Source organism: Bradyrhizobium sp. UFLA05-112, from assembly GCF_053572325.1.
In genome coordinates this window covers 1-55,735 of the sequence record NZ_JBANBK010000014.1, presented here as the reverse complement: position 1 = coordinate 55,735, position 55,735 = coordinate 1, and the positions used below count along the sequence as shown (strand labels likewise).

General features: G+C 63.6%; 55 protein-coding genes (1 of these 55 cut by a window edge). 36 read left to right on the top strand and 19 right to left on the bottom strand.

The window, feature by feature from the left end; genetic code table 11:
- The 7 genes from SO180_RS10985 to SO180_RS10955 all read left to right on the top strand — a co-directional run.
- Positions 1-676: the 3' portion of a UPF0280 family protein gene (locus SO180_RS10985; protein WP_449378833.1), read on the top strand. It extends 224 nt beyond the left edge of the window; 676 of the gene's 900 nt are visible here — the last part of the coding sequence; its start codon lies off the left edge, out of view; its stop codon occupies positions 674-676.
- A 27-nt stretch (positions 677-703) separates the two neighbouring features.
- Entirely contained in the window at positions 704-1,288 is a 585-nt protein-coding gene (locus SO180_RS10980) for an amino acid synthesis family protein (protein WP_449378832.1), read from the top strand.
- 103 nt (positions 1,289-1,391) lie between these two features.
- Positions 1,392-2,594: an ABC transporter substrate-binding protein gene (locus tag SO180_RS10975; RefSeq protein WP_449378831.1), complete on the top strand. Its 1,203-nt coding sequence runs from the start codon at positions 1,392-1,394 to the stop codon at positions 2,592-2,594.
- Between the two features lie 156 nt (positions 2,595-2,750).
- A complete protein-coding gene (locus SO180_RS10970) occupies positions 2,751-4,640 on the top strand; it encodes an ABC transporter permease (protein ID WP_449378830.1) in 1,890 nt (629 codons plus the stop codon).
- Positions 4,637-5,428 carry an ABC transporter ATP-binding protein gene (locus tag SO180_RS10965; RefSeq protein WP_449378829.1) on the top strand — a complete coding sequence of 264 codons (792 nt, stop codon included), beginning with the start codon at positions 4,637-4,639 and terminating at the stop codon, positions 5,426-5,428. The genes SO180_RS10970 and SO180_RS10965 overlap by 4 nt, the downstream gene beginning before the upstream one ends.
- A complete protein-coding gene (locus SO180_RS10960) occupies positions 5,425-6,129 on the top strand; it encodes an ABC transporter ATP-binding protein (protein ID WP_449378828.1) in 705 nt (234 codons plus the stop codon). Before SO180_RS10965 ends, SO180_RS10960 begins: the two co-directional genes overlap by 4 nt.
- A gap of 10 nt (positions 6,130-6,139) precedes the next feature.
- Positions 6,140-6,595, top strand: coding sequence for a MarR family winged helix-turn-helix transcriptional regulator (locus SO180_RS10955; RefSeq protein ID WP_449378827.1), 456 nt, complete (start codon positions 6,140-6,142; stop codon positions 6,593-6,595).
- A gap of 138 nt (positions 6,596-6,733) precedes the next feature.
- Here the strand turns inward: SO180_RS10955 and SO180_RS10950 are convergent, their stop codons facing one another.
- Positions 6,734-7,930 (bottom strand): amidohydrolase family protein, encoded by a 1,197-nt coding sequence (locus tag SO180_RS10950; protein ID WP_449378826.1) that lies wholly within the window; start codon positions 7,928-7,930, stop codon positions 6,734-6,736.
- A 149-nt stretch (positions 7,931-8,079) separates the two neighbouring features.
- Here SO180_RS10950 and SO180_RS10945 point away from each other — a divergent pair, with 149 nt between their 5' ends.
- From SO180_RS10945 to SO180_RS10930, 4 genes are all read left to right on the top strand, one after another.
- On the top strand, positions 8,080-8,853 hold the full coding sequence (locus tag SO180_RS10945; protein ID WP_449378825.1) for a ferredoxin--NADP reductase: 774 nt from the start codon (positions 8,080-8,082) through the stop codon (positions 8,851-8,853).
- 108 nt (positions 8,854-8,961) lie between these two features.
- A complete protein-coding gene (locus tag SO180_RS10940; protein ID WP_449378824.1) occupies positions 8,962-9,282 on the top strand; it encodes a hypothetical protein in 321 nt (106 codons plus the stop codon).
- An 87-nt stretch (positions 9,283-9,369) separates the two neighbouring features.
- Entirely contained in the window at positions 9,370-10,635 is a 1,266-nt protein-coding gene (locus SO180_RS10935) for a cytochrome P450 (RefSeq protein WP_449378823.1), read from the top strand.
- A gap of 113 nt (positions 10,636-10,748) precedes the next feature.
- Entirely contained in the window at positions 10,749-10,979 is a 231-nt protein-coding gene (locus SO180_RS10930) for a hypothetical protein (RefSeq protein WP_449378822.1), read from the top strand.
- Positions 10,980-10,984: 5 nt separating this feature from the next.
- On the opposite strand, the gene SO180_RS10925 is transcribed toward SO180_RS10930, so the two are convergent.
- Positions 10,985-12,232 (bottom strand): DUF763 domain-containing protein, encoded by a 1,248-nt coding sequence (locus SO180_RS10925; protein WP_449378901.1) that lies wholly within the window; start codon positions 12,230-12,232, stop codon positions 10,985-10,987.
- Positions 12,233-12,354: 122 nt separating this feature from the next.
- Between SO180_RS10925 and SO180_RS10920 the strand changes: the two genes are divergently transcribed.
- The gene (locus SO180_RS10920; RefSeq protein WP_449378821.1) at positions 12,355-13,497 is read left to right on the top strand and encodes a mechanosensitive ion channel family protein; all 1,143 of its coding nucleotides are present in this window, start codon (positions 12,355-12,357) and stop codon (positions 13,495-13,497) included.
- Positions 13,498-13,521: 24 nt separating this feature from the next.
- Here SO180_RS10920 and SO180_RS10915 read toward each other — a convergent pair whose 3' ends face one another.
- Entirely contained in the window at positions 13,522-14,499 is a 978-nt protein-coding gene (locus tag SO180_RS10915; RefSeq protein ID WP_449378820.1) for a tripartite tricarboxylate transporter substrate binding protein, read from the bottom strand.
- Between the two features lie 115 nt (positions 14,500-14,614).
- On the opposite strand from SO180_RS10915, the gene SO180_RS10910 reads away from it, so the two are divergent.
- From SO180_RS10910 to SO180_RS10875, 8 genes are all read left to right on the top strand, one after another.
- Complete coding sequence (locus SO180_RS10910) at positions 14,615-15,325, top strand: TetR/AcrR family transcriptional regulator (RefSeq protein WP_449378819.1); 711 nt, start codon at positions 14,615-14,617, stop codon at positions 15,323-15,325.
- Positions 15,326-15,397: 72 nt separating this feature from the next.
- The gene (locus SO180_RS10905) at positions 15,398-15,541 is read left to right on the top strand and encodes a hypothetical protein (protein WP_449378818.1); all 144 of its coding nucleotides are present in this window, start codon (positions 15,398-15,400) and stop codon (positions 15,539-15,541) included.
- A 9-nt stretch (positions 15,542-15,550) separates the two neighbouring features.
- Positions 15,551-16,423, top strand: coding sequence for an amidohydrolase family protein (locus tag SO180_RS10900; RefSeq protein ID WP_449378817.1), 873 nt, complete (start codon positions 15,551-15,553; stop codon positions 16,421-16,423).
- Complete coding sequence (gene dctA / locus SO180_RS10895) at positions 16,423-17,724, top strand: C4-dicarboxylate transporter DctA (RefSeq protein WP_449378816.1); 1,302 nt, start codon at positions 16,423-16,425, stop codon at positions 17,722-17,724. The genes SO180_RS10900 and dctA overlap by 1 nt, the downstream gene beginning before the upstream one ends.
- Before the next feature lie 68 nt (positions 17,725-17,792).
- Positions 17,793-18,506 (top strand): PIG-L deacetylase family protein, encoded by a 714-nt coding sequence (locus SO180_RS10890; protein ID WP_449378815.1) that lies wholly within the window; start codon positions 17,793-17,795, stop codon positions 18,504-18,506.
- Positions 18,503-19,186, top strand: a complete 684-nt coding sequence (locus SO180_RS10885) for a 4-carboxy-4-hydroxy-2-oxoadipate aldolase/oxaloacetate decarboxylase (RefSeq protein ID WP_449378814.1) — start codon at positions 18,503-18,505, stop codon at positions 19,184-19,186. The genes SO180_RS10890 and SO180_RS10885 overlap by 4 nt, the downstream gene beginning before the upstream one ends.
- A gap of 24 nt (positions 19,187-19,210) precedes the next feature.
- The gene (locus SO180_RS10880; RefSeq protein ID WP_449378813.1) at positions 19,211-20,080 is read left to right on the top strand and encodes a substrate-binding domain-containing protein; all 870 of its coding nucleotides are present in this window, start codon (positions 19,211-19,213) and stop codon (positions 20,078-20,080) included.
- Positions 20,080-21,000 carry a DUF1932 domain-containing protein gene (locus tag SO180_RS10875; protein WP_449378812.1) on the top strand — a complete coding sequence of 307 codons (921 nt, stop codon included), beginning with the start codon at positions 20,080-20,082 and terminating at the stop codon, positions 20,998-21,000. Before SO180_RS10880 ends, SO180_RS10875 begins: the two co-directional genes overlap by 1 nt.
- Here SO180_RS10875 and SO180_RS10870 read toward each other — a convergent pair.
- Positions 20,984-22,225 carry an amidohydrolase family protein gene (locus tag SO180_RS10870; RefSeq protein ID WP_449378811.1) on the bottom strand — a complete coding sequence of 414 codons (1,242 nt, stop codon included), beginning with the start codon at positions 22,223-22,225 and terminating at the stop codon, positions 20,984-20,986. The two genes, SO180_RS10875 and SO180_RS10870, sit on opposite strands and share 17 nt — an antisense overlap.
- A gap of 147 nt (positions 22,226-22,372) precedes the next feature.
- Between SO180_RS10870 and SO180_RS10865 the strand changes: the two genes are divergently transcribed.
- Positions 22,373-22,792, top strand: a complete 420-nt coding sequence (locus SO180_RS10865) for a nuclear transport factor 2 family protein (RefSeq protein ID WP_449378810.1) — start codon at positions 22,373-22,375, stop codon at positions 22,790-22,792.
- A 13-nt stretch (positions 22,793-22,805) separates the two neighbouring features.
- On the opposite strand, the gene SO180_RS10860 is transcribed toward SO180_RS10865, so the two are convergent.
- The 10 genes from SO180_RS10860 to SO180_RS10815 form a co-directional block, all read right to left on the bottom strand.
- A complete protein-coding gene (locus SO180_RS10860) occupies positions 22,806-23,093 on the bottom strand; it encodes a YciI family protein (RefSeq protein WP_449378809.1) in 288 nt (95 codons plus the stop codon).
- Between the two features lie 67 nt (positions 23,094-23,160).
- Positions 23,161-24,132, bottom strand: a complete 972-nt coding sequence (locus SO180_RS10855; RefSeq protein WP_449378808.1) for a sugar ABC transporter substrate-binding protein — start codon at positions 24,130-24,132, stop codon at positions 23,161-23,163.
- Positions 24,133-24,179: 47 nt separating this feature from the next.
- On the bottom strand, positions 24,180-25,157 hold the full coding sequence (locus tag SO180_RS10850) for an ABC transporter permease (RefSeq protein ID WP_449378807.1): 978 nt from the start codon (positions 25,155-25,157) through the stop codon (positions 24,180-24,182).
- Entirely contained in the window at positions 25,154-26,104 is a 951-nt protein-coding gene (locus tag SO180_RS10845; protein WP_449378806.1) for an ABC transporter permease, read from the bottom strand. The genes SO180_RS10850 and SO180_RS10845 overlap by 4 nt, the downstream gene beginning before the upstream one ends.
- Positions 26,097-27,599, bottom strand: coding sequence for a sugar ABC transporter ATP-binding protein (locus SO180_RS10840; RefSeq protein WP_449378805.1), 1,503 nt, complete (start codon positions 27,597-27,599; stop codon positions 26,097-26,099). The genes SO180_RS10845 and SO180_RS10840 overlap by 8 nt, the downstream gene beginning before the upstream one ends.
- Positions 27,600-27,664: 65 nt before the next feature.
- On the bottom strand, positions 27,665-28,549 hold the full coding sequence (locus tag SO180_RS10835; protein WP_449378804.1) for an intradiol ring-cleavage dioxygenase: 885 nt from the start codon (positions 28,547-28,549) through the stop codon (positions 27,665-27,667).
- A gap of 15 nt (positions 28,550-28,564) precedes the next feature.
- Positions 28,565-29,467 (bottom strand): NAD(P)-dependent oxidoreductase, encoded by a 903-nt coding sequence (locus tag SO180_RS10830; RefSeq protein WP_449378803.1) that lies wholly within the window; start codon positions 29,465-29,467, stop codon positions 28,565-28,567.
- A 20-nt stretch (positions 29,468-29,487) separates the two neighbouring features.
- Positions 29,488-30,861, bottom strand: a complete 1,374-nt coding sequence (locus SO180_RS10825) for an amidohydrolase family protein (protein ID WP_449378802.1) — start codon at positions 30,859-30,861, stop codon at positions 29,488-29,490.
- Positions 30,862-30,865: 4 nt separating this feature from the next.
- Positions 30,866-31,945: a maleylacetate reductase gene (locus SO180_RS10820; RefSeq protein ID WP_449378801.1), complete on the bottom strand. Its 1,080-nt coding sequence runs from the start codon at positions 31,943-31,945 to the stop codon at positions 30,866-30,868.
- Positions 31,942-32,265 carry a Dabb family protein gene (locus tag SO180_RS10815; protein WP_449378800.1) on the bottom strand — a complete coding sequence of 108 codons (324 nt, stop codon included), beginning with the start codon at positions 32,263-32,265 and terminating at the stop codon, positions 31,942-31,944. Before SO180_RS10815 ends, SO180_RS10820 begins: the two co-directional genes overlap by 4 nt.
- Before the next feature lie 106 nt (positions 32,266-32,371).
- On the opposite strand from SO180_RS10815, the gene SO180_RS10810 reads away from it, so the two are divergent.
- Positions 32,372-33,316 (top strand): LysR family transcriptional regulator, encoded by a 945-nt coding sequence (locus SO180_RS10810; protein ID WP_449378799.1) that lies wholly within the window; start codon positions 32,372-32,374, stop codon positions 33,314-33,316.
- 124 nt (positions 33,317-33,440) lie between these two features.
- A complete protein-coding gene (locus tag SO180_RS10805; RefSeq protein WP_449378798.1) occupies positions 33,441-34,349 on the top strand; it encodes an amino acid ABC transporter substrate-binding protein in 909 nt (302 codons plus the stop codon).
- Positions 34,350-34,358: 9 nt separating this feature from the next.
- On the opposite strand, the gene SO180_RS10800 is transcribed toward SO180_RS10805, so the two are convergent.
- The gene (locus SO180_RS10800; RefSeq protein ID WP_449378797.1) at positions 34,359-35,585 is read right to left on the bottom strand and encodes an MFS transporter; all 1,227 of its coding nucleotides are present in this window, start codon (positions 35,583-35,585) and stop codon (positions 34,359-34,361) included.
- A 92-nt stretch (positions 35,586-35,677) separates the two neighbouring features.
- Here SO180_RS10800 and SO180_RS10795 point away from each other — a divergent pair, with 92 nt between their 5' ends.
- The 4 genes from SO180_RS10795 to SO180_RS10780 are packed head-to-tail and all read left to right on the top strand — an operon-like array spanning position 35,678 to position 39,265.
- Positions 35,678-36,151, top strand: coding sequence for a MarR family winged helix-turn-helix transcriptional regulator (locus SO180_RS10795; RefSeq protein WP_449378796.1), 474 nt, complete (start codon positions 35,678-35,680; stop codon positions 36,149-36,151).
- Between the two features lie 2 nt (positions 36,152-36,153).
- On the top strand, positions 36,154-38,199 hold the full coding sequence (locus SO180_RS10790; RefSeq protein ID WP_449378795.1) for an FUSC family protein: 2,046 nt from the start codon (positions 36,154-36,156) through the stop codon (positions 38,197-38,199).
- A complete protein-coding gene (locus SO180_RS10785; protein WP_254094511.1) occupies positions 38,196-38,402 on the top strand; it encodes a DUF1656 domain-containing protein in 207 nt (68 codons plus the stop codon). The genes SO180_RS10790 and SO180_RS10785 overlap by 4 nt, the downstream gene beginning before the upstream one ends.
- On the top strand, positions 38,399-39,265 hold the full coding sequence (locus SO180_RS10780) for an efflux RND transporter periplasmic adaptor subunit (protein ID WP_449378794.1): 867 nt from the start codon (positions 38,399-38,401) through the stop codon (positions 39,263-39,265). Before SO180_RS10785 ends, SO180_RS10780 begins: the two co-directional genes overlap by 4 nt.
- Positions 39,266-39,371: 106 nt before the next feature.
- On the opposite strand, the gene SO180_RS10775 is transcribed toward SO180_RS10780, so the two are convergent.
- The gene (locus SO180_RS10775; protein WP_449378793.1) at positions 39,372-40,493 is read right to left on the bottom strand and encodes an asparaginase; all 1,122 of its coding nucleotides are present in this window, start codon (positions 40,491-40,493) and stop codon (positions 39,372-39,374) included.
- A gap of 284 nt (positions 40,494-40,777) precedes the next feature.
- Here SO180_RS10775 and SO180_RS10770 point away from each other — a divergent pair, with 284 nt between their 5' ends.
- The 3 genes from SO180_RS10770 (at position 40,778) to SO180_RS10760 (ending at position 44,393) form a co-directional block, all read left to right on the top strand.
- Positions 40,778-42,637 carry a flavin-containing monooxygenase gene (locus tag SO180_RS10770; RefSeq protein WP_449378792.1) on the top strand — a complete coding sequence of 620 codons (1,860 nt, stop codon included), beginning with the start codon at positions 40,778-40,780 and terminating at the stop codon, positions 42,635-42,637.
- A gap of 5 nt (positions 42,638-42,642) precedes the next feature.
- On the top strand, positions 42,643-43,437 hold the full coding sequence (locus SO180_RS10765; protein ID WP_449378791.1) for a shikimate dehydrogenase family protein: 795 nt from the start codon (positions 42,643-42,645) through the stop codon (positions 43,435-43,437).
- A 152-nt stretch (positions 43,438-43,589) separates the two neighbouring features.
- Complete coding sequence (locus SO180_RS10760; protein ID WP_449378790.1) at positions 43,590-44,393, top strand: lytic murein transglycosylase; 804 nt, start codon at positions 43,590-43,592, stop codon at positions 44,391-44,393.
- 507 nt (positions 44,394-44,900) lie between these two features.
- Here the strand turns inward: SO180_RS10760 and SO180_RS10755 are convergent.
- From SO180_RS10755 to SO180_RS10745, 3 genes are all read right to left on the bottom strand, one after another.
- Positions 44,901-45,374 (bottom strand): DUF3859 domain-containing protein, encoded by a 474-nt coding sequence (locus SO180_RS10755; RefSeq protein WP_449378789.1) that lies wholly within the window; start codon positions 45,372-45,374, stop codon positions 44,901-44,903.
- Positions 45,375-45,459: 85 nt separating this feature from the next.
- Positions 45,460-47,055 (bottom strand): M14 family metallopeptidase, encoded by a 1,596-nt coding sequence (locus SO180_RS10750; protein WP_449378788.1) that lies wholly within the window; start codon positions 47,053-47,055, stop codon positions 45,460-45,462.
- Positions 47,056-47,674: 619 nt separating this feature from the next.
- Positions 47,675-48,178 carry a methyltransferase family protein gene (locus SO180_RS10745; RefSeq protein ID WP_449378787.1) on the bottom strand — a complete coding sequence of 168 codons (504 nt, stop codon included), beginning with the start codon at positions 48,176-48,178 and terminating at the stop codon, positions 47,675-47,677.
- 772 nt (positions 48,179-48,950) lie between these two features.
- Here SO180_RS10745 and SO180_RS10740 point away from each other — a divergent pair.
- From SO180_RS10740 to SO180_RS10715, 6 genes are all read left to right on the top strand, one after another.
- Positions 48,951-50,342, top strand: a complete 1,392-nt coding sequence (locus SO180_RS10740; RefSeq protein ID WP_449378786.1) for a condensation domain-containing protein — start codon at positions 48,951-48,953, stop codon at positions 50,340-50,342.
- A 245-nt stretch (positions 50,343-50,587) separates the two neighbouring features.
- Positions 50,588-51,943: a glycosyltransferase gene (locus SO180_RS10735; RefSeq protein WP_449378785.1), complete on the top strand. Its 1,356-nt coding sequence runs from the start codon at positions 50,588-50,590 to the stop codon at positions 51,941-51,943.
- Positions 51,944-52,250: 307 nt separating this feature from the next.
- On the top strand, positions 52,251-53,270 hold the full coding sequence (locus SO180_RS10730) for a helix-turn-helix domain-containing protein (protein WP_449378784.1): 1,020 nt from the start codon (positions 52,251-52,253) through the stop codon (positions 53,268-53,270).
- Between the two features lie 112 nt (positions 53,271-53,382).
- Positions 53,383-54,108: a response regulator gene (locus SO180_RS10725; RefSeq protein ID WP_449378783.1), complete on the top strand. Its 726-nt coding sequence runs from the start codon at positions 53,383-53,385 to the stop codon at positions 54,106-54,108.
- A 307-nt stretch (positions 54,109-54,415) separates the two neighbouring features.
- Positions 54,416-54,922, top strand: coding sequence for a hypothetical protein (locus tag SO180_RS10720; RefSeq protein ID WP_449378782.1), 507 nt, complete (start codon positions 54,416-54,418; stop codon positions 54,920-54,922).
- Between the two features lie 228 nt (positions 54,923-55,150).
- Positions 55,151-55,735, top strand: a 585-nt coding sequence (locus SO180_RS10715) for a cytochrome-c peroxidase (RefSeq protein WP_449378781.1), incomplete at its 3' end; no start/stop codon positions are given.

Sequence of the window (55,735 nt, the reverse complement as noted above, 5' to 3'; positions counted from 1 at the left end):
CGTCGCGCGGCGCATGTACGCCGCCGTTGCTCCCTACGCAGGCGATTGCTTCATCACGCCGATGGCCGCAGTCGCTGGCAGTGTGGCGGAAGAAGTTCTCGGTGCTATGCTTGGCGCGGCGCAGCTCGACCAAGCCTATGTCAACAATGGTGGCGACATCGCGCTGCATCTCGGCGAAGGCGAGCATTTTGCCATCGGCCTGATGGACCGCCCCGACCGCGCCGGCGTGATGCAGGCGATCACGATTGGGGCGGACGATCCGATCCGTGGCGTGGCGACCAGCGGGCGCCATGGGCGCAGTTTCTCGCTCGGTATTGCCGACGCGGTGACGGTGCTGACAGCGACGGCCTCTCAAGCCGATGCGGCAGCAACCGTCATCGCCAATGCCGTCGATCTGCCCGGGCATCCGGCGGTCAAGCGCCGTCCGGCGAACGAGATCCAGCCCGACAGCGACCTCGGCGCGCGTCTCGTCAGTCGCGACGTCGGCGCATTGTCGCAGATAGAAATTCGCGAGGCTCTCGAATCTGGCGCAGAATGTGCACGGCAATTGTTCGATCGTGGACTGATCGAGGGTGCCGTGCTCAGGCTATGTGGTGATATGCTTGTCATCGGGACCAAGGATATTGAGCGGCGACGATCGCGCCCGTCTTTATTGGAGAACGCGGTCCATGCCTGATCAGGGAAGCGAGCCAAGGAAGCTGACATGAGCGCGATCATCCGCAAGATCGTCACCGTCGTCGAAGAGACGCAGATGGAGATGGGACGGTCCGTCTCGCCGCCGACCCGGCGCGCCGCGGCGATCGCAGTCATTGAGAATCCGTTCGCCGGGAAATACGTCGAAGATCTTTCACCGCTGATCGCGATCGGCGAGGAGCTCGGCGATCTCTTGTCAAGGCGCGCGGTGGCGGCGCTCGGGATCGAAGGCTCGAAGGTGCAGAGTTACGGCAAGGCCGCCGCCGTCGGCGAGAACGGCGAGCTGGAGCATGCTGCCGCGATCCTGCATCCGAAGATGGGCGCGCCAGTGCGTAAGGTCCTGAGCAAGGGCGCGGCACTGATTCCGTCGTCGAAGAAGCGCAGCGGTCCGGGCACGACGCTCGACATTCCATTAGGCCACAAGGACGCGGCCTTCGTGCGCAGTCATTTCGACGGCATGGAAGTGCAGATCAACGACGCGCCGCGCGCCAACGAGATCATGGTCGCGGTGGCTGTCACCGACAGCGGCCGCCCGCTGCCGCGGGTTGGCGGGTTGACGGTTGCGGAGATCAAGGGCGAAGACGGCCTGCGTTAGAGCATGATCCGTATCCGGAGGGCCGCGTTTGCGCAAAGTGGGGACCGGTTTTCCGACAAGATCATGCTCAAGAAATTGAGTCTTCAAAAAACTGGAGGTTGGGATGCGAGCAAGAAACTGTTTTGTCGGCGCGGCGTTTGCGCTTCTGGTCGGCGGCATGGCCGGCTCGGTGACGGCGCAGGAGATCAAGATCGGCGAGATCAACAGCTACTCGCTGTTGCCGGCATTCACCGAGCCCTATCGCAAGGGCTGGCAGCTCGCCGTCGAGGAGATCAACGCGGCCGGCGGCATCAACGGCAAGAAGCTCGTCGTGATCTCCAAGGATGACGGCGGCAAGCCGGCCGACGCGCAGACCGCGGCCAACGAGCTCGTCTCGAGCGAGGGCGTTGCGATGCTCGCGGGCACGTTCCTGTCGAACATCGGCCTTGCCGTGAGCGATTTCGCCAACCAGAAAAAGGTGTTCTTCCTCGCCGCCGAGCCGCTGACGGATGCCGTCACCTGGTCGAAGGGCAACAAGTATACGTTCCGCCTGCGTCCCTCCAACTACATGCAGGCGGCGATGCTGGTGGAAGCAGCGGCAAAGCTGCCGGCAAAACGCTGGGCGACGATCGCGCCGAACTACGAATATGGCCAGTCCGCGGTTGCGGTGTTCAAGAAGCTGATGTCGGAGAAGCGTCCCGACATCCAGTGGGTCGACGAGCAGTGGCCGCCGCAGGGCAAGATCGATGCGGGCCCGGTGGTGCAGGCGGTTGCCCAAGCCAATCCGGAGGCGATCCTCAACGTCACCTTCGGCGCCGATCTCGTGAAGCTCGTGCGCGAAGGCAATACGCGCGGCCTGTTCAAGGGACGTGATGTCGTCTCCTTCCTGACCGGTGAGCCGGAATATCTCGATCCACTCAAGGACGAGACGCCCGAGGGCTGGATCGTTACCGGCTATCCCTGGTACTCGATCAAAACGCCCGAGCACGACGCGTTCCTCAAGGCCTACCAGGCCAAATACAACGACTATCCGCGCCTCGGCTCGATCGTTGGCTACCAGACCATCAAGTCGGCGGCGGCGATCCTGGCGAAGGCCGGTTCGACCGATCCGGAGAAGCTGATCGCGGCGGCGGAAGGTCTCTCTGTGGGCTCGCCCTTTGGAGAGATCACCTTCCGCCAGATCGATCACCAGTCGACGCTTGGTGCCTTCGTCGGCAAGACCGCGCTGAAGGATGGCAAGGGCGTGATGGTGGATTCGTCCTACAAGAAAGGCGCGGACTATCTGCCGAGTGATGCCGAAGTCGAGAAACTGCGGCCAAAGGATTGAAGTTTTGCCGCTGCCGTAGGGTGGGTTAGCCGAAGGCGTAACCCACCACGGTCTATCCCGCGGCGAGGAAAGTGGTGGGTTACGCTTCGCTAACCCACCCTACGAAGTTATCGCTCCCTGCGCGGGGAGCGCACTGAAACCCAACCCGGACCGCCGATGGCCTTTTACGTCGTACAGTTTCTGACTGGACTCGCCAGCGCAGCGTCGCTGTTCCTGGTGGCCTCGGGCCTGTCGATCATCTTCGGCGTGACGCGGATCGTGAACTTTGCGCACGGCGCGTTCTACATGGTCGGTGCCTACATCGCCTTCACGCTGACGGATCGCCTCTCTGGCGCGTTCGGCTTCTGGGGCGGTATCGTGATCGCCGCGCTCGCGGTGGCGCTGATCGGTGTCCTCGTCGAGATGGTGCTGCTCCGGCGTATCTATCACGCGCCCGAGCTGTTCCAGTTGCTCGCGACCTTCGGCCTGACGCTGATGGTCGAGGATCTCGTCGTCCTCATCTGGGGCCCCGACGATCTGCTCGGCCGCCGCGCGCCGGGCTTCAAGGGCGCGGTCGATTTCTTTGGCCAGAACATCCCGAGTTACGACCTGTTCCTGATCGTGCTTGGCCCGGTCGTGCTCGGCATCCTTTGGCTGTTGTTCCAGCGCACCCGGTGGGGCGTTCTGGTGCGCGCGGCGACGCAGGACCGCGACATGGTCGCGGCGCTCGGCGTCAATCAGAAATGGCTGTTCACGTCGGTGTTCGCGGTCGGCGTCTTCCTCGCAGCGCTTGGCGGCGCGCTGCAAATCCCGCGCGACGCCGTGCATCACGCCATGGATCTGCGCATCATCGTCGAGGTCTTCGTCGTCGTCGTGATCGGCGGTCTCGGCAGCATCGTGGGCGCCTTTGTCGCGGCGGTGCTGGTGTCCGAGCTCAACGCCTTCGGTATCCTGATCTTCCCGAAGATTTCCATCATCCTGGTCTTCCTGGTGATGGCGGTGGTGCTGATCGTACGTCCCTGGGGCCTGTTCGGCAGGCCTGAGGCGCCCGCGCGCCGCACGCCGGGTCTCACGGTCAATCCCTGGCGGCCACTGACGTCGAACGAGCGGCTGGCTACGGTTGCCGCACTCGTCGTCGCGGCAGCACTGCCGCTGTTCGCCGGCAATTATGCGCTGACAGTCGGCTCGGAGATCGCGATCTTCGTGATCTTCGCCGTCAGCTTGCATTTTCTGATGGCGGTCGGCGGTCTCGCGTCCTTTGGGCACGCGGCGTATTTCGGCCTCGGCGCCTATGGCGTCGCGTTCCTCGCCAAGATGGCGGGCCTGCCGATGATCGTCTGCCTGCTGCTAGGGCCGCTGCTCGGCTGCCTCGGTGCCGCCGTGTTCGGCTTCTTCGCCGTGCAGCTCTCCGGCGTCTATTTCGCGATGCTGACGCTCGCCTTCGCGCAGATCGTATGGTCGATCGCGTTCCAGTGGGTCAGCGTCACCGGCGGCGACAACGGCATTCTGGGCGTCTGGCCGGAAAAATGGGCGGCGAGCCCGTCGCATTTCTACTGGCTGGCGCTCGGCGTTGCCGCGCTGGTGACGATCGCACTACGCATCGCGGTGTTCTCACCGTTCGGCTACGCACTTAGGGCCACGCGGGACTCCGCATTGCGCAGCGAGGCGATCGGCATCAACGTCAAGCGCATGCAGTGGACGGCCTTCGTCATTGCGGGAACCACGGCCGGCATCGGTGGTGCGCTGTTTGCATACCTGAAGGGCAGCGTCTTCCCGGATAATCTCGGCATCTCGCTGTCGGTCGATGCGCTCGTCATGGTGCTGCTCGGCGGCGTCGAGACGGTGTCGGGCGCAGTGATCGGCGCGATCGTCTACAAGGCGCTCAACATCTGGCTCGTCAGCCAGACCGACCTGTCAAAGCTCGTGCTCGGCGCTTTCATCGTGCTGATCGTGGTCGTCTTCCCGAAAGGGATTGTCGGCATGCTGGAAATGCTTGCGCAGCGGCGCAAGGGATCCTCGCCGCCGGGCTCGACAATGCTCGCCAAACCGATCGGGTCCACCGAATGAGCGTCGCACCCACACTTCTCGCGGTCGAAGGCCTGACCAAGTCCTATGGCGGCATTCACGCAGTGCGCGGCGTCTCGTTCGAGCTGCGTGCCGGCGAGATCCTGGCACTGATCGGTCCCAACGGCGCGGGCAAGAGCACCTGCTTTGACATGCTCAACGGCCAGAACACGCCGGACGCCGGGCGCATCCGCCTGCTCGGCGAGGATACGACGGGCAAGAAGCCGCGCGAGGTCTGGCGGCTCGGGGTCGGCCGCACCTTCCAGATCACGGCGACCTTCGCCACCATGACAGTGCGCGAGAACGTGCAGGTCGCGCTGATCTCGCACGAAAAGCAATTGCTCAATCTCTGGGGCTCGGCACCGCGCTTCGACCGCGACGAGGCCGTGCGCCTCCTGGAGCTCGTCGGCATGGGCGGCTATGCGGATCGTCCCTGCGGCGAGCTCGCCTATGGCGACCTCAAGCGGCTCGAGCTTGCGATTGCGCTCGCCAATCAGCCAAAGCTCCTGCTGATGGACGAGCCGACCGCCGGCATGGCGCCACGCGAGCGCACCGACCTGATGCGGCTCACCGCGCGCATCGCGCGGGAGGAATCCATTGGCGTGCTGTTTACCGAGCACGACATGGATGTCGTCTTCGAGCATGCCGACCGCATCATCGTGCTCAACCGCGGCACACTGATTGCCGAAGGATCGCCGACGGAGGTGCGAGGCAACCCGCAGGTGCAGGCAGTCTATCTCGGCGAGGGCCTCGTCTACGATGCCCGTCATCGCGAGGGGGCCTCAACATGAAGCTCACGGTCGAGGGGCTCAACAGCCATTACGGTCCGGCGCATATCCTGTTCGACATCGCCCTCGAGGTCGGCGACGGTGAGGTGGTTGCGCTGCTGGGCCGAAACGGCGCCGGCAAATCAACGACGTTCCGCTCCATCGTCGGCCTAGTCGCGCAGCGCTCGGGTCGCATCATGTTCGAAGGCAAGGACGTCTCGGCCCGGCCGACGCATGAGATTGTGCGCAGCGGGCTCGGCTACGTGCCGGAGGAGCGCCGCATCTTCACCGACCTCACGGTCGAGGAGAATCTAGAGGTCGGCCGTCAGCCGAAACGGTCGAACGCGCCATACTGGACGCGCGAAAAGCTGTTCACGCTATTCCCGAATCTGAACGAGATGGGCAACCGGCCGGGTGGCCGCATGAGCGGCGGCGAGCAGCAGATGCTGACCATTGCCCGCACGCTGATGGGCAATCCGTCGCTGGTGCTTTTGGACGAGCCGTCAGAGGGGCTGTCGCCCAAGATCGTGGAGCAGATGGTCGATGCAATCCTGACCATGAAGAAGGAAGGCGTCAGCATTGTCGTTTCCGAGCAGAACCTGCATTTTGCAAAGCTGATCTCCGATCGTGCCTATATCATCGAGCGTGGCCGAATCTGTTTCGGTGGTACGATGGCCGAGCTCGATGCGCGCCCGGATATCCGCGACGCACATCTGTCATTGTAAAGGGGCGGGAATGGCGAGGGGCGTCGCAGCCAAGAAGAGCATCAGGCAGGCCAGGCCACCCTATGTGCTCGATGAGCAGGTCGGCTTCATCTTGCGCCAGGTCTGGCAGCGTCATAGCGCGATCTTTGCCCGCGACATCGGCACCAATCTGACGCCGACGCAGTGGGCGGCGCTGTCGAAGCTTGCCGAGACCGGGCCATGCTCGCAGAACCAGCTTGGGCGCCTCACGGCGATGGATGTCGCGACCATCAAGGGCGTGATCGACCGGCTCAGCGCGCGCGGACTGACGGAGACGAGCCAGGATCCGGAAGACGGCCGGCGGCTGCTCGTCAGCCTCACACGCGCCGGTCAGCAGCTCGCTGAAAAGGTTGCGCCGAATGCGCTCGCGATTACGCGTGAGACACTGGCGCCGCTCGACGCGAAGGAGCGCGAGCTGCTGATGGGGTTGCTGAACAAGTTGAGGTGAATTCGGTCTCATAGGGTGGGCAAAGTGCTGTAGGGTGGGCAAAGCGAAGCGTGCCCACCAGTTCTTTCTGAAATAAACAGAAGTGGTGGGCACGGCGCTTTGCGCCTTTGCCCACCCTACGATGCCGTTTAGGTGGCGTTACTTCCCCACCACCTCCGGCACCTTGCCTGCGGGTGGGGTGTTGCGGCTGCGCTGGGTGCGGACGATGCCGTCGATGATGGTCATGCCGATGCCGGGGAGGTCGCCGAGCTGCACGCTCTCAAGGATGTTCTTGCCGGGCGAATGCTGCGCCTTGTCCATGATGACGAAATCGGCCGAGCGGCCCACTTCAATGAGGCCGCAATCGAGCTCGCGCATCCGCGCCGTGTTGCCGGTCGCAAGGCAGAACGCGATCTCGGCCGGCAGCTCGCCGAGCGAGGACAACATCGAGACCATGCGCAAAATGCCGAGTGGCTGCACGCCGGAGCCGGCCGGCGCGTCGGTGCCGAGGATGACGCGGTGTAAATCGCCCATCTCGCGCGCGGTGCGCAGCGTGTATAGTGCAGAGCGCTCGTTGCCATTGTGCACGAGCTCGAGGCCGCGCTTGCAGCCCTCGCAGATGCAGCGGATCTGGTCGTCGGGCAGCGCGGTGTGGCCGCCATTGATGTGGCCGATCACGTCGGTGTCGGCCTCGAGGACCACGTCCTTGTCGATCAGGCCGGAGCCGGGGATGGAGGGGCCGCCGGTGTGGATCGTGCTCTGGATGCCGTATTTGCGCGCCCAGCCGACCATCTTGCGCGCCGTGGGACCGTCCTTGACGCCGCCAAGACCGACCTCGCCGAGCAGCTTGACGCCAGCCGCGGCCATCTCCTTGAAATCCTCCTCGACCATCTCGCATTCGATGACGGGTGCACCTGCGTGAACCTTCACGCCGCCCGGCCGCAGCGTCCAGAACGCGCGCTGGGCAAAGATCGCCATGGCCTTCAGGCCGACGACGTCGCGGGGGCGGCCGGGCATGTGCACTTCGCCGGCCGAGATCATGGTGGTGACGCCGCCATGCAGGTAGCTGTCGATCCAGTTGATCTGGTTCTGCCGAGGCGTCCAGTCGCCGGCGACGGGGTGCACGTGGCTGTCGATCAGCCCCGGTGCGACCGTGGTGCCGTTGGCGTCGACGATGGTGGTCGCACCGTCCGTGTTGACGTCCTTGAACCGGCCGATCGCGGTGATCTTGCCGTTCTCGGCGACGATGGTGTCGCCATCCAGGATCGGCTTCTCCAGGGCGCCCGATAGCATCAGGCCGATATTGCGGATCACGAGCTTCGAAGGCCCGGTGGCCTGGGGTGCGTCATGCGCCATGGAAAGGCTCCTCATTCCTAACTGCAACGCTCGCGATCTTGAGCAGCCTTGACCAAAGGATCAAGCCGGATTATTCATTTGTATACGAACAATCGTATACGAATGACGCATAGCTGACAGTCGCCCGCGCACCGGCAAGGGAAGATGAGATGAGCAATTTTAACCAGGAAAGCGTCCTCAGCGTCCACCACTGGACCGACACGCTGTTCAGCTTCAAGACCACGCGCAGCCCGACCTTCCGCTTCCGCAACGGCGAGTTCACGATGATCGGGCTCAAGCTCGGTGAGAAGCCGCTGCTCCGGGCCTATAGCGTCGCCAGCGCCAACTACGAGGACACGCTCGAATTCTTCTCGATCAAGGTGCCGGACGGCCCGCTGACCTCGCGTTTGCAGCATCTGAAGGAAGGCGACGAGATCATCGTCAGCCGCAAGGCCACCGGCACACTGGTGATCGACAATCTGGAAGAGGGCCGCAACCTCTACCTCATCGGAACCGGCACGGGCCTCGCGCCGTTCCTGAGCGTGGTCAAGGACCCCGAGACCTATGAGCGGTTCGAGAAGGTGGTGCTCCTGCATGGCTGCCGGCACGTGAGAGAGCTCGCCTATGGCGAGATGATCACCGAGAAGCTGCCGAACGATGAGCTGCTTGGCGACTACATCCGCAACCAGCTGATCTACTATCCGACCGTCACCCGCGATCCCTTCCGTAACCGCGGCCGCATCACCGACCTCATCACCTCGGGCAAGCTGTTCGGCGACATCGGCCTGCCGCCGATTGAGGCGGCCCACGACCGCGTCATGATCTGCGGCAGTCCGGCGCTGGTCGCTGACACCCGGATGCTGCTGACGGAGCGCGGCTTCGTCGAGGGCAACCACGGCGAGCCGGCGCAATTCGTGGTCGAAAAGGCCTTTGCCGAGCGGTAAGCCCGGTTTCAGCCGCGCAATAAAGCCGCATTTTCGCCGCCCGGCGCCCGTTGCGGCGCCGATTCTGCAGGCGATACTATGGGAGCGCCGAATCAGCGGAGTTCCTACATGGTTGCGGACAACGACAGCAACATCGCCTGGCACCGGGTTCAGGTGAAGAAGAACCGCGCCGAGTTGAAAGCGCTCGAGACCGCGCGCTTCATGATGGGCGAGGTCGCATCATCCAAGCGCAACGGCCAGACCCAGAAGGCGATTGTCGAGCTCAAGCGCAAGATAGCGCAATCCGAACGCACGATTGCCGACTACGAAAAGCGTACGCGCCGCCCGCTGGCGACCGACCTGCAAAGCCTCAGCAACGGGAGCTGGAGCCATTGGGACGCCTACACCAACCAGCGCAAATCGGGGCCGCGTTCGCAGGGGCGCGGCTGATCGCCATCTTTTGATCGATGTTCCGGCCCTTGCGCCGGCCATTGCGCATACCATCTGGTGAGGCGCCATCAACAGGGGCGGTGACCCATGACACCGCGCATCGATTTCACCAGCGACGCCTTCTTTCGCGACCCGCCCAAGGGAATCGCGAAGCTGCGCGCCTGCGGGCCCGTGGTCGCGACCCGTTTTCCGCTCATCGGCGATGTCTGGGTCACCACCACCCACGATGCGACGGCGCAGGTTCTCAAGGACGGCGCGACGTTCACGCTGCGCAGGGAGGACGGCAAGGTCGCAGGGCTGCGCTGGTGGATGCCGAAACTCGTTACGACCATTGCTAGCAACATGCTGACGATGGACGAGCCGGATCACACGCGGCTGCGCAGCATCGTCGACGAAGCCTTCCGCCGCCGCGCGATCGTCGCGATGGAGCCGCGCATCCGCGCCATCGCCGACGGACTCGCGGACGAGCTGTTCGCGGCGGGAAGCCCGGCCGATCTCGTCCAGCGCTACGCCCGAATCCTGCCGCTGTCGGTGATCTCCGAGCTGCTCGGGCTGCCGATGGCCGATCGACCCCGATTCATCGCCTGGGCGAATGCGATGTCCTCGCTGACCAACGTCGTCAGCTTCTTTCGGTTGCTGTTCGCGTTTCGCAAGATGCGTGCCTATCTCGAAGAGCAGTTGCGGATCGCCCGCGCGCAAGGTGGCGAAGGCCTGATTGCGGAGCTCGTTCAGGTCGAGCGGGAAGGCGGCCGCATCACGCCGGGCGAGATGGTTTCGATGGTGTTCCTGTTGCTGGCAGCGGGCTCGGAGACAACCACGCACCTCATCAGCGGCTCGGTCTATGAGCTCCTCAAAAATCCCGGCCTGCGCGATTGGCTGGAAGAGGATTGGTCTCGCGCCAGCCTTGCCGTCGAGGAATTCCTGCGCTTCGTCTCGCCGGTGCAATTCTCAAAGCCGCGTTATGTGCGGCGGGATCTCGAGCTCGAGGGTGTGCGCCTGAAAAAGGGCGATCGCGTCATGGTTATGCTGGCCGCAGCGAACATGGATCCTTCGGTGCATGATGCTCCCGAGCGGCTTGATCTCGAACGCAGGCCCAACCGGCACATCTCGTTCGGCACGGGAATCCATTTCTGTCTCGGTCACCAGCTCGCGCGGATCGAGGCGGCGTGTGCGCTTGAGGCCTTGTTCACGCGCTGGCCGCGGCTTGGTCTCGCCGTGGATACTTCGCAAGTTCACTGGCGCAAGCGCCCGGGCATCCGCGCCATCGCGAAACTGCCGGTCGTGGCCGACGACGGCGGGAACCGTCACGCTAAATCCCGCCCGGCCGACGTCGAGCAATTGCTCGCAAATTGACGTCACCAGCCGGCGGCGTATCGGAACCGCGTGGTGACGATCTTGCCGCGGCCGACGAAACAATCGCCGCCGGGCACGCGTTGGCCCCGGTGCGGACAGCAAGGGAGCAATCCATGCCCAACGGAGGCAAGACGCATATTGGGTCAGGTACGCATGGCAAGGGCGCGGGGAACGGCGCTTTCACGGAGGTCTCGAAAGACAAGATTGGCGACAACATGATCCTGTCGAACCGCGACAAGGCGCAGCATTCCGACATTCGCGGCATGGACGGAAAATATATCCAGACCGAGCAGTACCAGGACCACCCGGCCAACCGGCTCGCGGAGGAGGAGGACGAAGGCTAGGCGGCTCACGAGCCAGTCTGCTTCTCCGACGCGACGAGATCGCGCTCCCAGCCGAACACGGATCGGCCGTCGAGCTGAGGTGAAGCTGCGCGCTCGGCCGCAATGAAGGCCTCGACCGATGGGCCCCGCGCGCTCCGTTCCAGTCGCCGCGCCTGCTCGTCGAGACGCTTGATCGCCTGCATTTCCTCTTCGCGCCCGAGCTTTGCGTTCGCGATCGCGCCTTTGAGCACGCGAATGGTCTCGTCATAGACCTTGATCGGCACGGGGAAGGGGTGGCGGTCCTTGCCGCCATGGGCGAGAGAGAAGCGTGCCGGATCCTTGAAGCGATAGGGCGCGCCGTGCACGACCTCGGCGACCATCGCGAGCGAGCGCACGGTGCGCGCTCCGACGCCGGGTGTCAGCAACAGCTCTGGAAAATCGACCGGACCGCGCTCGGCGGCCGCAGCCAATGTGCCGTGCAGGCGACGCGCGAAGACGTCTTTCGGACGCACATCGTGATGCGCGGGCATGATGAGGTGCGGCAACATGGCTTGTGCGGGTTCGACACCGCTCAGACGTTCGAATTCGGTCACGATGCGATCGGGACCGAGATCGGAGAGCAGCTCAAGCTGCGCTGAGCGCGAGACGTCGGCACGGTGGTCGGTGAGATTGACGATCTCGCCTTGCACGGGGCCGTCGATCGCGCTGTGCGGCGCATCGACGAAGCTCTTCAGCGCCTCGGAATGCCAGTGATAGCGGCGGGCCTGCCGCTTCTCGCCGTTCATGCCTTGCTGCACGACCGTCCATTTGCCGTCGGCGGTGACGAAGAAGCCATGCAGATAAAGGTCAAAGCCGTCCTGCACCGCCGCGCTGTCGACCTTCGCAACGAGGCGGCTCGCGCGCGTCAGCCGGACGCCATCGAAGCCGATGCGACCGCCGAGCGTCAGAAGCTCATCCGGCGTCTTCCGTGAATGCTGGCCGCGGCCGCCGCAGACATAGATGCCGAGCTCGTTCTGGAGCGGTGCGAGCCCGCGTTTCAGGGCGCCGATCACGGAAGTGGTGATGCCGGAAGAGTGCCAGTCCATTCCCATCACGGCGCCGAACGATTGGAACCAGAAGGGATGCGACAGCCGCTGCATGAACTCGTCGCGGCCGTAGTGATGCACGATCACCTGTGTGACGATCGCGCCCAGCGACGCCATGCGGCTTGCGAGCCACGGTGGAACCCGTCCGTTGTGAAGGGGAAGATCGGCGCTGCCGGTGCGTCGGGGCATGGCCATTGATAGCCGGATTCTGCCCTGCTTGCACGACCGGAAATGCTGCGTTGCATCCGAAGGCGGACCGAAGCGCAAGGTTGGGCGTTGAGCGCCGAGTTGCAAGCCGGTGCGGAGGCAGGATGGAAATACAACCGATCATCGCGAGGATCGATGAGCTCTTCGGGTGGGTTCCACCCTGGTTCGTCGGCCTTAGCATCATTGCATGTGCGATCCTGGCGGCGTTGTTCCTGTACCGGATCGCGGTGCAGCTCTTGCGGCGTGCCTTCGCGGGCCGCTTTCCTCTCGTCAATCCGTTCCTCGATCGGACGGCAGGGCCGGCGCAGCTCGCGCTCTGCCTGCTTGCAGTCGCGCTCGTCCTGCCATGGGCGCCGCTCGGTGACGAAACGCGTCTTGATCTCAGGCACGTCTTCGTCGTGGCGGTGATTGCGCTGATCGGCTGGATTTCGATCCGGGCCGTCGACATGACGGCGGCGCGCTATCTGCAAAACTTCCGCGACGTCACCGAGAATTTTATCGCGCGCAAACATGTCACGCAGGTGCGGGTGTTCAAGCGGGTGATCGATACGCTCATCATCATGATCACGATCTCTACGGCGTTGATGACGTTCGATTCCGTCAAGCAATATGGCGTCAGCCTGTTCGCCTCGGCCGGCGCTGCCGGTATCATCGTCGGTCTTGCGGCGCGGCCGCTGCTCAGCAATCTGATCGCAGGCTTGCAGATTGCGATCACGCAGCCGATCCGCATCGAGGACGCCGTCATCATCGAAAACGAATGGGGCTGGGTCGAGGACATCGCCTCGACCTACGTCGTGGTGCGGCTGTGGGACTGGCGGCGGATGGTGGTGCCGTTGTCCTACTTCATCGAAAAGCCGTTCCAGAACTGGACGCGCGACGCCGCTTCCCTGATCGGCGCCATCGCTTTGTATGTCGATTATCGGGCCGACGTGCCGCGCATCCGCCGCAGGCTGGAGGAGGCGGTCAAGGAGTCAAAGCTGTGGGACGGCGCCGTGGTCAATCTCCAGGTGATTGATGCGGATGCCCGCACCGTTCAGCTCCGCGCTCTCGTCAGCGCCCGGAACGCTCCGCAGTCCTGGGACCTGCGCTGCGAGATCCGGGAGAAGCTCGTGGCCTTCATTCGCGACGAATTGCCCGATGCGCTGCCGCGCGAGCGTGCGATCCTCCTGCCTTCAGGCGATGACGATGCAGAGTTCGTCCGGCGCGTCGTCGCACCGGAGAAGGTGCGGGCGAGGGCGCACAACTGAATCGCCAGAGCAATGCCGGTCATCTCATTGCGCCCGGATGTTCGCCGCCTTGAGCACCGGCTCCCATTTGGCCGCCTCGGCATGCATGTAGGCATCGAAATCCTTCGACGACGAGCCGACCGGCGTTGCGCCGATCTTGTCGAGCGTCGACAGCACGCTCGGGTCTTGCAGTGCCGTCTTCAAATCGGCTTCGAGCCTCACCACGATCTCCGGCGGCATTTTTGCCGGCCCAAGAAAACCCCACCAGACCGAGACGTCGTAGCCTGATACTCCGGCCTCAGCGACGGTCGGAACATCGGGCAGGGCCTTTGACCGCTGCGCCGACGTCACCGCGAGCGCCCGCACCGGGCCGCCTTCGAGCTGGCCGATGGCCTCGGCGAGCGGGTTGAGGCTGAGGGGGATTTCGCCGGCGACCACGGCGGTCAGCGCCGGGGCGCCACCCTTGTAGGGAATAGAGACGATCTTCACGCCGGCCATGTATTTCAACAGCTCGCCGGCGAGATGCGCCGAGGTGCCGTTGCCGGACATGCCATAGGAGAGCTTGTCCGGTTCCTTCTTCGCAGCAGTCAGGAGATCGCCGAGGCTCTTGTACGGACTGTCCTTGGCGACGACGATGGCGAGCGGCGACGAGGCGACCTCGCTGATCGCGGTGAAATCCTTGAAGGTGTCGTAGGGCACGCTCGGATAGACGAACTGGTTGAGCGGATGGCCGCTGGCGACCAGGATCAGCGTGTAGCCGTCGGGCGGCGCCTGCGTCAGCGCTTGCGAGGCGATGATGCCGCCTGCGCCGGGACGGTTGTCGATCACTGGCTGCTGGCCCCAGCTCTTGGCGAGCGCCTGGCCGATCGTGCGGGCGAGCACGTCGACGGCGCCGCCAGCGGCATAGGGCACCAGAATGTGGACTGGCTTGCTCGGGAAATTGTCGGCCTGCGCGCCGTTCGCGGCCAGCATCAGGCCCGTACCCAGCAGTAGACGACCGATTTTCTTGTTGAAACCCAGCATTTTCCAGCGCTCCTCGGGGCGAGTGTCCATCCGGGCGCCCGTCTCGGACCGCCCAAGGCGCCGCCTTTGGTTTTTGTTGACGAGACCTTATCTTTTGTACGATAGTACAAATAACATGGTACGCAAGCCCACCAGCAAAGAGACAGCCCGCAAGCCGAACATGCGCGAGGCGATTCTCGCTGCGGCGGAGGAGTTGTTCGCAACCAACGGCTTCAACGCCGTGTCGGTGCGCGACATCGCGCAGGCCGCCGGAGCCAACCCCGGCAGCGTCACCTATCATTTCAAGACCAAGGATGGCCTGCTGCTCGAGATCTATCGCCGCCACTGCGGACCGATGAATCTCCGCCGATCCGAACTGCTCGCCGCGGCCAGGCGCGTTCGCGATCTCCAGGACCGGCTGGAGGCAATCGTGCGCGCCTATGTCGTGCCGGCCTTCACCTCGGGCAGCGATCTTGCCGGCGGCGGGGCGCGGTTCACGCGGCTGCGCGCCGTGATGTCGGCCGAGGGCAACGAGGTGGCCCGGCGCATCATCGCGCAGACCTTCGACGACACCAGCCACGCCTTCATCGACGCGATCCACGAGAGCCTGCCGCAGGTGCCGCGCACCGAGATCGTCTGGCGTAGCCATTTCCTGCTTGGTGCGCTCTATTACTCACTGGTGACGCCGGAGCGCGTCTCGCGCCTGTCGCGCGGCGAAGCCGACGGCAGCGACGCGGCCGCTGCGATCGAGCAGCTCGTTCAGGCGACCGTGGCCTCGTTCCAGGCGCCGGCACTCGACCAGGCCGCACCGGCACGCCGGCGCGCGGCGGCAAGCAACAAGACGTAGACGACTGCCGACGGACGAGGAGCGAAAAGCTCGCGTTGTCCGCAATCGGCGGCATTTGACTGGGGATGCGGAATGAGCAGGCGGGACTGCTTGCAACTCTTGTCGGGCGCTTCGATGGCCGGCCGGGCTTCGAAGCTCATCGACAATGCGCCCGACGCCGCGATCCAGCAGAAGTTGCTGGTCGACAATCCCGCGCGCCTGTTCAAGTTCACCTGAAGACACCAGATGTACAAGCCGACCATTCCGCCGCCCGATCCGAACACCCGCACGCCGAAGTTCAAGCTGCCGGCGCTCGCTTGCGACGCGCATTGCCACATCTTCGGTCCGGGCTCGAAATATCCGTACGCGCCGGACCGCTCCTACACGCCGCCCGACGCGCCGCTGGAGGATTTCAAAGCACTGCATGCCAAACTCGGCGTCCAGCGCGCCGTGATCGTCAATGCCAGTGTGCACGGCGCCGACAACACCGTTGCGCTCGACGCGATCGCGCAGAGCAACGGGGCCTATCGCGCGGTGGCCAATATCGACGACACCATCACCGAGCGAGGCCTGCGCGCGCTACATGAAGGCGGTTTCCGCGGCTGCCGCTTCAATTTCGTCCGCCATCTCGGTGGCATCCCGGACAAGAGCGTGTTCGACCGGGTGATCGCGATGGTCGCGCCGCTCGGCTGGCACATCGATCTGCATTTCGACGCGATCGACCTGCCGGAATATGCCGACATGCTGGCAAAGCTGCCGGTGCGCTATACCATCGATCACATGGGACGGGTGAAGGCGGCTGAGGGGCTCGACCAGCTTCCATTCAAGATCCTGATCGACCTGATGCAGCGCGACGAGAAATGCTGGGTGAAGATTTGCGGCTCCGAGCGCGTCTCTTCCTCTGGCCCGCCTTTCACCGACGCCGTGCCGTTCGCGCGCAGGATCGTGGAAACCGCAGTCGATCGCGTCATCTGGGGCACGGATTGGCCGCATCCCAATGTCAAGGTGATGCCGAATGACGGCGACCTGGTAGACCTCATTCCGCTGTTCGCGCCGGAGGCGGAGTTCCAGCAGCAGATCCTGGTCAGCAACCCGGCCCGCCTGTTCGAGTTCGGGTAATGACGGCGCTCTCGATCGACAAGCCGCGCGGCCGCGCCTGGTGGAAGGAGCTCTGGGTCCAGGTTCTCCTCGCCATGGCGGCCGGCATCGTGCTCGGCATCGTCAATCCCGATCTCGGCGTAAAAATGCAGCCGCTCGGCGACGCCTTCATCAAGGCGATCCGCATGCTGATCGCGCCGATCATCTTCTGCACCGTCGTGCACGGCATCGCGCACATGGCCGACATGGCACGGGTCGGCCGCGTCGCCATCAAGGCGATCATCTATTTCGAGATCATGACCACGATCGCGCTGGTGATCGGCCTTGTCGCGATTAACCTGCTGAAGCCCGGCGCCGGCATGAACATCGACGCTGCCAGCATCAACACCAGCGCGATCGAGCCCTACGTCAAGCAGACCGGCGCAATCGGCTTCGTGCCATTCCTCATGAACATCCTTCCTGGCACCTTCGTCGGCGCCTTTGCTGAAGGCAACATCCTCCAGGTGCTGTTCATCTCCGTGCTGTGCGGTTTTGCCCTGGTGCAGCTCGGCGAGCGTGGAGCACCTCTGGTCAACCTGATCGACGTCACTTCAAAGATGGTATTTGCCATCGTCGGATTCGTGATGTGGGTGGCGCCGATCGGCGCATTCGGCGCCATCGCGTTCACGGTCGGCAAGTTCGGCGTCGGCTCGCTGGCCTCGCTGGGCAGGCTGCTCGGTGGCTTCTATCTTACCTGCCTGGTGTTCATCGTCGTTGCGCTCGGTCCCGTCGCGCGCTGGTGCGGCTTCAGCCTCATCAAGCTGATCCGCTACATCTGGGAAGAGTTATTGATCTGCATTGCCACGACGTCGTCGGAAACCGTATTACCGCCGATGCTCTCGAAGCTCGAAAACGCCGGTTGCGAGCGCAGCGTGGTAGGGCTCGTGATCCCCACGGGTTACTCGTTCAACCTCGACGGCACCTGCCTCTATCTCGCCGCCGCCTCGGTCTTCCTGGCGCAGGCGACCAACACGCCGCTCGGTCTCACCGAGCAGATCGAGCTGCTGCTGATCCTGCTCGTGACCTCCAAGGGCGCGGCGGGAATAGCGGGCGCCGCCTTCGTCGTCCTGGCGGCGACGCTGTCGGCGACCGGAACCATTCCGGTCGCGAGCGTCGCGCTGGTGCTCGGCATCCATCGGCTGATGTCGCAGGGGCTGACACCGACCAACCTGATCGGGAACGCGGTGGCGACCATCGCGATTGCCAGATGGGAAGGCGCGCTCGACGCGGATCGGTTGAAACGCGTGCTCGACGGCGAGGCGGTGCCGGCCGCTGGGGTGTGATGTATTGGCTGCTTGTGCTTCGCAGGGAGCAGGTCAAACTTTGAAGAGATGAAAGGGGAGTTTGTCCCATGAAGACAGGTCTAGTGATTACCGCGCATCCCGGCGATTTCGTCTGGCGCGCGGGCGGCGCGATCGCGCTGCATGCAAAGAAGGGCTACCGGATGAAGATCGTCTGCATGTCCTTCGGCGAGCGTGGCGAGAGTCAGTTCGCCTGGAAGGAAAAGGGCGCGACGCTCGAGTCGGTGAAGGCCGGCCGCAAGGACGAGGCCGAGCGCGCTGCCAAACTCCTCGGCGCCGAGATCGAGTTCTTCGATTGTGGCGACTATCCGCTCAAGCTGACGGAAGCCCATTTCGATCGCATGGTCGATATCTACCGCGAGCTCAACCCGAGCTTCGTGCTGACTCATGCGCTGGAGGATCCCTATAATTTCGACCACCCGAATGCGGCGCATTTCGCGCAAGAGACACGCGTGGTCGCGCAAGCCATGGGCCACAAGCCGGGCGCGCAGTACAAATATGCCGCGCCGCCGGTATTCCTGTTCGAGCCGCATCAGCCCGAGATGTGCAATTTCAAGCCGAACCTGATCCTGAAGATCGACGAGGTCTGGAAGGAGAAGTACGAGGCATTCCAGATCCTCGCTGCGCAGAAGCATCTCTGGGGCTACTATGAGCGCGTTGCGCTCAACCGCGGCATCCAGGGTAGCCGCAACACCGGCGTGCCGATGACCTATGGCGAGGCCTATCAGCGTCTGTTCCCGACGGTTGAGGAAGTCCTGGCATGAAGCCCGTCGTCGTTCGCAACATCAAGCGCGCCGATCACGCCGGCATGTCGGCCTATGGCGTTTCCACCGTGCACGAGGCGATGGGCCGCGTCGGCCTGATGAAGCCCTATATGCGCCCGATCTGGCCCGGCGCGCAGATCGCGGGTCCCGCCGTCACCGTGCTGGCGCAGCCCGGCGATAACTGGATGATCCATGTCGCGGTCGAGCAATGCAGGCTGGGCGATATCCTCGTGGTTGGCTGCACCACCGACAATACCGACGGCATGTTCGGCGAGCTGCTCGCAAGCTCGCTTCGTGCGCGTGGCGTACAGGGGCTCGTCATCGACGCCGGGTGCCGCGACGTAAAGGCGCTGCACGAGATGAGCTTTCCGGTGTGGTCGCGCGCCGTCTCGGCGAAGGGAACGGTCAAGGCGACGCTCGGCTCTGTCAACATTCCCGTGGTCTGCGCCGGGGTGAACGTCGAGCCCGGCGATATCGTGGTGGCCGATGACGACGGTGTCGTCGTGGTGCCGAAGCGGACCGCGACAGAGGTTGCAGAGAAGGCCAGGAAGCGCAACGCCGACGAAGGCGGCAAGCGCAACCGCCTCGCCTCGGGCGAGCTTGGCCTCGACATGTACAACATGCGCGAGGCTCTGGCGAAAGCCGGGCTCGTCTATGTTGACAATCCCGAGGACGTCTAAGCAGACGAAAAGCGGAGTGGGCTGATGGATCGTGTCAAGCTGCGGACCGTGCTCGGCAGTCATCCGCACGTGCAGGCGTTGAAGAGCGGAGAGCTCCGCTCCGACCGTTTCGATCTCGACTTCATCGAATACACGCCGACCAATACGGCGTTCAAGCCGATGGTGCGCGAGCAGGCGTTCGACGTCTGCGAGATGGCGATCGTCACGTATCTGATGGCGAAAGCCCATGGCAAGTCGCTCGTGCTTCTGCCAGCGACCATGCTCGGCCGCTTCCAGCACGCTTACGCGCTGTATAATCCTGAGCGCGGCAAGCTCGGCCCGTCCGATCTGGAAGGCAAGCGCGTTGGGATCCGGTCGTTCACCACAACGACCGGCGCCTGGATCAGGGGCATTTTGGCCAACGACTACGGTGTGAACCTGGACAAGATTGGCTGGATCACGTTCGAGGATCCGCATGTTGCCGAATATGTCGACACCACGGAACGAGCGCCGAAGGACAAGAAGATCCTCCAGATGCTGCTTGATGGCGAGCTCGACGCCGTGCTCGGCGAGACCTCGAATGATCCGCGGCTCAAGCCGCTGTTTCCCGATCCGGCCGCGGAGGCCGCGGCCTGGTACGCCCGGCGTGGCGTGGTCCCGGTCAACCATCTCGTGGTGGTGACCGAGGCTCTGGCAAAATCGCGCCCCGATATCGTCGCCGGCGTGTACGATCTCCTGAAGGCCGGCAAAGTGAAGGCGGGCCCGGCCGCGTCGCCCGATCTCCTGCCGTTCGGGGTCGAAGCGAACAGCAAGCCGCTGGAGCTGATCATCGACTATGCGTACCAGCAGGCGCTGATCCCGCGCCGCTTTGCGGTCGAGGAGCTCTTTGACGAGACCACGCGAGGGATGAACTGATGTCCGATTCCAGGCGGTGGCAGATAGGACTTGTCGGCTATGGCGAGGTCGGCAAGATCCTCGCGGAGGACTTGCGCCAGCAGGATATCAAGGTCGCGGCTTTCGACCTCAAGCTCCGGACCGAGCAGGGCGCGGCCTTGCGCAATCATGCAACGAACCACGGCGTTACGTTAGCTGCCTCGCATGCTGACCTCACCGCAAAATCCGACTTCATCGTTTCCGCGGTCACCGCGAGCCAAGCAGTCCCGGTGGCGCAAGCCTGCGCCGGCGCGATCAACCAGGGGACCTGGTTCCTCGACTTCAACTCGGCCTCGCCCGGCGCCAAGCAGCGCGCAGCCGGACTGATCGACGACGCAGGCGGACGTTATGTCGAGGGTGCGGTGATGACCTCGGTGCCCCCTTATCGCATCAAGGTGCCCTTGCTGCTCGGTGGCCCCGGCGCACGCGAGCTCGAGCCACTTCTCAACGCGATCGGCTTTGCCGCCAAAGTCGCGAGCGACAAGCTCGGCGTCTCCTCGGCGGTAAAGATGTGCCGCAGCATCATGATCAAGGGCCTGGAAGCCATGGTCATCGAGAGCTTTACGACGGCGCGCGCCTATGGCGTCGAAGATGCGGTGCTGGCCTCGCTCGCGGAAACCTTTCCCGGCATCAACTGGGAGAAGCAAGGCGCCTATTTCTTCCAGCGCGTGATCGAGCACGGCCGCCGACGCGCCGAGGAAGTGCGCGAGGTCGCCGAAACCGTGCGCGAGGCGGGGCTGACGCCATGGTCGGCGCAAGGCACCGCCGAGCGACAGGCCTGGGTCGCCGATCTCGCTGACGAAGGCCTGTTCGGTACCAAGGGCACGAAAGAGTTCGCGCGCAACGCCGACTGGCGCACTGAGGCGGACCGGATCCTGGCGCGGATCAAGCGCCGGGGCTGAATAGCACCGGCGGGCGTCGTTCAAAGACCTGCCGGCCGTTCTTGAAGCCCGCCAAAATATCCGGCAGCTCGGCGATCGCAAAACGGAAGTCACGCGTATCGAGCACGACGAGATCGGCAGGGTTGCCGATCTTGATGCCGTAATTGCCGAGGTTCATCAGGCGTGCCGGCAATTCGGTGACGAGGTCAATGCAGGTGTCGAACTCGCCGACTGATGCATGCGCGACATTGGCGTAGAAATTCGCCATCCGCAGCAGCGAGGCATCGCCGAACGGCGTGAAGGGATTGAGCACGTTGTTGGTCGCAACCGAGCACAGCACGCCGCTTGCGACGAGCTTGTGGGCCACGGTGATTCCGCGCGGCACATTGTGGGTGGCGTCGCGGCCCATCAGATAGAGATCGGTCGCGGGCAGCACCGTGACGGCGACGCCCGTTTTCGCCAGACGTTCGACCACCGGTTTCAGGCGCTCCGGCGGCAGCGCGGAGAGTTTCGTGACATGGCCGGTCGCGACGCGCCCCTGATAGCCGCGCTGTTCGGTCTGCCGGCAGACTTCGCCGAGATGCGACCAGGAGGGATCGAGGTCGAAGTCGAGGTGAAGATCGACATCGACGTCGAATTCCTGCGCGAGGTCGAAGATCCGATTAAGGTGCGCTTTCGGATCGGTGTCGGTATAGGGACAGCCGCCGATCACATCGCCGCCGTCGCGCAGCGCCTGGATCAAGAGCTCCTCAGCTCCGGGATCGTTGGTCAGTCCCTCCTGTGGAAAGACGCAGAGTGACAGATCCAGCGCCCAGGCATAGTCGCGCTTTAGCGTCTTGACGGCCTCGAAGCTGCGCAGGCCGACCCGCGGGTCGATCTCGACATGGGTGCGCATCCGCGTCGTGCCGTGAACGATCGCGCGGTCCAGCACTCTTGCGCCGCGCGCATAGACGTCCTCGACCGTGAAATCGCGCTTCATCGCCGAGACGGCGCGGATGGCGTCGGTAAGACTGCCATGATCATGTCCGCAGCGGCCGAGCAGGCAGGCCTTGTCGAGATGGATGTGGGTGTCGACGAAGCCGGGCAGAACGAGCCGGCCTTCAAGGTCGATCTCGACGGCTTCGGCCTGAAGGCGCGGCTCGATCGCGGCGATCTTGCCTTGGGAGATGCCGATATCCGCTCGAGCGGTGGCGCCGCGCATCAGCGCGTTCCGGAAGATCAGGTCGAAAGCGGTTCGGCTCGTCATGGGCACCATTCACGGCGTGAGCATCCAGGAGCGTGCCGTGCGAGGCGCCTCCGAAGTCCCAGCAGTCTAGCGAGGGAAATGTTCAAAATATATGCATGCAATCCAGCAAGCCGGGGGTAGTATTCCGCATCTTTCGGAGAAACCGCGATGTCCGTTGCCGCAAAAGCCCCAAGCAAGTCCTTGTCCGACGCCGAGATCGTGGAGGCCTATCTCACGGCCTCGATGATCCCCGATCCGGAGGCTGCGGCCGTCTACCTGGCTCCGGGCACGGTGATCACCTTCACCGGCGGGCGCGAGTTCGACCATCCGCGCGGGCCGGCTGGCTTCAACGCCAGGCGCTATCGCTGGGTCAAGAAGAAGATGGACCGGTTCGACGTCTGCCCGGGCGAGGGCGAGACCGTGGTCTACAGTGTCGGCACGCTCTACGGCGAATGGCACGACGGCACACCTTTCGAAGGCAATCGCTATGTCGATCGCTTCGTGGTGAAGGGCGGCAAGATCACCAAGATGGACGTCTGGAACGACAGCGCGGAGCGTATCCTGGTTCAGCGCGGCATCGACGCGTAGCGGTTGCGGCCGTTCAACCCTGGCGGCGCAAAAAGCCGGTGATCGTGACTTTCTCCCAGATGCCGGCCGCGGCGAAGGGATCGGCGCGGTTGAAGGCCTCGACCTCGGCCCGTCCGGGCGCCTCGATCAGGAACAGGCTGCCGATCATCTTCTCGCCGTCGTCGGAGACCAGCGGGCCGGACATCACGATTTTGACCCCGAAGCGCGAGGTGTCGCTCAGGAACGCCTTGTGCGCGTCGTAATTGGCGAGCCGGGTCGGCAATGCGTTGGCATGGTCAAGGGCGTGGATGGCAAACAGCATGATGTCTCCGCAGATGTTTTTGGGACGGCCGCATTGAACGGCCGTCCCGGTTTTCGACAGAGCGAGCCTATTTCGTGCCGAGCTTTTGCGCCTCTTCCCAGGTCGGGCAGGTGCGCTGCTCGAGTGGCACGTCGAACGGCCCGAAATTGTCCTTCGTGATGACGGTGGGCTTCAGCACGATCTCGGCGACGACGGGCTGTTCGCGCAAGTTGCGGATCGCCATCATGGTGCCGAGACAGCCCTGCGCAAACCCGTTATAGTCGCCGCTTGCGAGCAGCTTGCCGGACTTGATGGCATCGATGGCTTCCTTGGTGCCGTTGATACCGATCACCTGCGCTTTCCGGTTGGCGCCATCCAGCGCCTCGATTGCGCCGACCGCCATGGCGTCGTTGGCGGCGAGCACCCCGTCGATCTGCGAGTTCGATTGCATCAGGTTTTCCATCACCTGGAGCGCCTGGAGCCGCTGATAATTGCCGGGCTGCGAGGCCAGAAGTTTCGCGCCCGGGGTTTCCTTCAGCGCATCGTTAAAGCCGCGGACGCGGTCGACATTGGTCAGCGAGCCCTTGACGCCCTCGATGATGACGATGTTGCCCTTGCCACCGAGCGTCTTCAGCAGATAGCGCGCGGTCTCGAGCCCGAGGCTGTAGTCGTCGGCGCCGACGAAGGAGACGAACTTGCCTCCGGCGGAGCGATCGGTGATGTTGACCACCGGAATTTTGGCGTCGTTGATCTTCTCGACACCAGGCACCATCGCCTTGTAGTCGACGGGAATGAAGACGATCGCACTGGGCTTCTTCACGACGACGTCCTCGATCTGGCTGAGTTGCTCGGGGATGGAGTCCGGCTTGGTCGGAATATATTGCAACGTCTTGGCATTCAGCGCCTTGGCCGCTACTTCGGCACCGACGCGCACCGTCTGGAAATAGGGGTTGGTCTGGTTCTTTGTAAACACGGCGATGGTTTCGCCGTCGGCATAAGCCGGTGCCGCGAATGTGACCGCAAGAAGCGGCAGTGCAAGATAGCCCAGTCTCTGTTTCATATTGTCTCCATCCCTCATTTTGGTTTGTTGGATCGGTTGCGACGAACTCATTGCGTGCGGCGACGGGTCTTCATGTCGAGCCAGACAGCGAGAATGACGATGATGCCGGTAACGAGCGGCTGCCAGTTGGCGCTGACCGACAAGAGATTCATGCCGTTCAGCACCAGCGTCAGGATCAGCGCGCCGACGAAGGTGCCGAATACCGTGCCGATGCCGCCGAACAGCGAGGTGCCGCCGATCAGCACGGCCGCGATCGCGGGCAGCGTCAGGCTTTCGCCGATGTCGGCCTCGGCCGAATTGAGCCGTGACAGGAAGATGATCGACGCAAGCCCCGCCATGGTGCCGGAGACGGCATAGACCAGCAGCAGCCGGCGCGCGACCGGAATTCCGGAGAGCCGCGCAGCAACCGGGTTGGCACCGATCGCATAGATCTCCTGGCCCCAGATGGTCCGCTGCGCGAACAGCGTGCCGATCGCAAGGAAGATCAGCAGAAGGTAGAGCGGGATTGGCAGGCCGAGGAGATAGCCGCTGCCGATCTGCCGGAAGCCCGCGGGGAAGCCGTGAATGGTGTCGCCGGCCATGTACCAATAAGTGAGGCCGTTCAGCACCCAGAGCATGCCGTAGGTGGCGATGAAGGAGGGGATGCGCAGCGCCGTCACCATGACGCCGTTAAGGAGACCAACGACGCCCCCGACCACCAGCGCGGTGAGAACGCCCAGCACGGGAGAGCCGGTCTGATGGATCACGGTGCCGGCGAGACAGGCTGAGAGAGCGACATTGGCGCCAACGGAGAGGTCGAGGCCGGCGGTCAGGACCACCAGCGTCAGGCCTGAGGCAATGAAGAAGGTCAGGCTTGCCTGCCGCAGCACGTTGAGGATGTTTCCGAGGCTCAGGAAGGAGTCACTGAGGACAGCGAGCACCGCGCAGATCAGCAGTGCCGCGAGCAAGCGGTAGAACACCTGGATCGCGTCCTGCGACAGGAAGGAGCGGGGCGTCGAGAGGGCCTCCTTGGTGATGTCGGTCATGCGCGGTTCCTGATGCCGTCCAGGAACAGCGCGACGATGACGAGAACGCCGACGCTCGCGACCTGCACCGAGGACGGCAGCGAGATCAGATTGAGGCCGTTACGCAGGACGCCGACGGCGATGACGCCGAGCACGGTGCCGAGCAGCCAGCCATTGCCGCGCTCGAAGGAGGTGCCGCCAACCGCAACCGCCGCGATCGCATCGAATTCGAGGCCGAGACCGGCAGTCGGGTGGCCGGAATTCATGCGCGCGGTCATCAAGAGGCCTGCGACCCCGGCCATGGTGCCGCCGAGCGCGTAGACGGCGATCAGCAGCCGGTTCGGCGAGAGGCCGGCATATCTCAGCGCCTCTCGGTTTCCGCCGAGCGCGAAGATGTAGGTGCCGAAGCGGGTGTGATAGAGCAGGGCATGGAAGAACGCGTAGGTCGCGAGCGCCATCACGATCGGCAAGGGCACGCCAAGAAGCGTGGATGAGTAGATGTCACGCACACTGTGCGGGATGCCGACCACGCTCTGGCCGTCAGAGACGATCAGCGACAGGCCCTGCGCCATGCCGAGTGTGCCGAGCGTCGCGACGAAGGGCGGTATTCCGAGGATCGCGACCAGCCAGCCATTGATCGTGCCGAAGGCCGCACCGACCAGCACGCCGGCACCAAGACCCAGCAGCATCGACTTGGTCGCGAGCGACACGATGGCGACGCAGAGTGAGGTCAGCGTCAGCACCGCGCCCATCGAGAGGTCCAGGCCTTCGGTCATGATGATCAGCGTCATCGGCAGCGCGAGCATGGTCAGGATCGTCGACTGCACCAGCACGTTGGAGAGGTTGGCGACCGACAGGAAGCCGGGGGCGATCGCCCCGAACAGCGCGACCAGGAGCACGAGCACGATGGCGACGCCGGGAATGCGCTGGAGCGGATTTGGTTGCGAAATGACCGCGGCCTCATGCATGGTGCATCCCCAGTCGCACGATGTTCTCCTCGGTCAGTTCATTGCGCGCCAGATGCCCGGCGATGCGGCCCTCGCGCATCACGTAGGCGCGGTCGCAGACATGGCAGATCTCGACCTGCTCGGACGAGATCATCAGCGCAGCCGCGCCCTCGGCGACCAGCCGGTCGATCAGGGCAAAGATTTCGGACTTGGCGCCGATGTCGATGCCGCGTGTCGGCTCGTCGAAAATGAAGAGCTTCGCGCCGGCAGCCAGCCACTTGCCGATCACGACTTTCTGCTGGTTGCCGCCAGAGAGCAGGCCGACGGTCTGGCGGGCGCTCGGCGTCGCGATCCTGAGCTGCCGGATCAGGTTGTCGGACGTGCGTTGCGCGCTACGCTGATCGAACAGGCCGCTTGGAAACAACTTTCGCAGCGCCGAGACCACGAGATTGTCGCCGACCGAGCGGAGCAGTGCGAGGCCCTCGCTCTTCCGGCTTTCCGGGATCAGGGCGATGCCGCGGCGTGCCGCGACGTCGGGTTCGCCGGAGATGGTCTTGCCGTCAAAGATGATCTCGCCGGAGGTCACGGGATCGGCGCCGAAGATCGCGCGCGCGACTTCGCTGCGGCCCGAGCCGACGAGGCCGCAGAGACCGACGATCTCGCCCTGGCGTACCTCGATGTCGATCTCGGAAATACCGGTCGGTGAGGTCAGGCCCTTGACGCTGAGCAGCACCTCGCCGGGCTTGTCGGCGAAGTTGCGCGGATAGGTCATGTCGACGGTGCGGCCGACCATCATGCGCACGAGCTGGTCGGGCGTGACGTCGGCCGGCCTGACGCCGTCGATACGCCGGCCGTCGCGCAGGATGGTGATGCGGTCGCCAAGCGCGAACACCTCGGCCATGCGGTGCGAGATATACACGATGGCAACCCCATCGGCCTTTAGCCGTGCGATCAGCGCGAACAGGAGCTCGGTTTCGCGGTCTGACAGCGCCGCAGTCGGCTCGTCCATGACCAGGATGCGCGCATTCTGGCTGATCGCCTTGGCGATTTCGACCATCTGCTGCTGCGCGACGCCGAGCTTGTCGACGGTGACAGAGGGGTCGATCTCGAAGCCGATGGTGTCGAGCACGCGCTTGGCGTCGGCTAAAATCCTGCGGCGGTCGATGGTGCCGGGAATGCGACCCTTCGGCTCGCGGCCGAGGAAGATGTTTTGAGCGATGTCGAGATGGGGGACGAGCGAGAATTCCTGGAAGATGACGGCGATGCCGAGCATCTGCGCATCCGTGGTCGAGGCGATCGCGGCCTTTTGGCCCTTGTAGTAGAATTCGCCGGCGTCGGCTCGGTAGGCTCCGCACAGCACCTTCATCAGGCTCGACTTGCCGGCACCGTTCTCGCCCAGCAGCATATGGACCTCGCCGGGAAACACGGCAAAGGACACGTCGTCCAGCGCCTTGACGCCCGGAAACTCCTTGCTGATGCCGCGCAGCTCGAGCAGCGGTGTGTCAGCCTCCTCCATCGTCCGTCCTCTCCAAAAAGCTCGGCTTGCCGGACTCTTGTCGGTCCTTTCAGCCGTGATCCGGCTTAAGCAGCTCTTGCGCCGCTCGCAACCTGCTTCAGGCCGAAATCATAGTTGAGATGGAAATATTCGCTGTCCACCATGCGACCATCCGGCGCACGGCCGGCCGGATGACGGACGAACTCGCGGATCAGGCTATCCTTGACGCCGAACACCACGTCGCTGTCGAGGTACTGGTCGCCGGCGACGAACACATGCGTCACGAGCTGTTCGAAGCCGGGCGCGGAGATCATGAAATGCACATGCGCGGGACGCCAGGGATGTCGGCCCTGCGCCTCCAGCATTTCGCCGACTGGCCCGTCATGTGGGATCGGGTAGGCGGCGGGCTTGATCGACCAGAAATGGAAGCGGCCGTTCTGGTCGGTGTGGAAGCGCGCGCGCATCGCGAGATCGCCGATCTTGTCGAGCTGCTGCACGTCGTAATAGCCATCGTCGTCGGAGTGCCAGACATCGACCACGGCGCCCGCGAGCGGCCGGCCGTCGACGGCCGAGACCGAACCGGTGACCAGCATCGGATCACCTTCCATCTTGCCCGAGATGTTCTCGCCGCGGGTCTTCTCCGGAGCGGCTTGCACGAAGAAGGGGCCCAGCACCGTGGTCTCGGTCGCGCCTTCCGGCACTGGATGGTTGATGGCGTCGACCAGCATGGAGACGCCGAGCGTGTCCGACAGCAGGATGAACTCCTGGCGCTTGTCGTCGCACATGTGGCCGGTGCGGGTGAGGAAGTCGATGCCGTACTCCCATTCCTTCTGGGTGGGCCGGACCTCGCGCACGAAGGCATGAAGGTGGCGCACCAGCGCCTCGCTCACTTGCTTGACGCGCGGATCGGTCGCGCCCGTGATCCGCTCCAGCACGGCGTCGGTGATCGTGTTCTCGTTGAAGTTACGCAACGTTGCCTCCGTTGATCAGAGTTTTGGCTCGCCAAGCCCGGACAGCCGTTCCAGGTGCTTGACGGTCGCGATGAAGTCGGTCTCGCCGTCGCCCTGCGCGACCAGCGAGCCGTAGGTCTCGCGCACCTGCGCTGCGAGTTGCAGCGGGACGCCGACGGCATGGCCGGCACCAAGGATCAGATCGAGATCCTTGGCCATCTGCTTGCAGGAGAATGTCGACTCGAAATCGCGGGTCCTGAGCGGCGCGGTCTTGTACTTCACCATGGGCGAGGCAACCGCGCTGTCATCGAGCACCTTCAGAATGTCCTGCCAGGCGATTCCGCCCTTGCGCGCGAGCGCGAGGCTCTCGGCCATCATGGCGGCCGACACCGCAATCATCAGGTTGACAGCGAGTTTTGCGTAGCGCGCCTCTTCGCCGGGCCCGAGATATGACTGCGCACGGGTGAAAGTTGCGAACAGCGGCTTTGCGGCCTCGAAAGTGTCCTTCGGGCCCGAGACGAAGCAGGTCAGCGCGCCCGTGTGGACGATGCTGGCATTGCCCGAGACCGGTGCACGCAGATAGGCGACACCGCGCGCCTGTGCCGCGGCACCAACCTCAGCGGAGGCCTCCGCGCTGACTGTGCTGGTCTCGATCAGCACGGCTCCCGGCGCCATCGAGCCGATCAGGCCGGTTGGGCCGAGCATCACGGCGCGCAGCGCAGCATCGTCGGGCAGGGAAGTGATCACAGCGGCCCGGCCGCTGACTGCGTCAGTCGGTGACGCCGCAACAGCGATGCCCTGTTCACGTGCGGCAGCGATACGAGCCGCACTTGGGTCGAAGGCGGTCACGGCACAGCCGGCCTTGGCGACGAGCGTCGACATCGGCAGGCCCATCTTGCCGATGCCGATGAAAGCGATGTTTCTCGAAGAGTCTGTCATTCTTGTTGTCCATTGGCGCCTCAGGCGGCGCGTCCCTGTCGTTCGATGTCCTGCACCAGCCGCCGCCCGGATTGCGCGAGCAGCTCCTTCTTCGGCTCCAGCCCGTCGACCAGAAGCCTGCTGTTCCGCTTCTTCCAGACGCCGTCGATCATCACGGCCTCGATATTGGCAAGGCTCGTCTGCATGACGACCGTGGCGACGGGATCGTGGACCGGAAAGAGATTGAGATCGGAGGCATTGATGACCACGAGGTCGGCAAGCTTGCCCGGCGTCAGTGAGCCGATCTCGCTGTCGCGGCCAAGCATGCGGGCGCCTTCCAGCGTGATCCAGCGCAGCGCCTCGCGCGCCGGAATCGTCGTCGTCGCCGGAATGCTGCCGCTGGCCTTGCGCGACTCGGCATTGTCGAGCGCCCGCTGCATCGACAGCGCGACACGCGCGGCGGAGAAGAGATCGCCGGCCAGCACGGATTCGAGATCAATGCCGATCGTCGGCCGGACGCCGCGATTCAGGAGCCGTCCCGTAATCGGGAAGCCGTGACCCTGGATCATCTCGTTTTCCGGCGTCACCGAGAACGACGCACCGAGATCGACGAGACGTTGCAGGAGGTCGTCGGAGAGATCGTTGCCGTGGACGATATTGACGCCCGCACCGACGAGGCCGACCTCGATCAGCTTCTCCCAGCCGCCAGGGGTCTTGGGCGGACCGCCGCCCTGGTGCATCGATGCGATCAGGCCAAGCTCCCGCGCCAGGCCGAAGTCATGCATGGCGACGTCGAGCGTCGAATAATGCGGGCCGAGAATGGCAAGTCCGAGCGTGACGAGGCCGCCACGGTTGGCGAGGGGACCCGCCAGCAGCCGCTCGACCTCGCGGCGCGGATGCGGGATCTCGGAGAAATGCGGCTCGCCGGGTTTTGGCTCGGGCTTCGGTGAGCCGTGGAAGAAAGCGGCCCGGATACCGCTCTCAATCAGACCTCGCACCGCGGCATCAGTGTGGTCAGGTGTCGGATTGTTGTGGCACCAATCGACCAGCGTCGTGGTGCCCTGATTGATCTGATTCAGTGCGCCGACGAGGGTTGCGATATAGATGTCGCCGGGCCGGAACACGGTCGCCAGCCCCGCATGCATGCGGCGGAAATATTCGAGTAGCGTCCAGTTCGCGGCAAACCCGCGCAAGCCCGTCTGCCAGGTGTGCATATGCGCGTTGATCAGACCCGGGATGACGATGCGCCCCGTGCCGTCGATGACATCGGTGCCGGCCGCTCCGCTGCCAAGCTCGATGCCGGTGCGCACGTCAACGATCCGGTTGCCCTCGACGAGCACATCGCCGGCCCGGAGATCGCCGATGGCTTCATCCATGCTGATGATGGTTGCCGATTTGATCAGCGTGCGCCGCATCGCCTCAGGCCGTCGCTTTGGTTGCGACCGGCGGCTCGCCCGCCCAGGCGCGCGCGATGAGGTCGCGAATGGCGTTCCGCTCGAGCGGGCGCGGATTCCAATAGGCGTTCGTGACTGCGAGATCCGCCGCCTTGTCGATACCGCCCTCGGGCATGCCGATGTCGCGCAGGGCCAGCTTTGCATTCAGCCGCTTGGCAAGGTCGTAAAGCCCTCGCGATGCATCGGCCGCGCCGATCGCGCGTGAGATGCGCATCATGGCATCGGGCACGGCGGGCGCATTGTAGGCCAGCGCATGCGGCAGCACGATGGTGTGGGTCTCAGCGTGCGGCAGATCGAACGTGCCGCCGAGCGTGTGGCAGAGCTTGTGATGCAAGGCCATGCCGACGGTACCGAGGCAGACGCCGCAGAGCCAGGCGCCATAGAGCGCTTCGGTGCGGGCCTCGCGGTCGTCGCTCTTCGCGGCAATGGCGGGGAGGGCACGCGCTAGCGCGCGGATGCCTTCCTCCGCCATCAGCGAGGTCACGGGATTGGCGTCGCGTGCATAAAGCGCTTCGACCGCGTGCGCGATCGCATTGATGCCGGAGGTCGCTGCCAGGCCGACCGGAAGCGTCAAAGTGAGGTCGACATCGTAGATCACGGTCTCCGGCAGCACGGCCGCGTCGCGCACCGTGGTCTTAAGGCCGTTCTCGGTCTGGCCGATGATCGGCGTCATCTCCGAGCCGGCATAGGTGGTGGGGATGCAGAGCTGATTGACGCCGGTGCGTAACGCCAGCGCCTTGCCAAGGCCCGTGGTCGAGCCGCCGCCGAGCGAGACGACGCAGTCCGCCTCGCAGACCTTCATCGCGGCGAGCGCCTGCGCGGTGACCTCGACCGGCGTGTGCATGGTCGCGCCGGCAAAGAGGCCGGCATAGAGCGGGCCGAGCGCAGCGCCGAGGTTCTTGCCTTGCGCCTCCTGCTGCGGCGTCGTCAGCACCAGCGCGCGCTTGCCGCCCAGCCGCTCGACCTCGGCCTTGGCTGCCGCAAGCGTTCCGCTGCCGAATACGACGCGGCAGGGGAGATTTTCAAAGGTGAATGAACCGATCATGCGCCGGTCTCTTTGATGGGATAATCGACCTGGAAGCGGCCGATCCGCAAGTCGCCGAGCGCCTCGCGGACGCGCAGGTGCTCCGGATGGGTTGCATAGGCCTGAAGGGCGGCCTGATCGGCAAATTCGGAGAACAACACGACGTCGCAGGCGTAGTCGACATCGCTGACGTCGAGGCCGACCTCAATATGAGTGAGGCCATCGATCTGGCCCTTCAGGCCCTCGAAAAGGGTTTTGACCTTGAGCCGGGCCGCGGAGCGCTCCGCGGGCGTCTCCCCGCGCAGCCGCCACATCACGATGTGCCTGATCGGGCCCGACATTTTCCTGATTTCCTCGCCGCTCGTCTTGCTGTTTGGGGTATTTTGCCTTGCAGAAATCGGAAATAAAGGCCAAAAATCGTAAGTCTCTTTTCCGATTTATGCAAAAATGGACCGTCTTCTTCAACTCGAGGTCTTCTCCAAAACGGCCGAGCTCGGCAGCCTTTCCAAGGCGGCCGAAACATTGCGAATGTCGAATGCCGCCGCGAGCCGGCATCTCAGCGCGCTGGAGGAGCGGCTCGCGGTGAGGCTGATCGAGCGCAACACGCGCCGGCAGTGGCTGACGGAAGCAGGGCAGGAACTCTTGCAGCGTTGCAGCACGCTCTTGAACGAGCTTGCCGAGGCCGAAGACGCGGTATCGGACCGCGCGCTGTCGCCGAAGGGCGTGCTGCGGGTCACGAGTTCGCTGTCGTTTGCGATGATCTATCTCGCGCCGATGCTGCCGGCGTTCCGCGCGCTCTATCCAAAGCTCAGCGTGCAGATCATCACCGCCAACCGCTATCCCGATTTCATCGAGGCGGGCATCGACGTCGCGATCCGTACCAGGGAGCACGAGCCCGACTCCAACATCGTCGTCCGCCGCATCGGCCAGATGCGGCGCGTGCTGGCGGCAGCTCCCTCCTATCTCGCGAGGCAGGGCCGGCCGGAGCACCCGGCAGATCTCGCCCGCCACGACATGCTGATCTACAACCTCGCCAACGATCCCTATTCGCTGCGGCTCAGCAAGGACAATGCGGCCCAGACCATCCGCATCGCGCCGACGCTCGACAGCAATGACGGCCAGGTGATCCGCGGCGCCGCGCTCGCAGGCCTCGGCATCCTCGTCCAGCCGCTCTATATCGTGCAGGGCGACATTTCCTCGGGACAACTCGTGCCGCTGTTGATGGACTGGGAGCTGCCCTTGCTCACCATGAACATCGCCTACCAGAACCGCGTCAGGCTGCCCGCCAAGATCAGGGTGTTTTCCGACTTCCTGGTCAATCACATCCGCGAGCATTCGCAGGCGGGAATCTGGATGGAGCCGAAGGAGCGCGTCCCCTATGAAACGCGATAGCTGGTAGACGTAGTCTCGCAGCGAAGGTGGCCCAGCATTTGCGAAGGGTTGCGTATCGGCTCAGGATCTCATTGTATGGCTTGGGCATGAATGCCCGCAGTCGATATGATATCAGGAGAGATTGATGCGCTTGGGAGCCGTGCTTTTCGCTCTTGCCCTTGTGACGGGCCCGGTTGCAGCCGAAGACCTCGGAGGCACCCTCGAGAAGGTCAAGGAGACGAAGAAGATCACTCTGGGCTACCAGGAAGCGTCCATTCCCTTCAGCTATCTGGACGGGGACCAGAAGCCCGTTGGCTTTGCGCTCGATATCTGCCTCAAAATCGTCGATGCCGTGAAGAAGCAGCTCGGCCTGCCTGACATCGCTGTCGAGTTCACGCCGGTGACGTCGTCGAACCGTATCCCGCTGATGGTCAACGGCACGCTCGACCTGCATTGCTCGGCGACCACCAACAACGCCGATCGCCAGAAGCAGGTGGCCTTCACCAACACGCACTTCCTTAGCGCGACGCGATTTGCCGCTAAGAAAGCGCAGAAGCTCGATACGATCGATGACCTCAAGGGCAAGTCAGTCACAGCGGTGGCGGGATCGGTGAATTTGAACCAGCTTGCCAAGGTCAATACCCAGCGCAACCTCGGGATCAATATTCTGCCGGCCAAGGACCAGGCCGAGGGTTTTCTGATGCTGGAGACCGACCGCGCGCAGGCCTATGCGCTCGACGACGTGCAGCTCGCGGTAGCGATCGCGCGTTCGAAGGAGCCGTCGCTCTACATGATCAGCGACGAGAGCTTCTCGAAGGCTGAGCCATTCGGGATCATGCTGCGCAAGGACGACGCGCCGTTCAAGGCGCTTGCCGACCGCGCGACCGCCGAGCTCTACCAGAGCCCGGAGATCGAGGTGCTCTACAAGAAGTGGCTGCAATCGCCGGTGCCGCCGAACGGGATCAATTTCAACGTCCCGATGTCGCCGGCGCTCCGCAACGCCTTCAAGAAGCCCAGCTCGAGCTACGATCCGGAGGTTTACGACGCCAACTGAGGCAGGCGCCTAGCGCGCCCGAGGCGAGGCGGGCAAGCGGCAGGCCAGTGCCGCTCCCATTGCCGCGATGCCCGCCATCGCGAGCGCCCAGACGACGAACAGCCGATGACCGATCAGCGCGCCGCTCAGGAGCGGCGCGGTGATGTTGGCGCCCGACATCAGCGACTGGTTGAGGCCCATGATCATGCCCTGGCGGTTGATCGCGGCGCTGCGTGACAATTCCGCCGTCAGCGTGCTGCGGGTGAACATGGTGCCGATGATGATTAACGTCAGGAATATGGCGAGCAGGCTGTTGCTGTTTCCGATCGCGAGGCCGGAAAATCCCAGCGCCATGCATGCGAATGCCAGCAGCACGATGCCGCGGTCGGATGCAAAGCGGTTCGCGCGCGTAATCAGCAGGCCCTGGACAACCATGTTGATGAAGCCGGCATAGGCGAATACCCAGCCGAGCTCGCGCGCGCCGAAGGGATGCCCGTCCCATGAGAACCGCGCCGACAGGAATAGGCCGATCTGCGACAGGAACATCGAGTTGACGAAGAAGAACACGATCAGGAGGCCGAGCACCCGCCACGCATGACGCATGCCGACGATCGCGCGTGTCACCTCCGCTTGGGGAACGCGGTGATGATAGAGCGGCTCGGAGGCAGGATGGTCGGGCGGCAGCAAGGCGACGGTCGCCAAAATGCTGATGAGCGATAGTGCCGCGGCGGCCCATACCGGCGCGGTGTCACCGTAATGGACGAGAAAGCCGGAAAGCGCCGGTCCCAGCAACAGTCCCGTTCCGATCGCTCCGCTGGTCATCCCGAGCGCCTGCTTGCGCGTCGACGGCGCGCTGTGCTCGGCCGCATAGGCATGCGCCACCGAGATATTGCCCGAGGTCAGACCGTCGATGATCCGGGCGAGAAAGACCAGGGTCAGGTTGGTTGCAAGCGCGAGCAGGGTAAAGCCGACGAACGTACCGATCTGGCTGACGAGCAGGACCTTGCGGCGGCCATAGCGGTCCGAGAGCATGCCCACCACCGGTCCGGCTATGAGTTGGCAGACGGCGTAGGCCGAGATCAGCATGCCCAGCATGAACGGTGTCGCGCCGAGCCGCAGCGAGTAGAATGGGAGCAGGGGCAGGATGATCCCCAATCCCGTGGCATCCACGGCCACCACGACAAAGGTCGGCACGAGCGACAGGCTGCTGTCGCCGTGCAGCGCCTGGCCTGCCTCCGTCGTGGAACCCGCGCTCATGGTGCGTCGGTCTCGTTCGCTTTCCCGTGATCAGTCGCAATAATCCGACGTATATAGTTGCCTCCTAATAGTTTGTGTCCTATCTAATTTGCATGGCTCCCTCGCAGTCCCATATCCACGCCGAGATTGGCCGGTTGATTGCGCGCCTTGGCCGCATCTGGCGTCGCGAGTCGGACCAGGCGCTGTCGGATCACGACCTGTCCTATGCGACCGCGATTCCACTTCTGTTGCTGTCCCGGCAGGGAACTTCGGTGCGCCAGGGCGTACTCGCCGACGAATTGGGGATCGAGGGCCCCTCGCTGGTGCGGCTGATCGATCTTCTGGAGGCCGAGGGGTTCGTAGAACGCCGCGAGGATCCGACCGACCGACGTGCCAAAACGCTACATCTCACAGCAACGGGTGACGCCAAGGTCGAGGAGATCAATCGCGTGTTGCGGCGGGTGCGGGCGAGCCTGCTCAAGGATATCGGAGCCGAGGAACTTGCGATAACCTTCGCGACGCTCCAGCGCATCGAGCAGCGCGCCAACCGCCTGCATGACGCGAAGACTGGTTCAGAGGCGAAATAGTCATGCGCGCTGACGAGCCGTTCCTGGTCCGCCACGCGGACCTCATCTTTGCCTTGAAGACGTTTGCCGCGTCGATGCTGGCGCTCGTCATCGCACTGTGGATCGACCTGCCGCGGCCCTATTGGGCGATGGCGACCGTCTACATCACCTCGCAGCCGCTCGCCGGCGCGACCAGTTCGAAGGCATTCTTCCGTGTGATCGGGACGCTCGTCGGAGCCACGGCGACGGTGGCCATGGTGCCCAATCTCGTCGACGCGCCGGAGCTGCTCTGTCTCGCAATCGCACTTTGGGTCGGTCTTTGCCTTTACGTCTCGCTGCTCGACGGCACGCCGCGCAGCTACCTCTTCATGCTGGCCGGCTACACGGTTGCGCTGATCGGCTTTCCCTCGGTTTCAGATCCCGGAAACATCTTTGACATCGCGATTGCGCGGGTGGAGGAGATCTCGCTCGGCATCATCTGTGCGAGCCTGGTCTCGACCATCGTGTTTCCCCGCAGCGTCGCCCCGGCTGTCGCTGCGCGGGTCGACAACTGGCTCAGGGACGCGCGCCTCCTGAGCCACGACACATTGCTGGGTCGCGGCACCGTTGAGGCGCGCCGCGCGCTCCGGCTGCGCCTTGCCACCGACATTGTCGAGATCGGCACGCTTGCAATCCATCTCGGCTATGACCGCGTGGCGGACGCCGAAGCCGTGACCGGCCTTCGCGAGATCCGCATGCGGATGCTGATGCTCTTGCCCGTGATCGCCTCGACTGAGGATCGGCTGGCCGCCCTTGGCGAACGTGGCCTCCAGGCACAGCCCGAGCTGAAACGCCTGCTTTGGGATCTCGGCACATGGGTCTCGGAGGACGCGCGGCTGCCGGCCGGCCCGATCCGCGCCACGATCGAGGCGCGGCAGGCGGCACTCGACGGCAACGCTTCCTGGGAGCGGATCATCACGACCAGCCTCCTATCGCGGTTGCGCGAGTTCGTCGATCTCTCCCGTGACTGCCGCGCGCTGAGCGAGGCGATCGCGGCAGGCCGCAGGATTTCGACGGTCGATCTCGCCTTCCAGCCCGAGGCTGGTGCTGCGGCCGTGCGTCATCGCGACCGCGGCCTCGCGCTGTGGTCGGCGGCCGGTGCCGTCATCGCCATCCTGATCTGCTGCGCCTTCTGGATCGGGACCGCCTGGCCGGACGGCGCCTCGGCGCCGATGATGGCGGCAGTGGCCTGTTGCTTTTTCGCCGCCCAGGACGAGCCCGCACGCTTCATCCGTCGCTTTGGCCTGTGGTCGCTGGTCGCGATCGTCGTGGTCGCGATCTATTTGTTCGCGGTGGTGCCTGCGATCTCCGATATCGAGGTCTTGATCCTCGCGCTGGCGCCGACCTTCCTGCTCTACGGCCTCCTGATCGCGCGGCCAGCGACTGCAAGCAGCGGCTCGGCGCTCGCGGTCAACACCGCGACGCTGCTCGCGTTGCAATCCACCTACAGCGCGGACTTTGGTGCCTTCGCCAATTCCACCATCGCCTTCTTTCTCGGCATCGTCGCCGCGGAGGTGGTGACCAGGATCGCGCGCGGGGTGGGGGCCGAGTGGATCGCCAAGCGCTTGGTGCTGTCGAGCTGGAAGACGCTCGCGGTTGCCGCCGAACGCCGCGGCAAGCATGATCGCGCGGAATTTGCGGGCCTGATGCTGCACCGAATGGGATTGCTCGTGCAGCGTATCGCCTTCGTCTCGGAGGCCGACCGTCGCGACACCGAGAGCCTGGCGCAGCTCCGCATCGGGCTCAACATCATACATCTTCGGCGGGCTCGCTACGGCCTAGCTGCATCCACGCTCTTCGTTCTCGACGACATGCTCGACCAACTCGCCGTCGCATTCCGCAGCTATGCCGGCGGCGGCATGCCGACTGAGCTCCTGACGCGCATCGACGCTGCGCTCGCCGCGGCCGTCGAGGATCCCAACCCGCAGGCGCGGGAGGACGCGCTGCTCGGGCTCGTGGGCATCCGGCGAGGGCTGTTTCCGGGAGCGCCGGCTTATCGCCCGCAGCGAGGGGAGAGCTTTGCGGCATGAGGTATGAGATCGACATTTATGGCGTGCTCGTCCCGGCGCTGCTCTTGTGGCTGATTGTGGCCTTTGCGCTCAGCGCTCTCTTGCGCCGGCTGATGCAGCGCTTCGGCCTCTACCGGCTGGTCTGGCATCGCGCGCTGTTCAATTTCGCGCTGTTCGTCTGCATTCTCGGCGGCGTCGTCTATCTTTCGGAGTTTCTGCCATGAAAGGGAGTTTTGGGTGGCTCGGTCGCGTGGCTCTGACCATGCTGGTCGTCGTCGCGGCGCTCGCCGTTGGCCGCGGGCTTTGGGCCTATTACATGGAGTCGCCCTGGACGCGCGACGGGCGCGTCCGCGCCGACGTGGTCCAGGTTGCGCCCGACGTGTCGGGTTTCGTGACGGAGATTCTGGTCAAGGACAACCAGAAGGTTCATCGCGGCGACGTGCTGTTCCGCATCGATCGGGAACGCTTTGCGTTGGCACTGCAACAGGCCGACGCCGCACTTGCCGGCCATCGCGCGACGCTCGACCAGGCCAATGCCGACCTCAAGCGCTACAGCGCGCTCACCACCGACGCGGTCTCGCAGCAGAAGCAGGAACAGGTGCTGGCCACGCAGTTGCAGGCCAAGGCGGCCTACGATCAGGTGGTCGCCGACCGAGCGGTGGCCCAACTCAATCTCGATCGCAGCGACGTGCGGGCCTCAGTGAACGGCATCATCACCAACATGGACTTGCGGCCCGGCGCGTATGTGACGGCCGGGAAGGGCGTGATGGCGCTCGTCGACACCGACACGCTACACGTCGAGGGCTACTTTGAGGAGACCAAGCTCGCGCGCATCCGCATTGGCGACAAGGTGCAGGTCCGCCTCATGGGTGAGCCTACCAGGCTCACCGGTCATGTCGAAAGCATTGCGGCCGGGATCGAGGATCGCGACCGCGCTGCGGGCGCGAATTTGCTCGCTAACGTCAACCCGACGTTCAGCTGGGTGCGCCTGGCGCAGCGCGTTCCCGTGCGAATCGCGCTTGACCAGATCCCCGACAACATCGCACTGGTCGCCGGCCGCTCGGCGACCGTCGAGGTGCTGAACTAGAGCATGATCCGGACCTGAAGGGCCTCGTTAGCGCAAAGTGTGAAGCGGTTTTCCCTCGCGACAAACGCGGAACGCGTTTGCGCGGAGATCTTGCTCGAACAAAAAACTACCAGGTCGCGGTGAAGGCCTTCTGAAGCTCGGCCGGGGCGGTGACGCCGCTCGCGATCAGGAGCTGGGTGAGGACGCGCGCCTTCTGCGGGTTCAGGTCCTCGGAAACGACAAAGCCGTTCTTGTCGTCGTCGACTTCGACGTTGCGCGTGACGAAGCCGGAGCGGACGCGCGTGGCGCGGACGATGATGATGCCCTTCTTTGCGGCCGCCTCGAGCGCGTCAAGTGCGGACTTCGACGTGTTGCCGTCGCCGACGCCTGCGAGCACGATGCCCTTTGCGCCGTGCGAAATCGCGTCCTCGATCGGAATGGCATCCATGTTGGCATGGGAGTAGATGATCTCGACGCGGGGCAATGGATCGCTTGCCGGCAGCGTATAGGTCGCACGCTTCGCACCCGGCGCCTGCGCCATGAAGCGAACGCCACCGGCGGTGTCGACATAGCCGATCGGCCCGTCGTTGGGCGACATGAACGTCTCGATGCTCGTGGTGTTGGTCTTGGTCACCGAGCGGGCGCTCTGGATCTTGTCGTTCAACACGGCCATGACGCCCCGCCCGCGAGAACGCGGATCGCCGGCGACCTGGAAGGCTTCATAGAGATTGCCAGGACCATCCGCGCTGACCGCCGTGGCCGGACGCATCGAGCCCACGATGACGACCGGCTTGTCGCCCTTGACCACGTTATCAAGGAAAAACGCGGTCTCCTCCAGCGTATCCGTGCCGTGGGTGATGACGACCGCATCGGCCTCGTTCTTGTCGAACGCCTGCTGGATGCGACGGGCTAGCGCAAACCAGACCTTGTCGTTCATGTCCTGCGACCCGATCGACGAAATCTGCTCGGCATTCACGCTCGCGAGCTTGTCGAGGCCCGGGACCGAGGCGACCAGTTGCTCACCGGTGATCTGACCGGATTTGTAGGCGCCTGCTGCGCGTGGATCGGCTTGACCCGCGATGGTCCCGCCGGTTGCGAGCACGAGAATACGCGGCAGATTACCCGAGTCTGCGGCATGTGCCGCCGTATTGATCGTGAACGATGAGGCCGCAAGCGCGATCACTAGAATGGAGAGCATCGCGATCAGGCTCTGGCGGCGGCTTGCTGATGTCAGGGTGTCCTTCGTCATTGAAATGATCTCCCGTCAAGGCTTCGATGCCTGAATGGTCCCGCCGGCGCCGATCATGTTTTCCATCTGGCGACATTTTGTCAATCGATGATTGCCTTCCGGGATCGGTACGCGTCGCGACGAGGGCGGCTGCGGCACATCGGGATACGACAGCACGACATCCTCGAACGGGATCGATGGTCCCTTAGCCGCCCAAAAGCGCGCCCGCGTTGCGCATCCCGGCCTTTGTGGGCTAACTGGCGTGAGTTGTCGGAAGAGCAACGTCCGCCCCGGAGGAAGCATCGATGTCATTGGACAATCACAAGACCGGCACAGCCGGTGCATCCAACATCGACATCGCGACGCTCCGGGCGCGCTATCGCGACGAGCGCGACCGGCGTTTGCACGCCGAGGGCAAGGCGCAATATGTCGAGGTGACCGGCGAATTCGCCCACTATCTCGACGACCCCTGGGCCGAACCCGGCTTTACGCGACAGGCGATCAGCGAGGAGACGGAGGTCGTCGTTGTCGGTGGCGGCTTCGGTGGCCTGTTGTGCGGCGCGCGCTTACGTGAGGCCGGCGTCGACGATTTCCGTATCGTGGAAAAGGCCGCTGATTTCGGTGGCACCTGGTACTGGAATCGCTATCCGGGGGCTGCCTGCGATACCGAAAGCTACATCTATCTGCCGTTGCTGGAAGAGACCGGCTACATGCCGGTGCGCAAATATGCGCGCGCGCCGGAGATCTATGAGCACTCGCGCCGAATCGGCCGTCATTTCGGTCTTTATGAGCGCGCGTTGTTTCAGACCGTCATCTCGCGGATGGAATGGCGGGAGGAGGAGGCCCGCTGGCTGGTCGAGACCGACCGCGGCGACAGGATCCGTGCGCGCTTCGTCATTCTCGCCGGCGGTCCGCTAAGCCGGCCAAAGCTGCCGGGCATTCCCGGCATCGAAATGTTCAAAGGCCACAGTTTTCATACCAGCCGATGGGACTACGCTTACACCGGCGGCACCGCGGAAGGCGGGCTCATGGGACTGGCCGACAAGCGCGTCGGCATCATCGGCACCGGCGCGACCGCCGTGCAATGCGTGCCGCACCTCGGCCGCGCGGCAAAGGAGCTCTACGTCTTCCAGCGCACGCCATCGGCGATCGGCGTGCGCGACGATCGGCCGACGGATGATGCCTGGGCGAAGAGCCTGAAGCCCGGCTGGCAGCGCGAGCGGATGGACAATTTTACCGCTGTCATCTCCGGCGAGCCGTTTGAGGAGGATCTGGTGCAGGACGGCTGGACCGGTCTGCTCGGCGAAATCCTGCTCGCACCGCGTCGTCAGCCGGAGCCGGTGATCTCGCTCGAGCAGGCGCTCAAGGTGATCGAGCAGGCCGACTACCGGAAGATGCAGGAGATCCGCGCCCGCGTCGATGCCGTGGTGAAAAACCCCGCGGCCGCCGAAGCGCTGAAGCCCTGGTACAAGGCGTTTTGCAAGCGGCCGTGCTTCCACGACGAATATCTCGACACCTTCAATCGCCCCAACGTGCATCTGGTCGATACCGAGGGCCACGGCGTCGAGCGGATCACGGAAAACGCCGTCATCGTCGACGGCAAGGCCTTTGAGCTGGACTGCCTGATCTACGCCAGCGGTTTCGAAGTCGGCACCGATTATGCCCGCCGCATGGGGTTTGAACTCTATGGCCGCGGCGGCCTCAGCCTGACTGAGCGCTGGCGCGAAGGCGTGAAGACGATGCACGGCTTTTACAGCCGGGATTTCCCCAACTGCTTCCTGATCATGACGGTGCAGGCCGGCCAGAGCGCCAACTTCCCGCACATCATCGACGAGCAGTCGCGCCACATCGCCTACGTGATCAACCAGGCGCGCAAGCGCGGCGCGAGAACGCTGGAGCCGACGCTCGCCGCCGAAAACGCCTGGGTCGAGGAGGTCGTCAAGGCCGCGATCGGCCGGCAGACCTATCTCGCCGAATGCACACCCGGCTATTACAACAACGAAGGCGTGTTCGATCCGATCGCCGCGCGCAACAGCCAGTATTGGCGCGGGCCGGTGGCGTTCCTGCGGCTGCTCGAGAAGTGGCGCAAGGAGGGCAATCTTGAGGGGCTGGAATTGACCTATGCGACCGCTGCCGAGATCGGCAGCTCTCCGGTGCCGGCTTGAGCGACATGTCACCGACGCTCAGCGGCGCGACGCGGCTCTATGTCATCGTCGGCGATCCCATCGCCCAGGTGCGCTCGCCCGCAGGGCTCACCGCCGCCTTCGCCGCACGTGGTCATGACGGCATCCTCGTCCCCATCCAGGTCGCGCCAGCCGATCTGCCCGATTTCCTCGCGGTGGCGAGGCGGCTGAAGAATCTCGACGGCATCGTCGCAACCATCCCGCATAAGTTCGCTTGCTACCAGGCCAGCGCCAGCGCCACCGACCGCGCGCATTTCCTGCGTACCGTGAACTTGATGCGCCGCCGCGCGGATGGCGCCTGGCATGGCGACATGGTGGACGGGCTCGGCTTCGTCGGTGCGGCGCGTGCGAAGGGGATAGAGCCTGAGGGGATGCGCGCGCTGCTGGTCGGGGCGGGCGGTGCCGGCTCGGCCATTGCACTCGAACTGGTCGAGGCCCGCGTTCGCGAGATCGCCATTCACGATGCGGCGACGGAGCGCCGCGATGTGCTGATCGAGCAGTTGAACAAGCTCGGCAAAGGTCGTGCGTCGGCCGGGTCGATCGATCCCGCCGGCTACGACTTCGTGGCCAACGCCACGCCGGCCGGCATGAGGGAAGGCGACCCGCTGCCGGTCGACGTCGCAAAACTGGCGTCGTCAACCTATTGCGGCTGTGTCATCACCAAGCCGGAGGTCTCGCCCTTCATCGCCGCCGCGCGAAAGATCGGCTGTGTCACGGCGACGGGCGCCGACATGTATCAACAGCACCAGAGCATCATGGTGGACTTTCTGCTCGGCGGATGACCTCGCCAATGTCAAGCGTCGCACCGAGCGTTGTTTGCGCGCGGTGGGGCTTGAGCGATCGGAGCTGGCGTAGGATCATGCCGTGAAGGCAGGCGAATGCCGGCCGTCGGTTGGTTGCGAGCAGGGCGGATGCCCCGAACAGAGGAATGAAAATGAACAGGGGCAGCATCATTGCAACGGCCGCGCTCGGCGCGATCGCACTGTTCGCACAACTCGGGGCAGCCGGCGCCGCGCAGTGTGGCAACGGGCCCGGCGGCTTCGAAGGCTGGAAGCGTGCGTTCGGCGAAGAGGCCCGTGGCAAGGGCATCGGCGCGACCGGCATCGGCGCGTTGATGCAGACCAATTATGCCAGCGCGACCATTGCGGCCGATCGCAGCCAGCACAGTTTTTCGCTCTCCCTCGACCAATTCATGGCCAAGCGCGGTGCCTCGACCATCGTGGCGCGTGGGCGCTCGCTCAAGCAGTCGCAGGCTGCCTTGTTTGCCTCGATCCAGCAGCGCTACGGCGTGCCACCGGGGCCGCTGATCGCAATCTGGGGGATGGAGACGGGCTTCGGCAGCCAGCGCGGCAACCAGAACATGCTGTCCTCGATAGCGACCCTCGCCTATGACTGCCGCCGGCCGGAGTTCTTTACCGACCAGCTCTATGCTGCTCTGAAGCTGATTGATCGTGGCTCGATGTCGCCCGGCCAGCGCGGCTCGATGCATGGCGAGGTCGGCCAGACCCAGTTCATGCCCAAGAACATCCTGGCCTATGGTACCGGCAATCTCGACAATGCCGCCAACGCGTTGAGTTCGACCGCGAATTTCCTAAGGGCGCATGGCTGGCGCGCGGGAGCCGGCTACCAGCCCGGCGAGCCGAACTTTGCGGCGATTGAAGCCTGGAATGCCGCCGGGGTCTACCAGAAGGCGATCGCGCTGATGGGGCGGCAGATCGATGGGGAGGGGGCGCGTTAGGCTTGATCCGGAAAAGTGCGGAGCGGTTTTCCGAAAAGATCATGCCCAAATTGGCGCGCCCCGTCTCAATAGTGCGACGTACGATAGGCGTCGAACGCGTGCGCTGCAAAAACGCCGATGCTGCAGAGGGCGAGGACGGCGGAGATCAGCTCGATCATAGCTCGTCCTCCCGCGTAGGAAGGGCGACGAGGTATTGGCCGCAGGAGTAGTCCCAGATCAGCTCGAGGAAGAATTGCATGGTGGCCGTCCCTGTATGATTTTGACGACCAGCATAGTGGGCGGTCTGTTTCAGGCGTGTTTCGTGGGTTCAGGGAAAGGGTTTCGTCGGAACCGCCAAGGACTCCACAGGCGGTGCGCGCATTCGCACCCGTTAACCACGCTATCACAGGTTGCGCCGTCCGTTGGGGTGTCCAAACCTTGCCGCTCTCCTGCAGGTGCTGGGCACGCCGAAAGTCTGCGAGGAAGTGGGGGCAGGGGCGGCTAGTCGCGTAATGCCATCGCCTGGCATCATGGCGCCGTCAGCGTGAACTCCATCTCTGCGACTTTCTGCTCGCCCACCCAGGTCTGCAGGACCCAGGTGCCGGGAACGGCTTCCCAATCCTCGTCGAGGCTGTAGCCGTGCAGCACGGTGCTGCCGATAGCCCAGCGCTCGGTGACATCGCCGCGCGAGAAGACCTCGCCTGTGCGCGGGCTGCGCACACCGCCGGATGGGAAGATTGTGATGCTCCTGACCGGCACCAGCGCTCCATCCGGTTTGCCGGTGAGGCGATATTCATAGCCGAAGCGAATGCCCTTGCGCGCCGGCACCGTCGTGGTGCTCAACGTGAATTGCCAGGCGACGCGATCGATCGTTCCGCTCGGCGGTCCCGCTGATTTGTCGGCGGCGAGGACCCTGGCCTCGTAGATCCCGAACTGCGGGATGTCGGCGCCCGTGACCGTCGGCACTCCGGCAGAGCCCGCTTGCGAGAAGACTGCGAACACGAGGGCTGCCGTCCCCCAAACATATGTCCGCGCACGCTTCGTGGACGCGCTCGCCGACCGGCGCACCGCGAAGGACCTGAATGCGTTACGGCGCACGATCGAGTCGCGAAATCGACAGGACTTGTCCGTTGGTAGCTGGAATAAACTTGTTGGCGACCAGGCCGGCGTCGCTTTCAGGCTCCAGCAGTGCGACGGCAAGGCCCGATAAGGGCTGATTGAATGGAATGAAGACATCGTTCGGCGTCAACACGATATCGGCCTTCTCCAGCGCATAAGTTCCCTTGATGATCGCTCCGGCACCTGTGTCGTCGCCGCGCACATCTTCCTTCACTCCCGAAGTAACGTCGGTGACCCGATAGTGTTCGCCTGGGACCACCGCAGCATTCGAAACGAGCTGAAAGGTCAGGCCAGCCCGCTTGATCGCGTCGATGGCCTGGGTGTCATCACGGCTGATGAGATAGCCGGCTGGTCGGGGGCGAGTCAGCGCCGGGTCGATCTTCAGCGCCGAGACCCACGTGACCGTAACGGGTTTATCCGCACCGGTCTTGGGGTCGACGAACACCATCTCACGCGATTCGGGATGTCCATGCGCGACGACCACGAGGGGCTTGTCGGACGTGGTCGCCTCGATTGAAGCCTGCTTCGACAACTGCATGAATGCGCCGGGATCCCTGGCCGCGAGTTGCAGGATGGCTTCGGCCGCAACGACATGCGTCTCGACCCGGCGCGCCAGATGCGCGCGCCCGAGCCCCACGCCGCGGGTTTCCAGCAGGAAACTGACGGCATTGCGCAAGCCGGCGACGTTGCGTCCGGTATCCGGTCCGATCCCGCCCATCGCGACGGGTGCGTCGGGACGACTGCCGTCGGTCGTGTGATACCAGTCATGCGTCAGACCATGCGTATCGAAGGCCTGCAAGATCGCCGGAAGGAATAGCTGGGATTCGGCCTTCTCCAGGCTCGGCGGAAGATTGGGGACCGTGGCGTATTGGATCATCGCGTCGATGCGCTGGACGCCGCCGACTTTCTCGATCCAGCGGCCGCCCACGGTGAATTCATGGCAATCCAGCACGAGTTGCGGATGGAATTGGTTGAACAGAGCGCCGATCGTCTGGATTTCCGGGGTTCGCAGCAGCGTATGATCCCGGTTGGGATCCATGCCGTTCGCCAGTCCGCGGACAAACGCTTCAGCGCCATCCGGATTGGCACGCGGGACCATGATGACGTCGATCGCAGCGAGGAGATCGGCGAGATCGCCAGCGCCGAGGCGCTGCGCCAGAACCAGGGCCGCTTCACCGCCGGCAGGTTCATTGCCGTGCTGCTGGCCGATGATGAGAACCACCGGCTTCGCTCCATTGCCTAGCGCGTTCTGATCGCGGGAGAAGAACAGAACGGGGAGCACGCGTCCTTGCTGGGAGCGGGCGCCCATCTCCATCCGCATGGTCGGCGACCTGGCCGCGAGCGCCTCCAGGAAGGCCATCAACTCGCGATGCGAGGTGAAATCCTGCTTTCCGGGCGCAAAGGCCGGCGTGGTGTAGTGCACCTCCGCATCGGGATAGCGCGCGGAGACCTCCGAAGTCTCCTGATAGACGGATGCGGGATTGAATTCCGCACGCGATATGGCGAAGGAGCCCAGAAAGACTGCGGCGGCGAACGTGCCGCGGACATAGCGCCGATAAAGCATTGATCACCCCCAGCGACATCGCAACTCTAAAGCAAATTGCCACAGCGGGGTGCCGGGTTATGCGCGATCCATGAGTAAATTGACGAATTTCGATGGCTGGTGAATTTGGATTCCCAGCCAGACTCCAGGTTCGCGATAATCTATTGATCGATCTTCGCTTTTTGTGGCAGCCGACGGTCTAGGTGAGCTACTTTGGACCACATCGGTGGACCATGCAACCGGCACGCTGCTAAAGCATCCGAAGCGCCGCATTACCGATCACCAGGAGTGTCGGATCGCCATTTGCCAGAGTCGCATCGAACCGGCCGTGGAGCTCGACCCGCCGCTAGAGGAGGGCGCTGTGGCGTCGAAATCGCCGGCCTCGCGTTGGGAGGCCGCGATTGGCCCTCATTCTGTGCCCGGGGCAAAATCCAAGCGCCACGTGTTGAAAGACCTGCCGACGGCGTGGGACCAAACCCTGTGGGAAAAAGGCGGTCGAAATCTGGACCCGTCCCGCGGATGTCGCAGAAGGGCCACTCAGCCAGGCAGTCACGGGGCGAGGCCGCTAGGCGGGCTTGCTACGCTTCGCCGTCTCGCACTGCTTGTTGCAGCCGGCATCGAGCCGCTTGCAGGGATTCCTTCATGCGCCTCGCCATGGCGTCAATCGCGGAATCCAGCGCGGCACATTAGTCCGAAAGCTCTCGTACTCCGTGCCGAATGTTTGCTTGAGCGTCGGTTCTTCGTACATCACCACAAAGAGATGAAAAAACAGCCAGAGTAGCGCGCCGTACCAAAGGAGATGTCCATCACCAAACAAAAGGGCCTGACCAAAAATGACTGCGACGACCGCGATGTAGATCGGATTTCGCACGTAGCGATAAAGGCCAGTCACTACGAGCTTTTGTGTCGGCGCGATCGGGGCGGGCGTCCCAAGCCCCTCCAGCGCAAAACGGGCAAATGAATCCACAAGTCCGGGCACTCCGACGATGATCAATATACCGCCGAGGATGCGGGTTAGATCGACGCCGAAAAAAGCTGGCCGAAATTCCCACTGTGTGACCCACCACGGGACGAAGCCTGCCAGCACCAACGGCGCAATGACGAAGAACAGAGCGGAGCCCAGGACAGCAATTGCTTTCGACATTGCGTACTCCTACGACCCGACAAGAATAGCTCAGCAAATCACTTTCTGCTTCGAGCATTGAACATGGCTCCGCAATTAGCTGTGCCGGCCGTCGAGTTCTCTTCACCTCGCTTCTGATCTTCAGGCTGAGTTCCTGTATGGGGCAAGCTGCGACTTAGCCGGGAGGGCCGTTCTTGGCGCAAAGCGGACCACAGTTGATCACTCCCGATCTTCCTTGTCTGAGCTAGATCAAATTGGCCTATGATGGATTGGATCGAGAGTTGAAGGGTTTCAAATAGTTAGAAGGTGGCGTGTGCACGACGTGTGCACCGGGAGATCAAGAGAAATCTATCGTCAGCAAGTGTGAGCGGTCTCTCATTTAAGTGATGCAGGCCAAGTGATGCAGGCGCTCGGCACTGTCATGGTGCTCGATCGATCCCTCTCAGAGACGGCCTTTCCCTCTCGCGGGCAGATTACGGCTGTAGTCGTTTCGCGCCGCCCGCAACATGCGTTCGTAATCTCACCGTCGGAAGGTGAGCACCTCAAGACACACGTCGGCCGCGTCACAAATGGCGACGCACGCATATTTCGGGAGAGGTGAACATGCGAAACCTAATCAAGACTGTGGCAGTGCTGGCCTTACTCGGCAGTCGCGGGGCCATCGCGCAGACGGTGGGAATTGCGAGATCACCCGCCGGATTCTCCACCGCTGCGACCGCACCCTCGTCACTGACGCAAGACACCCGGTTGATCGGTCGGGCGCCGGTCGGGCACCGCCAACCGCGAGTGCGCGATGTGCCGTCGCAGAGTCCCGGTGAGCTCGAGCGCCTCACTGACGAAGACGCAGCCATCGATCGCAAGCTCATCATCTGCCACGGTTGCTGACGTGGTGACGGCAGGCGGCGAAACGGTCGCGGGCAGCAAACCACTTGGACTGGTGGCGGAGGGACGAGAATCCGTTCCAACCCGCGCGCTCGGGTGCAGCGAGAGATTCTTCCATCTTTACTCGCTTGCCTTTCCCGTGCATTTTTGCCTCGTCGCCGAGATCGACGGAGCGTTGGATTCAGCCCGGCTCGCAGCGGCGCTGGACCAGGTTCGCAGGCGGCATTCCGCGCTCAGAGTCTGCATCGTCGACGATACCGAAACAGGACCAGCCTTCCATCGCGTCGACAATCCAATCGAGCTCCACACGGCTCCGGTCGCGGCAGCTCTAGCCTGGCGCGCCGTCGTGGAAATGGAGCTGAATGTGCCATTCGATGCTGCTCGAGGCCCGCTCATGCGAGCAATGGCCTTGTGGGCACCCGACGGTGCGTCGATCGTCCTGACGTTTCACCATGCGGCAATGGATGCCTTGTCCGCAACGCGTGTCCTCCATGACGTCTTGCGCGCGCTCGCCGGCGAAAGTCTCGGGGTCTTGCCGCCGTGTCCTCCGGTCGAAGAGATGATCGCGGGCTTTGCTCCTGGTCTGACCTTCGTCGGAAAGGACGTCTCACGCGCCGAAACCTCGTCGAAAGCTGGCGCTCAGGCCGCACCGGTCCCCGATAGGTTCATGGCGAATTTGGCGACCATGAAATGGGATAAGGAAGAGACCGCCCGCCTTCTACGATCCTGCAAGGCGAACGGAACGACCGTGCATGGCGCAATCTGTGCGGCTGCCTCACGCCACCTTCCAGCTTCCGACGCCAATGTCATCAGGCTGCACTGTCCTGTCGACCTAGGCAGGATCATGAGAAGCGAAGCCACCGGTTGCGGTGTATTCATTACCGCAGGTATCGTCGAGATTGCCACCTCCGAGCGGAGGTCGCTCTGGCAAGATGCTCGTGACATCGTGGATCGCCTCCGGACGGCGCGCTCACCCGCGGCGGTGGCCGGAATGTTGCAGTGGATCGCAGCCGAGATAGCGCCAACCGCAGGCAAAGAGAGCGTGGCGGCGTTGTTTGCTTCCCTGCCACAAAGCTCCGCAGTCATTTCGAACCTCGGTGTTTTGCCGCTTGCGGTTGAATACGGGACGTTGAAGCTCAAGGCAGTCTGGGGGCCGGCGCTGTTGACCAATCTTCCAGCCGACCGACAAACGATCGGCGTCAGCACGTTTGCCGGCCAGCTCCGTATGGTTCATCAGAGTTACGAGCCGATATCAGGCCTTCTGGAAGCCATCCGTGAGACGCTTCTCACCGCCTGTGGCTAGAGCTGCGGCAGTAATCGGCGGGCCGCCGGCTTCTCGAATATCAAACTCATGCTTTGTTGCTGGCCGTCATGTCGAGCGCGCGGTTGCGCGCCTTCCCAAAGCCATCCCGCATTGCAGCCGTAACCATGTCGAACGTCCTTGAAGTCGCGGGGTAATTGCGAGGCGCCATCCTGTGTCTTGCATGAGCCGCCCCTTCGGACGCCCCGAACAGCGGCTGGGTTTCACCAACGAGAGTGACAGATCACATGAAAATCCTCCTTGCTTCGACTCCCGCCACCGGCCATCTCAATCCGCTGCTTGCGATCGGACGTTTCCTGATCGCCGAAGGCCACGAGGTTGCCTTTCTGTCGGGGAGTGCTCTGCGCAGTCCCATCGAACGCATCGGCGCGAGATTTTACGCATTTCCGGCCGGCGCGGATTTCGACCTGCGTGACTTCGCGACGGTGGCTCCTGAATTGAAGACCATTCCGCCGGGGTTGGAATGGTTCCGCGTCGCCATGGAGCGGGTGTTCGTCGATGCCGTTCCCGGCCAGCACAAGGGCATGCAGCAGCTGCTGCAGGACTTCCCGGCCGAAATCATCGTCGGCGACGACATGATGTTCGGGGTCTTGCCCATGCTGCTCGGACCGCGATCGATGCGGCCGCCGATTGCGCTGTGTGGCACGTCGTTCTTGCATTGGCGTCGCGAGGATGGTGCGCCGAATTTTGCCGGCTTGCCGCCCGCAACCACGCGAGCGCAGCGTGACGACTACGCAGCAGTCTATCGTGAACATGACGAGCACCTTTATCAGCCGGTGGGCGATCGGTTGAACAGATTGCTGCAAGCCATGGGCGTCGGGCCATTGTCGATGCCCATGTTCGATTCGGTTGTCGAACTCGCCGATGCTTATCTGCAGCTCACCGTTCCGAGCTTCGAGTTTCCACGTAACTTTCCGGCCTCGGTACGTTTCGTCGGCAGGCCTCCAATCATTCCGGATCAGGCGCCGCTGCCACCCTGGGCCCATGAGCTCGACGGCTCGCGTAGGGTGGTGCTGGTAACCCAGGGAACGCTGGCCAATCACAATTTCGGCCTGCTGGTTGCGCCGACGCTGGCGGCGCTCGCCGATGAGCCTGACCTGCTCGTCGTTGCCACCGCAGGCGGGCGCCCCGTCGACGCCATCCCGGGTCCAATTCCGGCCAACGCGCGCCTTGCCCAATACCTGCCGTTCGAATGGATACTGCCCAAGGTCGACGCATTCGTTACCAATGGCGGCTACGGCAGCGTCAACCAGGCGATGAGCTTTGGCATTCCGCTTGTCACCGCCGGGTTGACGGAAGACAAGGCGGACGTGAACGCGCGGGTCGCATGGTCCGGCGTAGGGATCGACCTCGCGACCAACGAGCCGACGCCTGCCGCGCTGCGCCACGCCGTGCGAACCGTGCTCGATACCCCGACCTATCGTAGGCAGGCTTCTTCGATGGCCGACGAGTTCAACGGGATCAACACGCGCGCCGAGATTCTTCGGATCATTGGCGAGCTCGTGAATGCGCCGAAACATTCGGCCGCGCGGCAGGCCACGGCGACCGTAGTCACGCGCCGCCGCCGTGTCAGCATCCAGTAGGCATCCAACGTCGGACGGCGACGATGTTACGGCTGTAACACAACATCTCCCAATCGTCGCCGTTTCGCATTTTGCCGGCTTCAGGTCTCCGCGGGCGCGCCCCGCGGATGACCGCGGCCTTTCGGACTGTGAATACCCGACCCACTTGCCCGATGCCTCACGAGACGTTCCCACAGGGAAGCGCAACATATGCGGCATATGGCAAACTGATCACGATTCATCACGTCTCTGAGACCTTATGCGGTTCACTGCAGCAAGATGTTGCCAGAAGCCATAAATACCGCCCTTAACTCGGACGGAGGCAATGATGCTTCAGAGTGACGATCTCGACGGCGCGCCTGTTTTGGATTTCGACGCGTGGCGAGCATTGCTTCGATCGAATTGCGGGCGCGACGTCGAGGTCACGACGCCTAATGCCTTTGCCGGTTTGATTCGTCCCTTCAATGCGTGTGGGCTTGAGGCAACCTCGGTAAAGATCAGGTGGGGGTCCGCCGATCCAGGCTACCCTGATCACCGGGTAGAGCGGAGTTACCGCGATGTTCGCTGCGATGGCGCGGATCATTACCTCTTAATGTTTCAAGTCGCCGGGAGGACGGAAATGAGCCAGATCGATCAGGCGGCGCGACTCGCGGTAGGCGATGTTGCACTGGTCGATGCGGCGCGGCCGGTGACTTATCTCTCGCGCTTCAGCAGCCCAGAGTGGCTGACGCTTCGGCTGCCGCGGAGAGCGCTGCGCTCTCACTTGGGATTCGAGCCGCAAGGGGTCGTTAGCAGGCCGATAACTCGCACCAGCCGTCTGCTCTTCGACCTCATTCGTGACGCGGATATGGAAGCCGCGTCATCGTCCGCCGATCTCTACATGCAGTTCGCCGTCTACGACCTGGTCGGCGCGCTATTTGCGCCGTCGGATCCGCGCCCCTTCTCACGCTCCGCGGACAAGCTGTTCACGCGCATCAGCGGGGCGATGAAGGGTGGCCTTGCAGATCCGGATTTCGGCCCCGCCGAGTTGGCCGGTGAAGTTGGAATTTCGCTGCGCTACCTTCAGAAGCTTTTCACCGAGCGCATGACGACATGCAGCGAATTCATCTATTCGCATCGCCTGGACCACGCCGCCTATCTTCTCCATCGCCGGGCGCTAAAGGGCGCTGATCAACCTTTGAGTGAGGTCGCCTACGCCTGCGGCTTCCGCGATTATGCGCATTTTGCGCGGAGATTCCGCAAGCGGTTTGGCTATTCGCCTAGCGCCCACCTGGGAGAGGGCACTGTGCGCGCTGGTACCGCAGAAAGTGCGTTCTGGGCACGCGACGCCCATTTTCGGAGGTCCTAGATAATACGGCTTGATCGCTGTCCGGTTGGGAAGCGGGCGTGAGGGCAGGGATTTGCTGAAGGTTCGAATTGCAGGGGCACAGTCTGACAAGAAAAGTTGAGAGACCAAATTTATGCTTGCCGATGCTGGCCATATCCTTGTTGTTGATGATGATCCTTCGTTGCGGCAATTGGTGATCGGATACCTGGAGGATCACAATATCCCGACGAAGCCCGCTTCAAATCGAACCGAGCTCAATCGCTATCTGACCGGAGCCGAACCCAGCCTGATTATTCTGGATCTGCGGCTAGGCCAGGACGACGGGCTCGACATGTTGCGGGAGATCCGATCTCATTCGGACGTTCCGGTCATCATCACGACTGGCCATCGCCCTGACGAAATCGACCGCATCGTCGGCCTCGAACTCGGTGCAGACGACTACATCATCAAGCCGTTCAGTCTCAGGGAATTGTTGGCCCGCGTCCGTGCGGTCCTGAGGCGGCAGGAGATGGGACGCCTCGCACGCGCTAACAATCCGGAACGGGGCGGATACAGGTTCGACCGTTGGCAACTCGAGCGGCGTGGTCGCAGGCTGCTTGACCCCAAGGGAACGCCGGTTGCGCTGAGCAAGGGCGAGTATGCATTGCTGCTGGCGTTCCTCGAAGCGCCGCAACGTCCGCTGTCGCGTGAGCAGCTATTGCAGTCGACCCGGATGCACGAGGACATCTTTGATCGAAGCATCGATGTTCAGGTGTTGCGTCTACGGCGCAAGCTCGAGATTGATCCGAGTGCACCGCGTGTGATCCAGACCGAGCGGGGGATAGGTTATGTGTTCGCATTACCGGTCGAACCCTTCTGAGCGAGATCGAAATGTGGCAGTGCGGTTACGGTTGTAGCCGAGTTATCGGTGCAGCTGATCATCGCGTAACGGGCAGCCATCAGAGTCTCCGTATTGGTCGACGGAGAATTCAAAGATGAAACACCAGTTCCTTCCATTGACCCCCTCGCTTGATCGCAGGGGCCCCTCTTTGCCGGCGGCATCTGGCTCTTTGCCAACGCCGCGCAATGACGCGCGCAACAGACGCGGCTCCCGACCCGAAGGATCGGGGCAAATTCTGGAACCTTCCGATATCGGAGCTAGATCGCTTCCGGCGACGAGGCCCGCAATGGGCCGAGCCGACGCTATCTGGCGGTCGGTGCTTGGGTTTTTTATCGAAGGATTTGCGCTCTATGGCGCTTCGGTGCATTGGGTTGCAACGACGGCGGTGGCGACGATCGCCAACGAGGTTGATGCTCGGCAGCGACAGATGTCTGCCCGGAACGAACGACGAAAATCTGTTTCGCCTGGCTCGTTTCCTGCGCGCGCCGTGGTCACGTTGGTCAAGCGCGATGGCGCTGCCGATCAAACCGCATTTGAAACCTGGACAACATCCACCAGCGGTGCCTTCGCATCTTCTGCGGGCGAAGTCGACCGATACCGGTTGGTCCATCTTGGTTGGCCGACCATGATCTGGCGCGCCGTCGCCGGCAGATGGGCAAGGTGGCGTCGCGAGCGGGAGATCAAAAAGGCGGTAGCTGCCTTGGCGGAACAGGATGACCGGATGCTGCGGGATATGGGAATTCTCCATCGATCCCGGATTGAACGGATCCTCCGATATGGCCGGGACGACTGACCCTGCCGGAGGCAAGGCGGTGGACGCGGCCTATGCGTTGCAAGGGCCGCGTCCGCGAGCTTCACAACTTCAACATCCACGCGCGCCCGGCGCGAATGAGCCCAAACGTGAGCGGAGTATGATTGCGCTGACCAGATATCGCCAAACCTGCCGCGCAGAAGCGCGTCGCCTCACGTGACCATGCGCGGCAACAAGAGAAGTTCTGCCCATCGTTCGCCCTGGATCGCGATGACCTGTATCCTGATCCTGGGCGGCCTGTTGGTTTCGCCGGCGGCGCAGCAGGCGCTTGTGCAGCCTCCCGAGGCGAACAGCACCTTCTTCGATGAGCCGATCACTCCTGTTCCCAGACTTCCCCAGACCGATCCCTTGAAGGTCAGGCTTGGCGAGCGTCTGTTTAGCGATCCACGGCTGTCTCGCGATAATTCGCGCAGTTGTTCGTCGTGCCACGATCTTGGGACCAACGGCGCAAGCAGGTCGAGCTACGACGCCGGCCTCGACGGCTCGAGCCTTCCGCTCAACACGCCGACCGTGTTCAACGCCGTGCTCAGCTTCCGCTTCGGTTGGGAGGGAAAGATCCGCAACATCGAGTCGGATATCAAATCCTCGCTGGAAAATCCGCAGGTCATGGGCGCCAATATCTCCGATGTCGCGGAAAGGCTGGGCATGGATCCTGGCCTGCGCCGGGAGTTCACGACTGCCTACGGAAGTGAGCCCGACGCTGCGAATGTTGTCGATGCCCTCGCAAGCTTCCAGCGAACCCTGATAACGCCGGGTAGCCGGTTCGACCGTTGGCTGACGGGAGAGGCCGAGGCT

Bases quoted from the DNA above. Each gene is read 5' to 3' on its own strand.
- SO180_RS10900 (WP_449378817.1), top strand. From the start codon at position 15,551: ATGTACAAGCCGACCATTCCGCCGCCCGATCCGAACACCCGCACGCCG.
- SO180_RS10905 (WP_449378818.1), top strand. From the start codon at position 15,398: ATGAGCAGGCGGGACTGCTTGCAACTCTTGTCGGGCGCTTCGATGGCC.
- SO180_RS10845 (WP_449378806.1), bottom strand. From the start codon at position 26,104: ATGCATGAGGCCGCGGTCATTTCGCAACCAAATCCGCTCCAGCGCATT.
- SO180_RS10945 (WP_449378825.1), top strand. From the start codon at position 8,080: ATGAGCAATTTTAACCAGGAAAGCGTCCTCAGCGTCCACCACTGGACC.
- SO180_RS10815 (WP_449378800.1), bottom strand. From the start codon at position 32,265: ATGTCGGGCCCGATCAGGCACATCGTGATGTGGCGGCTGCGCGGGGAG.
- SO180_RS10720 (WP_449378782.1), top strand. From the start codon at position 54,416: ATGGGCCGAGCCGACGCTATCTGGCGGTCGGTGCTTGGGTTTTTTATC.
- SO180_RS10775 (WP_449378793.1), bottom strand. From the start codon at position 40,493: ATGACGAAGGACACCCTGACATCAGCAAGCCGCCGCCAGAGCCTGATC.
- SO180_RS10770 (WP_449378792.1), top strand. From the start codon at position 40,778: ATGTCATTGGACAATCACAAGACCGGCACAGCCGGTGCATCCAACATC.
- SO180_RS10965 (WP_449378829.1), top strand. From the start codon at position 4,637: ATGAGCGTCGCACCCACACTTCTCGCGGTCGAAGGCCTGACCAAGTCC.
- SO180_RS10935 (WP_449378823.1), top strand. From the start codon at position 9,370: ATGACACCGCGCATCGATTTCACCAGCGACGCCTTCTTTCGCGACCCG.
- SO180_RS10970 (WP_449378830.1), top strand. From the start codon at position 2,751: ATGGCCTTTTACGTCGTACAGTTTCTGACTGGACTCGCCAGCGCAGCG.
- SO180_RS10820 (WP_449378801.1), bottom strand. From the start codon at position 31,945: ATGATCGGTTCATTCACCTTTGAAAATCTCCCCTGCCGCGTCGTATTC.
- SO180_RS10785 (WP_254094511.1), top strand. From the start codon at position 38,196: ATGAGGTATGAGATCGACATTTATGGCGTGCTCGTCCCGGCGCTGCTC.
- SO180_RS10790 (WP_449378795.1), top strand. From the start codon at position 36,154: ATGCGCGCTGACGAGCCGTTCCTGGTCCGCCACGCGGACCTCATCTTT.
- SO180_RS10880 (WP_449378813.1), top strand. From the start codon at position 19,211: ATGGATCGTGTCAAGCTGCGGACCGTGCTCGGCAGTCATCCGCACGTG.
- SO180_RS10870 (WP_449378811.1), bottom strand. From the start codon at position 22,225: ATGACGAGCCGAACCGCTTTCGACCTGATCTTCCGGAACGCGCTGATG.
- SO180_RS10915 (WP_449378820.1), bottom strand. From the start codon at position 14,499: ATGCTGGGTTTCAACAAGAAAATCGGTCGTCTACTGCTGGGTACGGGC.
- SO180_RS10885 (WP_449378814.1), top strand. From the start codon at position 18,503: ATGAAGCCCGTCGTCGTTCGCAACATCAAGCGCGCCGATCACGCCGGC.
- SO180_RS10920 (WP_449378821.1), top strand. From the start codon at position 12,355: ATGGAAATACAACCGATCATCGCGAGGATCGATGAGCTCTTCGGGTGG.
- SO180_RS10860 (WP_449378809.1), bottom strand. From the start codon at position 23,093: ATGCTGTTTGCCATCCACGCCCTTGACCATGCCAACGCATTGCCGACC.
- SO180_RS10825 (WP_449378802.1), bottom strand. From the start codon at position 30,861: ATGCGGCGCACGCTGATCAAATCGGCAACCATCATCAGCATGGATGAA.
- SO180_RS10735 (WP_449378785.1), top strand. From the start codon at position 50,588: ATGAAAATCCTCCTTGCTTCGACTCCCGCCACCGGCCATCTCAATCCG.
- SO180_RS10890 (WP_449378815.1), top strand. From the start codon at position 17,793: ATGAAGACAGGTCTAGTGATTACCGCGCATCCCGGCGATTTCGTCTGG.
- SO180_RS10730 (WP_449378784.1), top strand. From the start codon at position 52,251: ATGCTTCAGAGTGACGATCTCGACGGCGCGCCTGTTTTGGATTTCGAC.
- SO180_RS10975 (WP_449378831.1), top strand. From the start codon at position 1,392: ATGCGAGCAAGAAACTGTTTTGTCGGCGCGGCGTTTGCGCTTCTGGTC.
- SO180_RS10795 (WP_449378796.1), top strand. From the start codon at position 35,678: ATGGCTCCCTCGCAGTCCCATATCCACGCCGAGATTGGCCGGTTGATT.
- SO180_RS10805 (WP_449378798.1), top strand. From the start codon at position 33,441: ATGCGCTTGGGAGCCGTGCTTTTCGCTCTTGCCCTTGTGACGGGCCCG.
- SO180_RS10865 (WP_449378810.1), top strand. From the start codon at position 22,373: ATGTCCGTTGCCGCAAAAGCCCCAAGCAAGTCCTTGTCCGACGCCGAG.
- SO180_RS10960 (WP_449378828.1), top strand. From the start codon at position 5,425: ATGAAGCTCACGGTCGAGGGGCTCAACAGCCATTACGGTCCGGCGCAT.
- SO180_RS10950 (WP_449378826.1), bottom strand. From the start codon at position 7,930: ATGGCGCATGACGCACCCCAGGCCACCGGGCCTTCGAAGCTCGTGATC.
- SO180_RS10840 (WP_449378805.1), bottom strand. From the start codon at position 27,599: ATGGAGGAGGCTGACACACCGCTGCTCGAGCTGCGCGGCATCAGCAAG.
- SO180_RS10850 (WP_449378807.1), bottom strand. From the start codon at position 25,157: ATGACCGACATCACCAAGGAGGCCCTCTCGACGCCCCGCTCCTTCCTG.
- SO180_RS10800 (WP_449378797.1), bottom strand. From the start codon at position 35,585: ATGAGCGCGGGTTCCACGACGGAGGCAGGCCAGGCGCTGCACGGCGAC.
- SO180_RS10765 (WP_449378791.1), top strand. From the start codon at position 42,643: ATGTCACCGACGCTCAGCGGCGCGACGCGGCTCTATGTCATCGTCGGC.
- dctA (WP_449378816.1), top strand. From the start codon at position 16,423: ATGACGGCGCTCTCGATCGACAAGCCGCGCGGCCGCGCCTGGTGGAAG.
- SO180_RS10745 (WP_449378787.1), bottom strand. From the start codon at position 48,178: ATGTCGAAAGCAATTGCTGTCCTGGGCTCCGCTCTGTTCTTCGTCATT.
- SO180_RS10760 (WP_449378790.1), top strand. From the start codon at position 43,590: ATGAACAGGGGCAGCATCATTGCAACGGCCGCGCTCGGCGCGATCGCA.
- SO180_RS10810 (WP_449378799.1), top strand. From the start codon at position 32,372: ATGGACCGTCTTCTTCAACTCGAGGTCTTCTCCAAAACGGCCGAGCTC.
- SO180_RS10740 (WP_449378786.1), top strand. From the start codon at position 48,951: ATGTGCCGTCGCAGAGTCCCGGTGAGCTCGAGCGCCTCACTGACGAAG.
- SO180_RS10925 (WP_449378901.1), bottom strand. From the start codon at position 12,232: ATGCCCCGACGCACCGGCAGCGCCGATCTTCCCCTTCACAACGGACGG.
- SO180_RS10750 (WP_449378788.1), bottom strand. From the start codon at position 47,055: ATGCTTTATCGGCGCTATGTCCGCGGCACGTTCGCCGCCGCAGTCTTT.
- SO180_RS10725 (WP_449378783.1), top strand. From the start codon at position 53,383: ATGCTTGCCGATGCTGGCCATATCCTTGTTGTTGATGATGATCCTTCG.
- SO180_RS10780 (WP_449378794.1), top strand. From the start codon at position 38,399: ATGAAAGGGAGTTTTGGGTGGCTCGGTCGCGTGGCTCTGACCATGCTG.
- SO180_RS10940 (WP_449378824.1), top strand. From the start codon at position 8,962: ATGGTTGCGGACAACGACAGCAACATCGCCTGGCACCGGGTTCAGGTG.
- SO180_RS10955 (WP_449378827.1), top strand. From the start codon at position 6,140: ATGGCGAGGGGCGTCGCAGCCAAGAAGAGCATCAGGCAGGCCAGGCCA.
- SO180_RS10855 (WP_449378808.1), bottom strand. From the start codon at position 24,132: ATGAAACAGAGACTGGGCTATCTTGCACTGCCGCTTCTTGCGGTCACA.
- SO180_RS10930 (WP_449378822.1), top strand. From the start codon at position 10,749: ATGCCCAACGGAGGCAAGACGCATATTGGGTCAGGTACGCATGGCAAG.
- SO180_RS10875 (WP_449378812.1), top strand. From the start codon at position 20,080: ATGTCCGATTCCAGGCGGTGGCAGATAGGACTTGTCGGCTATGGCGAG.
- SO180_RS10980 (WP_449378832.1), top strand. From the start codon at position 704: ATGAGCGCGATCATCCGCAAGATCGTCACCGTCGTCGAAGAGACGCAG.
- SO180_RS10910 (WP_449378819.1), top strand. From the start codon at position 14,615: ATGGTACGCAAGCCCACCAGCAAAGAGACAGCCCGCAAGCCGAACATG.
- SO180_RS10830 (WP_449378803.1), bottom strand. From the start codon at position 29,467: ATGACAGACTCTTCGAGAAACATCGCTTTCATCGGCATCGGCAAGATG.